Source organism: Streptomyces malachitofuscus, from assembly GCF_055571035.1.
Genome location: NZ_JBVIGA010000011.1, coordinates 9240 through 63681 on the forward strand (window position 1 = coordinate 9240; position 54442 = coordinate 63681).

Annotated in this window: 55 protein-coding genes and 1 pseudogene (1 of these 56 running past the window's edge); 40 read left to right on the forward strand and 16 right to left on the reverse strand. The window is 72.8% G+C overall.

What is annotated here, in order from left to right; all coding sequences use genetic code 11:
• The 10 genes from ACZ44S_RS17410 to ACZ44S_RS17455 form a co-directional block, all read left to right on the forward strand.
• Nucleotides 1-3606 (forward strand): HAMP domain-containing protein (locus ACZ44S_RS17410; RefSeq protein WP_466929751.1); only part of this gene is annotated, 3606 nt, incomplete at its 5' end.
• Complete coding sequence (locus ACZ44S_RS17415; RefSeq protein ID WP_466929754.1) at nucleotides 3603-5987, forward strand: SpoIIE family protein phosphatase; 2385 nt, start codon at nucleotides 3603-3605, stop codon at nucleotides 5985-5987. The genes ACZ44S_RS17410 and ACZ44S_RS17415, both read left to right, overlap by 4 nt.
• 102 nt (nucleotides 5988-6089) lie before the next feature.
• Nucleotides 6090-6482 carry an STAS domain-containing protein gene (locus ACZ44S_RS17420; protein WP_466930224.1) on the forward strand — a complete coding sequence of 131 codons (393 nt, stop codon included), beginning with the start codon at nucleotides 6090-6092 and terminating at the stop codon, nucleotides 6480-6482.
• Nucleotides 6483-6551: 69 nt separating this feature from the next.
• Nucleotides 6552-7442: an STAS domain-containing protein gene (locus tag ACZ44S_RS17425; protein WP_466929757.1), complete on the forward strand. Its 891-nt coding sequence runs from the start codon at nucleotides 6552-6554 to the stop codon at nucleotides 7440-7442.
• Nucleotides 7439-7858: an STAS domain-containing protein gene (locus ACZ44S_RS17430; protein WP_466929760.1), complete on the forward strand. Its 420-nt coding sequence runs from the start codon at nucleotides 7439-7441 to the stop codon at nucleotides 7856-7858. The genes ACZ44S_RS17425 and ACZ44S_RS17430 overlap by 4 nt, the downstream gene beginning before the upstream one ends.
• The gene (locus ACZ44S_RS17435) at nucleotides 7858-8298 is read left to right on the forward strand and encodes an anti-sigma regulatory factor (protein ID WP_466929763.1); all 441 of its coding nucleotides are present in this window, start codon (nucleotides 7858-7860) and stop codon (nucleotides 8296-8298) included. Before ACZ44S_RS17430 ends, ACZ44S_RS17435 begins: the two co-directional genes overlap by 1 nt.
• Nucleotides 8298-9353, forward strand: a complete 1056-nt coding sequence (locus ACZ44S_RS17440; RefSeq protein WP_466929766.1) for an anti-sigma regulatory factor — start codon at nucleotides 8298-8300, stop codon at nucleotides 9351-9353. Before ACZ44S_RS17435 ends, ACZ44S_RS17440 begins: the two co-directional genes overlap by 1 nt.
• Nucleotides 9354-9555: 202 nt before the next feature.
• Nucleotides 9556-11277, forward strand: coding sequence for a PP2C family protein-serine/threonine phosphatase (locus tag ACZ44S_RS17445; protein ID WP_466929768.1), 1722 nt, complete (start codon nucleotides 9556-9558; stop codon nucleotides 11275-11277).
• A gap of 132 nt (nucleotides 11278-11409) precedes the next feature.
• Nucleotides 11410-12783 (forward strand): NAD(P)/FAD-dependent oxidoreductase, encoded by a 1374-nt coding sequence (locus ACZ44S_RS17450; RefSeq protein WP_466930227.1) that lies wholly within the window; start codon nucleotides 11410-11412, stop codon nucleotides 12781-12783.
• 43 nt (nucleotides 12784-12826) lie between these two features.
• Nucleotides 12827-15061 (forward strand): FUSC family protein, encoded by a 2235-nt coding sequence (locus ACZ44S_RS17455; RefSeq protein ID WP_466929770.1) that lies wholly within the window; start codon nucleotides 12827-12829, stop codon nucleotides 15059-15061.
• A gap of 21 nt (nucleotides 15062-15082) precedes the next feature.
• On the opposite strand, the gene ACZ44S_RS17460 is transcribed toward ACZ44S_RS17455, so the two are convergent.
• The 4 genes from ACZ44S_RS17460 to ACZ44S_RS17475 all read right to left on the reverse strand — a co-directional run bounded on the left by ACZ44S_RS17460 (nucleotide 15083) and on the right by ACZ44S_RS17475 (nucleotide 17300).
• Nucleotides 15083-15511 (reverse strand): hypothetical protein, encoded by a 429-nt coding sequence (locus tag ACZ44S_RS17460; protein ID WP_466929773.1) that lies wholly within the window; start codon nucleotides 15509-15511, stop codon nucleotides 15083-15085.
• Between the two features lie 28 nt (nucleotides 15512-15539).
• A complete protein-coding gene (locus tag ACZ44S_RS17465) occupies nucleotides 15540-15779 on the reverse strand; it encodes a DUF5133 domain-containing protein (RefSeq protein WP_190163296.1) in 240 nt (79 codons plus the stop codon).
• A 32-nt stretch (nucleotides 15780-15811) separates the two neighbouring features.
• Nucleotides 15812-16675 (reverse strand): SigB/SigF/SigG family RNA polymerase sigma factor, encoded by an 864-nt coding sequence (locus ACZ44S_RS17470; RefSeq protein WP_466929775.1) that lies wholly within the window; start codon nucleotides 16673-16675, stop codon nucleotides 15812-15814.
• A gap of 181 nt (nucleotides 16676-16856) precedes the next feature.
• Nucleotides 16857-17300: an ATP-binding protein gene (locus tag ACZ44S_RS17475; RefSeq protein ID WP_466929776.1), complete on the reverse strand. Its 444-nt coding sequence runs from the start codon at nucleotides 17298-17300 to the stop codon at nucleotides 16857-16859.
• 157 nt (nucleotides 17301-17457) lie between these two features.
• On the opposite strand from ACZ44S_RS17475, the gene ACZ44S_RS17480 reads away from it, so the two are divergent.
• The 3 genes from ACZ44S_RS17480 (at nucleotide 17458) to ACZ44S_RS17490 (ending at nucleotide 19963) form a co-directional block, all read left to right on the forward strand.
• A complete protein-coding gene (locus ACZ44S_RS17480) occupies nucleotides 17458-17688 on the forward strand; it encodes a hypothetical protein (protein ID WP_466929777.1) in 231 nt (76 codons plus the stop codon).
• Between the two features lie 51 nt (nucleotides 17689-17739).
• The gene (locus tag ACZ44S_RS17485; RefSeq protein ID WP_466929778.1) at nucleotides 17740-19221 is read left to right on the forward strand and encodes an aminotransferase class I/II-fold pyridoxal phosphate-dependent enzyme; all 1482 of its coding nucleotides are present in this window, start codon (nucleotides 17740-17742) and stop codon (nucleotides 19219-19221) included.
• 283 nt (nucleotides 19222-19504) lie between these two features.
• Nucleotides 19505-19963: a cyclic nucleotide-binding domain-containing protein gene (locus ACZ44S_RS17490; protein WP_466929779.1), complete on the forward strand. Its 459-nt coding sequence runs from the start codon at nucleotides 19505-19507 to the stop codon at nucleotides 19961-19963.
• A gap of 33 nt (nucleotides 19964-19996) precedes the next feature.
• Here the strand turns inward: ACZ44S_RS17490 and ACZ44S_RS17495 are convergent, their stop codons facing one another.
• Complete coding sequence (locus ACZ44S_RS17495; protein WP_466929780.1) at nucleotides 19997-20614, reverse strand: LysE/ArgO family amino acid transporter; 618 nt, start codon at nucleotides 20612-20614, stop codon at nucleotides 19997-19999.
• A gap of 70 nt (nucleotides 20615-20684) precedes the next feature.
• Here ACZ44S_RS17495 and ACZ44S_RS17500 point away from each other — a divergent pair, with 70 nt between their 5' ends.
• A complete protein-coding gene (locus ACZ44S_RS17500; protein ID WP_466929783.1) occupies nucleotides 20685-21581 on the forward strand; it encodes a LysR family transcriptional regulator ArgP in 897 nt (298 codons plus the stop codon).
• A 165-nt stretch (nucleotides 21582-21746) separates the two neighbouring features.
• Here the strand turns inward: ACZ44S_RS17500 and ACZ44S_RS17505 are convergent, their stop codons facing one another.
• Nucleotides 21747-22517: a TetR/AcrR family transcriptional regulator gene (locus ACZ44S_RS17505; protein WP_466929785.1), complete on the reverse strand. Its 771-nt coding sequence runs from the start codon at nucleotides 22515-22517 to the stop codon at nucleotides 21747-21749.
• 124 nt (nucleotides 22518-22641) lie between these two features.
• On the opposite strand from ACZ44S_RS17505, the gene ACZ44S_RS17510 reads away from it, so the two are divergent.
• From ACZ44S_RS17510 to ACZ44S_RS17520, 3 genes are all read left to right on the forward strand, one after another.
• Nucleotides 22642-23862 carry a saccharopine dehydrogenase family protein gene (locus ACZ44S_RS17510; protein WP_466929787.1) on the forward strand — a complete coding sequence of 407 codons (1221 nt, stop codon included), beginning with the start codon at nucleotides 22642-22644 and terminating at the stop codon, nucleotides 23860-23862.
• 107 nt (nucleotides 23863-23969) lie between these two features.
• Entirely contained in the window at nucleotides 23970-24221 is a 252-nt protein-coding gene (locus ACZ44S_RS17515; RefSeq protein ID WP_466929789.1) for a WhiB family transcriptional regulator, read from the forward strand.
• An 80-nt stretch (nucleotides 24222-24301) separates the two neighbouring features.
• Nucleotides 24302-24652, forward strand: coding sequence for a DUF488 domain-containing protein (locus ACZ44S_RS17520; RefSeq protein ID WP_466929791.1), 351 nt, complete (start codon nucleotides 24302-24304; stop codon nucleotides 24650-24652).
• A gap of 30 nt (nucleotides 24653-24682) precedes the next feature.
• Here the strand turns inward: ACZ44S_RS17520 and ACZ44S_RS17525 are convergent, their stop codons facing one another.
• The gene (locus ACZ44S_RS17525; RefSeq protein WP_466930231.1) at nucleotides 24683-26356 is read right to left on the reverse strand and encodes an FAD-binding dehydrogenase; all 1674 of its coding nucleotides are present in this window, start codon (nucleotides 26354-26356) and stop codon (nucleotides 24683-24685) included.
• A 17-nt stretch (nucleotides 26357-26373) separates the two neighbouring features.
• Nucleotides 26374-26982, reverse strand: a complete 609-nt coding sequence (locus ACZ44S_RS17530) for a TetR/AcrR family transcriptional regulator (RefSeq protein ID WP_466929794.1) — start codon at nucleotides 26980-26982, stop codon at nucleotides 26374-26376.
• A 123-nt stretch (nucleotides 26983-27105) separates the two neighbouring features.
• Here ACZ44S_RS17530 and ACZ44S_RS17535 point away from each other — a divergent pair, with 123 nt between their 5' ends.
• From ACZ44S_RS17535 to ACZ44S_RS17550, 4 genes are all read left to right on the forward strand, one after another.
• The gene (locus ACZ44S_RS17535; RefSeq protein ID WP_466929796.1) at nucleotides 27106-27744 is read left to right on the forward strand and encodes an alpha-ketoglutarate-dependent dioxygenase AlkB; all 639 of its coding nucleotides are present in this window, start codon (nucleotides 27106-27108) and stop codon (nucleotides 27742-27744) included.
• Nucleotides 27745-27810: 66 nt separating this feature from the next.
• A complete protein-coding gene (locus tag ACZ44S_RS17540; RefSeq protein WP_466929799.1) occupies nucleotides 27811-29049 on the forward strand; it encodes an acyltransferase family protein in 1239 nt (412 codons plus the stop codon).
• 51 nt (nucleotides 29050-29100) lie between these two features.
• Entirely contained in the window at nucleotides 29101-29847 is a 747-nt protein-coding gene (locus tag ACZ44S_RS17545) for an MBL fold metallo-hydrolase (RefSeq protein WP_466929802.1), read from the forward strand.
• A 41-nt stretch (nucleotides 29848-29888) separates the two neighbouring features.
• Nucleotides 29889-31160 (forward strand): DUF4032 domain-containing protein, encoded by a 1272-nt coding sequence (locus tag ACZ44S_RS17550; RefSeq protein ID WP_466929804.1) that lies wholly within the window; start codon nucleotides 29889-29891, stop codon nucleotides 31158-31160.
• A gap of 16 nt (nucleotides 31161-31176) precedes the next feature.
• Here the strand turns inward: ACZ44S_RS17550 and ACZ44S_RS17555 are convergent, their stop codons facing one another.
• Complete coding sequence (locus ACZ44S_RS17555) at nucleotides 31177-32052, reverse strand: universal stress protein (RefSeq protein WP_466929807.1); 876 nt, start codon at nucleotides 32050-32052, stop codon at nucleotides 31177-31179.
• A gap of 59 nt (nucleotides 32053-32111) precedes the next feature.
• Between ACZ44S_RS17555 and ACZ44S_RS17560 the strand changes: the two genes are divergently transcribed.
• The 8 genes and pseudogenes from ACZ44S_RS17560 to ACZ44S_RS17595 all read left to right on the forward strand — a co-directional run bounded on the left by ACZ44S_RS17560 (nucleotide 32112) and on the right by ACZ44S_RS17595 (nucleotide 40977).
• A complete protein-coding gene (locus ACZ44S_RS17560; protein ID WP_466929809.1) occupies nucleotides 32112-32465 on the forward strand; it encodes a VOC family protein in 354 nt (117 codons plus the stop codon).
• Between the two features lie 109 nt (nucleotides 32466-32574).
• Nucleotides 32575-34252: pseudogene (locus ACZ44S_RS17565) on the forward strand (NAD(P)/FAD-dependent oxidoreductase).
• Nucleotides 34249-35718, forward strand: coding sequence for an ATP-binding protein (locus tag ACZ44S_RS17570; protein WP_466929812.1), 1470 nt, complete (start codon nucleotides 34249-34251; stop codon nucleotides 35716-35718). The pseudogene ACZ44S_RS17565 and the gene ACZ44S_RS17570 overlap by 4 nt, the downstream one beginning before the upstream one ends.
• Nucleotides 35715-36068, forward strand: a complete 354-nt coding sequence (locus ACZ44S_RS17575; RefSeq protein ID WP_466929813.1) for a UBP-type zinc finger domain-containing protein — start codon at nucleotides 35715-35717, stop codon at nucleotides 36066-36068. The genes ACZ44S_RS17570 and ACZ44S_RS17575 overlap by 4 nt, the downstream gene beginning before the upstream one ends.
• Before the next feature lie 90 nt (nucleotides 36069-36158).
• Nucleotides 36159-37475 carry a CAP domain-containing protein gene (locus ACZ44S_RS17580; RefSeq protein ID WP_466929815.1) on the forward strand — a complete coding sequence of 439 codons (1317 nt, stop codon included), beginning with the start codon at nucleotides 36159-36161 and terminating at the stop codon, nucleotides 37473-37475.
• A 68-nt stretch (nucleotides 37476-37543) separates the two neighbouring features.
• Complete coding sequence (locus ACZ44S_RS17585; RefSeq protein ID WP_466929818.1) at nucleotides 37544-38221, forward strand: AIM24 family protein; 678 nt, start codon at nucleotides 37544-37546, stop codon at nucleotides 38219-38221.
• Nucleotides 38222-38303: 82 nt separating this feature from the next.
• Entirely contained in the window at nucleotides 38304-39263 is a 960-nt protein-coding gene (locus ACZ44S_RS17590; protein WP_466929821.1) for a threonine/serine dehydratase, read from the forward strand.
• 79 nt (nucleotides 39264-39342) lie between these two features.
• Nucleotides 39343-40977 carry a serine/threonine-protein kinase gene (locus tag ACZ44S_RS17595; RefSeq protein ID WP_466929824.1) on the forward strand — a complete coding sequence of 545 codons (1635 nt, stop codon included), beginning with the start codon at nucleotides 39343-39345 and terminating at the stop codon, nucleotides 40975-40977.
• Here ACZ44S_RS17595 and ACZ44S_RS17600 read toward each other — a convergent pair.
• Nucleotides 40936-42408 carry a serine hydrolase domain-containing protein gene (locus tag ACZ44S_RS17600; protein ID WP_466929825.1) on the reverse strand — a complete coding sequence of 491 codons (1473 nt, stop codon included), beginning with the start codon at nucleotides 42406-42408 and terminating at the stop codon, nucleotides 40936-40938. The genes ACZ44S_RS17595 and ACZ44S_RS17600 overlap by 42 nt on opposite strands.
• Before the next feature lie 72 nt (nucleotides 42409-42480).
• Here ACZ44S_RS17600 and ACZ44S_RS17605 point away from each other — a divergent pair, with 72 nt between their 5' ends.
• Complete coding sequence (locus ACZ44S_RS17605) at nucleotides 42481-43452, forward strand: LLM class F420-dependent oxidoreductase (RefSeq protein ID WP_466929828.1); 972 nt, start codon at nucleotides 42481-42483, stop codon at nucleotides 43450-43452.
• A 105-nt stretch (nucleotides 43453-43557) separates the two neighbouring features.
• Nucleotides 43558-43983: an SsgA family sporulation/cell division regulator gene (locus tag ACZ44S_RS17610; RefSeq protein WP_466929829.1), complete on the forward strand. Its 426-nt coding sequence runs from the start codon at nucleotides 43558-43560 to the stop codon at nucleotides 43981-43983.
• A 52-nt stretch (nucleotides 43984-44035) separates the two neighbouring features.
• Here the strand turns inward: ACZ44S_RS17610 and ACZ44S_RS17615 are convergent, their stop codons facing one another.
• Nucleotides 44036-44533, reverse strand: a complete 498-nt coding sequence (locus tag ACZ44S_RS17615) for a DUF6328 family protein (protein ID WP_466929831.1) — start codon at nucleotides 44531-44533, stop codon at nucleotides 44036-44038.
• A gap of 149 nt (nucleotides 44534-44682) precedes the next feature.
• On the opposite strand from ACZ44S_RS17615, the gene ACZ44S_RS17620 reads away from it, so the two are divergent.
• Nucleotides 44683-45021, forward strand: coding sequence for a hypothetical protein (locus ACZ44S_RS17620; protein WP_466929834.1), 339 nt, complete (start codon nucleotides 44683-44685; stop codon nucleotides 45019-45021).
• Nucleotides 45022-45030: 9 nt separating this feature from the next.
• On the opposite strand, the gene ACZ44S_RS17625 is transcribed toward ACZ44S_RS17620, so the two are convergent.
• Nucleotides 45031-46014, reverse strand: a complete 984-nt coding sequence (locus ACZ44S_RS17625; protein ID WP_466929836.1) for an aldo/keto reductase — start codon at nucleotides 46012-46014, stop codon at nucleotides 45031-45033.
• 95 nt (nucleotides 46015-46109) lie between these two features.
• Between ACZ44S_RS17625 and ACZ44S_RS17630 the strand changes: the two genes are divergently transcribed.
• From ACZ44S_RS17630 to melC2, 3 genes are read left to right on the forward strand one after another with little or no spacing between them, the layout of a single operon-like run.
• On the forward strand, nucleotides 46110-46331 hold the full coding sequence (locus ACZ44S_RS17630; protein ID WP_466929838.1) for a hypothetical protein: 222 nt from the start codon (nucleotides 46110-46112) through the stop codon (nucleotides 46329-46331).
• A 26-nt stretch (nucleotides 46332-46357) separates the two neighbouring features.
• Entirely contained in the window at nucleotides 46358-46738 is a 381-nt protein-coding gene (melC1, locus tag ACZ44S_RS17635) for an apotyrosinase chaperone MelC1 (RefSeq protein WP_466929840.1), read from the forward strand.
• 35 nt (nucleotides 46739-46773) lie between these two features.
• Nucleotides 46774-47604, forward strand: a complete 831-nt coding sequence (gene melC2 / locus ACZ44S_RS17640; RefSeq protein WP_466929841.1) for a tyrosinase MelC2 — start codon at nucleotides 46774-46776, stop codon at nucleotides 47602-47604.
• Nucleotides 47605-47614: 10 nt separating this feature from the next.
• Here the strand turns inward: melC2 and ACZ44S_RS17645 are convergent, their stop codons facing one another.
• Both ACZ44S_RS17645 and ACZ44S_RS17650 read right to left on the reverse strand, forming a co-directional pair.
• Nucleotides 47615-48313 carry a ribonuclease H family protein gene (locus ACZ44S_RS17645; RefSeq protein WP_466929844.1) on the reverse strand — a complete coding sequence of 233 codons (699 nt, stop codon included), beginning with the start codon at nucleotides 48311-48313 and terminating at the stop codon, nucleotides 47615-47617.
• A 41-nt stretch (nucleotides 48314-48354) separates the two neighbouring features.
• A complete protein-coding gene (locus ACZ44S_RS17650) occupies nucleotides 48355-49149 on the reverse strand; it encodes a VOC family protein (RefSeq protein WP_466929846.1) in 795 nt (264 codons plus the stop codon).
• Nucleotides 49150-49316: 167 nt separating this feature from the next.
• On the opposite strand from ACZ44S_RS17650, the gene ACZ44S_RS17655 reads away from it, so the two are divergent.
• Nucleotides 49317-50222 (forward strand): SGNH/GDSL hydrolase family protein, encoded by a 906-nt coding sequence (locus ACZ44S_RS17655; protein WP_466929848.1) that lies wholly within the window; start codon nucleotides 49317-49319, stop codon nucleotides 50220-50222.
• Between the two features lie 72 nt (nucleotides 50223-50294).
• Nucleotides 50295-51170 (forward strand): aminoglycoside phosphotransferase family protein, encoded by an 876-nt coding sequence (locus tag ACZ44S_RS17660; protein ID WP_466929851.1) that lies wholly within the window; start codon nucleotides 50295-50297, stop codon nucleotides 51168-51170.
• Nucleotides 51171-51386: 216 nt separating this feature from the next.
• On the opposite strand, the gene ACZ44S_RS17665 is transcribed toward ACZ44S_RS17660, so the two are convergent.
• A complete protein-coding gene (locus ACZ44S_RS17665; protein WP_466930234.1) occupies nucleotides 51387-51869 on the reverse strand; it encodes a VOC family protein in 483 nt (160 codons plus the stop codon).
• Nucleotides 51870-52076: 207 nt separating this feature from the next.
• On the opposite strand from ACZ44S_RS17665, the gene ACZ44S_RS17670 reads away from it, so the two are divergent.
• Nucleotides 52077-52733, forward strand: a complete 657-nt coding sequence (locus tag ACZ44S_RS17670) for an ATP-dependent Clp protease proteolytic subunit (protein ID WP_466929854.1) — start codon at nucleotides 52077-52079, stop codon at nucleotides 52731-52733.
• The gene (locus ACZ44S_RS17675; protein WP_190163336.1) at nucleotides 52733-53335 is read left to right on the forward strand and encodes a ClpP family protease; all 603 of its coding nucleotides are present in this window, start codon (nucleotides 52733-52735) and stop codon (nucleotides 53333-53335) included. Before ACZ44S_RS17670 ends, ACZ44S_RS17675 begins: the two co-directional genes overlap by 1 nt.
• A 26-nt stretch (nucleotides 53336-53361) precedes the next feature.
• Here the strand turns inward: ACZ44S_RS17675 and ACZ44S_RS17680 are convergent, their stop codons facing one another.
• Complete coding sequence (locus ACZ44S_RS17680) at nucleotides 53362-53757, reverse strand: helix-turn-helix domain-containing protein (RefSeq protein WP_466929857.1); 396 nt, start codon at nucleotides 53755-53757, stop codon at nucleotides 53362-53364.
• 244 nt (nucleotides 53758-54001) lie between these two features.
• Here ACZ44S_RS17680 and ACZ44S_RS17685 point away from each other — a divergent pair, with 244 nt between their 5' ends.
• A protein-coding gene (locus tag ACZ44S_RS17685) for an RNA polymerase sigma factor SigF (RefSeq protein WP_466929859.1) crosses the window boundary here: on the forward strand, nucleotides 54002-54442 show its beginning. 447 nt of this gene lie beyond the right edge of the window; only the first 441 of its 888 coding nucleotides appear in the window; the start codon lies at nucleotides 54002-54004; its stop codon lies off the right edge, out of view.

A 54442-nucleotide genomic window follows, 5' to 3' on the forward strand; every position in this document is an offset into this window, starting at 1 on the left:
GACGCCCGCGGCGAGATCCTCGAACTCAAGAACACCATCAACACGATGGTCGACCAGCTCTCCGCCTTCGCCGACGAGGTCACCCGCGTCGCCCGCGAGGTCGGCACCGAAGGACGCCTCGGCGGCCAGGCCGATGTGCAGGGCGTCAAGGGAACCTGGCGCGATCTCACCCACTCGGTGAACTTCATGGCGGGCAATCTCACCGGCCAGGTCCGCAACATCGCGCTGGTGGCGACCGCCGTCGCCAAGGGCGACCTGTCCCAGAAGATCACCGTCGACGCCCGCGGCGAGATCCTCGAACTCAAGAACACCATCAACACGATGGTCGACCAGCTCTCCGCCTTCGCCGACGAGGTCACCCGCGTCGCCCGCGAAGTGGGCACCGAAGGACGCCTCGGCGGCCAGGCCCAGGTGCGGGGGGTCTCCGGCACCTGGAAGGACCTCACCGACAACGTCAACGTGATGGCGTCCAACCTGACCGGTCAGGTCCGCTCCATCGCCCAGGTCGCCTCCGCGGTGGGCCGGGGCGACCTGTCGCAGCGGATCAGGGTCGAGGCCGCCGGCGAGGTGGCGGCACTGGCCGACGTGATCAACACCATGGTCGACACGCTGTCGGCCTTCGCCGACGAGGTCACCCGCGTCGCCCGCGAGGTCGGCACCGAGGGCCGCCTCGGCGGCCAGGCGCATGTGCCCCATGTCGCGGGCACCTGGCGGGACCTCACCGACAACGTCAACTCCATGGCCAACAACCTCACCGGCCAGGTGCGCAACATCGCGCTGGTGACGACCGCCGTGGCCAGGGGCGATCTGTCGAAGAAGATCGACGTCGACGCGCGCGGGGAGATCCTCGAGCTGAAGACGACCATCAACACGATGGTCGACCAGCTCTCCGCCTTCGCCGACGAGGTCACCCGCGTCGCCCGCGAGGTCGGCACCGAGGGCCGCCTCGGCGGCCAGGCCGAGGTCGAGGGTGTCTCCGGCACCTGGAAGCGCCTGACCGAGAACGTCAACGAGCTGGCGGGCAACCTCACCCGGCAGGTCCGCGCGATCGCGAAGGTCACCAGCGCCGTCGCCGAGGGCGATCTGACGCGTTCGATCAGCGTGGAGGCGTCCGGCGAGGTCGCCGAGCTCAAGGACAACATCAACGCGATGGTGGAGTCCCTGCGCCAGACCACCCGGGCCAACCAGGAGCAGGACTGGCTCAAGACCAACCTCGCCCGGGTCTCCGGCCTGATGCAGGGACAGCGCGACCTGCCCGTGGTCGCCGAGCTGATCATGGACGAGCTGGTGCCGCTGGTGTCGGCCCAGTACGGCGCCTTCTACCTCGCGGAGGACGGCGACGACGGCCCCGAGCTGCGCCTCGTGGGCTCCTACGGCTACCCCGACGACGACGGGCGGCCCACCCGTATCGCCTTCGGCCGCACCCTGGTCGGCCAGGCCGCGCGCAGCCGCCGCACGATCACGGTGGACGAGCTGCCGCCGGACTACGTGACGATCTCCTCCGGGCTGGGCCGGGTGGTGCCGACCGCGCTGGTGCTGCTGCCGATCGTGGTCGAGGGCCAGGTGCTGGGCGTCATCGAGCTGGCGTCGGTGTCCCCGTTCACCCAGATCCACCGGGACTTCCTGGTCCAGCTGATGGAGACCATCGGCGTCAACGTCAACACCATCGTGGCCAACGCCCGTACCGACGAGCTGCTGGCCGAGTCGCAGCGGCTCACCGCCGAACTGCAGGAACGCTCCGCGGAGTTGCAGACGCAGCAGGAGGAACTCCAGCACTCCAACGCCGAACTGGAGGAGAAGGCCGCGCTGCTGGCGGCGCAGAACCGGGACATCGAGGCGAAGAACCTGCAGATCGAGCACGCCCGGCAGGAGCTGGAGGCACGGGCCCAGCAGCTGTCGCTGGCCTCGAAGTACAAGTCGGAGTTCCTGGCGAACATGAGCCACGAGCTGCGCACGCCCCTCAACAGCCTGCTGATCCTGGCCCAGTTGCTCGCCCAGAACCCCTCCCGCAACCTCAGCCCGAAGCAGGTCGAGTACGCGCAGATCATCCACTCGGCGGGCTCGGACCTGCTGCAGCTGATCAACGACATCCTCGATCTGTCGAAGGTCGAGGCGGGGAAGATGGACGTGAGCCCCGAGCGGGTGGAGCTGCGCCGGCTCGTCGAGTACGTCGAGGCCACCTTCCGGCCGATGACGATGCAGAAGAGCCTGGACTTCACGGTGACGACGGCTCCGGGCGCGCCGGCGGACCTGCTCACCGACGACTCCCGGCTGCGGCAGGTGCTGCGCAATCTGCTGTCCAACGCGGTCAAGTTCACCGAGCTGGGCGGGGTCGAGCTGCGGATCGAACCCGCCCCGGACGACGAGGTGCCCGCCGGCGTGCTGCGGGGCGGGCCCGTGGTTGCCTTCCGGGTGCGGGACACCGGTGTCGGGATCCCGGAACAGCATCTGGAGTCGATCTTCGGTGCCTTCCAGCAGGCGGACGGCACGACCAGCCGCAAGTACGGGGGCACGGGACTGGGCCTGTCCATCACCCGGGAGATCGCGCATCTGCTCGGCGGCGCGGTCACGGTGGACAGCGTCGCGGGCCAGGGCAGCACGTTCACGCTGTTCCTGCCCGTGGCCCGGCCGGACTTCGAGGAGCTGTTGCGACCCGCACCGGTCGTGGAGCACGGGGCGGCCGAGGCGCTGCAGGACGCGTCGTCCCGGCCGCTTCCGTCGCTCGAGTCGGGGGCCGGGCAGGGGCAGCGTCCGCGGCGGCTGCTCGTCGTGGAGGAGCGGCCCCGGGGTCTGCTGACCCTGGTGGCGGAGAGCGTGGTCCAGGACGTCACGCGCGGCGACGGCGCGTCGCGGCCGTCGGTCGACATCATCACCGCCGTCGGCGCCCAGGAGGCGGCCGGCGCGCTGGCCGCCGATCCGTGCCACTGCGTGGTGCTGGAACTCGGTATGGAGGAGGAGATCACCCGGTTCCTCGAGGCGCTGCGCGGCGATTCCGCGCTGGCGAGCGTGCCGGTGCTGGTGCACAGCGGTCACCGTGCGGCCGACGTGGCGGTGGAGGAGAATCTGCGCTCACGTGCCGAGGGGACGGCACTGGAGTTCCTGTCCAGCCTCGACGAGCTGCGTGAGCGCATCGCCCTGCACCTCTCCGCCGAGGAACCGGGGGACGTGCTGTCGCTGGTGCGGGCCGACGAGACGCACCGGCCGGCCCCGCAGACCGTCGTGGACGGCTCGTTCACCGGCCGGACGGTCCTCGTCGTCGACGACGACGCGCGCAACCTGTTCGCGCTCAGCGGGATCCTGGAGCTGCACGGCTTCCGTGTCCTGCACGCGGAGAACGGCCGCGCGGGCATCGAGAGACTGGTGAACAACCCCGAAGTGGCCCTCGTGCTGATGGATGTGATGATGCCCGAGCTGGACGGCTACGCCGCCACGGCCGAGATCCGCGGCATGCCGCAGTACGCCGACCTGCCCATCATCGCCGTCACCGCGAAGGCCATGCCCGGTGACCGGGAGAAGAGTCTCGCCTCGGGGGCCAGCGACTACGTCACCAAACCGGTCGACACCCAGGCCCTGATCGCCTGTGTCCGCCGTTGGCTGCCCGCATGAGCGCCGAGCGTCTGCCCGGGCGTCCGACGGCGGGGCCCGCGGGGGTGTCCGCCGACTCGCCCGTGGGCAGGCTCGCGGCCACCGTGGACCGGCTCAGCCGTGAGGTGCGGGCGGCACAGGCCGAGGCCGAGGGCCGGGCGCTGATCGAACTGGCCAAGGGCATCCTGGTCGAACGGCTGGGGTGCGGTCCCGCACAGGCCGCCCGCCAGCTCACGGAGCTGACCGAGCAGGCCGGGACGACTCAGCTGGAGTTCGCGGTCGAGGTCATCAACCAGGCCGCCCGGGACCGGATGTCCGAGGTGACGGACGCCTTCCTGGCCGCCACCCGGGCCGCCGGGGACGCGGGGCCCGAGCCTGCCGCCGTACGGCTGCGCGCGGCCGAGAGCGGGGCGCTGGCCGCGGACGACACCCAGGCCGTGGCCGAGTCCCTCCTCGAACAGGCGCTGCGCCCGCTGGGCGCGGTGGCCGTGGCGATCTGGGCGGCCGGCGCCGACGGGTCGCTCACCCTCGCGGGCAGCGCCGGGTTCTCCCCCGCCGAGGCGGCGCGCTGGTACTACGTGCCGCCGGACGTGGCGACGGTCGCCCGGTGCGCCCTCGCGGAGCGCGACGGCCTGTGGATCGGGTCGACGGCCGACCGCGGTCTGCCCAGCGTCGGCCGGCACCACTACCCGGAGGGCGGCAGGGCGGCCGTTCCGGCCGGTACCGGGGGGCGGGTGTACGGCGTGCTGGAGATCGTCTGGCCGGCTCCGCTGCCCGAGCAGCCGCCGCAGATCGTCCGCCAGGTGGAGGCCCTGGCCGAGCTGTGCGCGCACACCCTGGAGACGTACACGCCGCCGAGCGGCCCGGCCCGGCGGCCGCAGGTGCTGCCGGACGCCGCGGAGCTGATGGACCTGGCCGACGGGCTGTACGACCCGGCCCTGGTCCTGGTGCCGCACCTGGACCCCTCCGGGAACCTGCTGGACTTCCGCATCCAGCACGTCAACAGCCGCTTCCTGGACCCGGCGGGCCGGCCGCGTGCCATGGTCAGCGGCGCGCTGCTGCTGGAGGCGTATCCGATGGCCGCCGGGAACAGCGAGCTGTTCCAGCGGATCGAGCGGGTGTACGCCACGGGTGAGCCGTTCCGGGCCCGGCGGATGAACCTCACCGCCCTGGTCGACCAGGTGCCGCTGGCCGCGGTCGCGGACATCAGTGTCAGCCGGCACGGCTCCGGCATCCTGTTCATCTGGCGGATCGAGGACGAGACGGCCCGCCTGGCGAGCCTGCTCCAGCACGCCCAGCGGCTCGGCCGGATCGGCGGTTTCGAGGAGAACCTGCTGACCGGGGAGATCACCTGGAACGGTCAGCTGTTCGACCTGTACGGGCGGCCGCCGACCAGCTCTCCGGTGCCGCTCGAGGAACTGCCCGCGCACGCACACCCGGACGACGCGGTCGCCATCGGCCGTTTCCTGCGCACGCTGCTGCACCACCGGCGGCCGGCCTCCGCGGCCTTCCGGCTGCAACGGCCCGACGGAGTGACCCGCCACATCCGCGTCGTCGCCGAACCGGTCCTGGACACCGACGGCAGGCTGCTCACGACCCGCGGCGCCTACCAGGACATCTCGGCCCAGCACTGGACGGAGGTGGCGCTGGCCGCCACCCGCGACCAGCTGGCGCACACCGAGCAGCACGCCAGCGAGCGGGACCGGCTGGCGCTGCAGCTGCAGCGCGCCATCATGCCGCCGACCCAGGCGCCGCTGCAGGTGCCGGGCCTCGACGTGGCCGTCCGCTACCGGCCCGCGGAGGCCGAGCAGCTGGTGGGCGGCGACTGGTACGACGCCGTGGTGCTGCCGTCCCGGCTGGTGCTGCTCTGCGTGGGGGACGTCGCGGGGCACGGCATAGAGGCGGCGACCAGCATGGTCGTCCTGCGCAACGCGCTACGGGGCCTCGCCGTGACCGGCGCCGGCCCCGGGCAGCTGCTGTCGTGGCTGAACATCGTGGCGCACCATCTCACGGGCGGCGTCAGCGCCACCGCGGTCTGCGGCCTGTACGACCCGGCCTCGCGCACGCTGCGGTGGGCGCGGGCGGGTCATCTGCCGCCGGTGCTGGTGCGCGGTTCCGAGGCGGCTCCGCTTCCGTTGGTACGCGGACTGCTGCTGGGCGCCGTACCGGAGGCGTCGTACGAGGAGGCGGAGGTGCGGCTGGCCGCCGAGGACAATCTGCTGATGTACACGGACGGTCTGATCGAACGCCGGGACCGCACCGTGGAGGAGTCCCTGACCCATCTGCTGGCCACGGCCGCGACGGCCCCGGGCACCCTCGACCAGCGGCTGGACCGGCTGCTCACGTACAGCAGGTCGGACACCGACGACGACACCTGCATCGTGGGAATCCGGGTGGGATGAGCCGGCTCGCCGCGACGGACGGCGGGCCGAGGCATGAGCCGGCGATTCGGGGGTACGCGCGGCAGCGCTACGTAGAGCTTGATCACCTTGTTGGAGGTACTCGTGCACATCGCCCAGGACCCGTTGTCCGTCGAGGTGACCCTTCCCCGTGAGGATGTGGCCCTTCTCACGGTGGAGGGCTACTTGGACGTCGACACGGCGACCGAGTTCCAGCACCACCTGGCGAACCAGCTGCATCACGGCCGCCGGCACTTCCTGCTGGACCTGTCGGCGGTCCCCTTCATGGACTCGTCCGGCATGAACATCATCCTGCGCGTGTACCAGGAGGCGCGCGAGCTGCCGGGGAGCGTGCACATCATCGCGCCCACTCCCGCCGTGCGCCGCATCCTGGACCTGACGGGAGTGAGCATCACCGTCCCGGTCTCGGAGAGCGTCGACGAGGCGCTGGAGCGGGTCGACGCGATGCCGGACGCACCGGCCGAACCGGGCGCCTGAACACATTCCCGCGCCGCGGTGCCCGAGGTGGGCCCGGCACAGGGCGACTACGTAGAGGAGAGGAAACACGTGCCGCAGCACGAAACGGGCGGGACACCGGCGCACGAGGTCAGGGACTTCCTGCTGCGCCGGAGCGAGCAGATCGCCCAGCGGTGGGCCGACGAGCCCCTGTTCCGCACGGTGTTCACGGTCTCCCGCGAGGAGGCGGTGGATGCCGGCAAGGCGGTCGTCGACGCGCTCGCCCAGGTGGCCGACTCCCAGCGGGTCGAGGATCCGGACGCGGCCGGCTTCACCGGTGTGCGCGAGCAGCTGGCGCGGATGGGGGCGGCCCGTTCCCGCGCGGGGCTGTCCACCACCCAGGTGGCGGCCGAACTGGCCGCGCTGCGTCCACCGGTGGAGAACCTCCTGGTCGCCGATCTCGAGCAGGAGGCCCCCGAGCGGGTACGGGAGTGTTCGACGGTACTGAGCGTGCTGATGGGCACGCTGCGCCTGGTGGCCATGCAGACCGCGCTGAGCGAGATTCAGGCGCTGACCGACCGGCAGCGGCTCCAGCTGCTGGAGGTGGCGACCCCGGTGATCAAGCTCTGGGACGGCATCGTGGCGGTCCCGCTGATCGGGACGCTGGACAGCGCCCGCAGTCAGGTGGTGATGGAGACCCTGCTCAACGCGGTCGTCGACCAGCATGCCCGGTTCGCGATCCTCGACATCACCGGTGTGCCCACCGTCGACTCGCTGGTGGCGCAGCATCTGATGAAGACCGTCGCCGCGGCCCGGCTGATGGGCGCGGAGTGCGTGGTGTCCGGCATCCGTCCGGCGATCGCGCAGACCATCGTGCACCTCGGGCTGGACCTCGGCACGGTGAAGACCCGGGCGAGCCTCGCCGACGCCCTCGGGTACTGCCTGCACGAGCTGGGGGCGAACATCGTGAACGCGGCGCCCGAGGGCGCGGGACGACGGTGAGCGAGGACTTCTCCCGCCCGGTCGCGGGACATGTGCCGGTGCTCAGGCTGGGGAACGTCCTCCTGGTCACCCTTCAGGGCGACCTGCACGACAGCATGGCGTTCCAGCTCCAGCAGGACCTGTCCGAAACGATCGCCCGCAGCCGGGTCACCGGGGTGGTGATCGACATCTCCGGTGTGGAGATCGTCGACTCCTTCCTCGGGCGGGTGCTGGCCGAGATCGCGGCCCAGACCGAGCTGCTGGCCGCTCGGACCGTGCTGGCCGGGATGCGGCCCGCGGTCGCCATCACCCTGGTGGAGCTCGGGCTGACGCTGCCCGGGCTGCGGACCGCGCTCACCACCGAGGCGGCACTGGAGCTCCTCGCGCAGCCCATCGTGCCGGGCCGGACCGGCGGCGTGCGCGAGGAGAGCCCGTGATGCCCACCTCTGCGGGCGTGGAGGCCCGCCTTCCCATCCGGTCGGACATGGATCTGGTGTGGGTGCGTCAGCATGTGCGGCAGGCCGCCGCCAAGCTCGGCTTCGGTCTGGTGGACCAGACGAAGCTGGTGACGGCCGCCAGCGAGCTGGCGCGCAACGCCCTGGTCCACGGCGGGGGCGGTGTGATGGAGGCGTCGCACGTCACCGCCGACGGGACCGACGGGCTGCGGCTGACGTTCAGCGACTCGGGACCGGGCATCGCCGATCTCGACCGGGCGCTCAGCGACGGCTACACCTCCGGCGGCGGGCTGGGGATGGGTCTGGGCGGCGCGCGGCGGCTCGTGCACGACTTCGCGGTCGAGAGCACCCCCGGGTCGGGCACCACGGTGCGGGTGACCTCGTGGGTGTCCCGGCCGCCGCGTCCTCGCGAGGACCTCTGATGCCCCGCGTGTGGGACGTACCGGTCCAGGACCCGACCCGGGTGCGGGACGTCCGGGTCGCGGCGGAGGAGGCGGCGGCCCTGGCCGGGCTGGACGATCGGCGCACCGCCTCCGTGGCACTGGTGGCGACCGAGCTCGCCACCAACCTCCTCAAGCACGCGCAGGCGGGTCAGGTGCTCATCGACGTGGTGGCCCCGTCCGTACCCCGGGAAGGCCTGCCGGGCCGGGCGGTGCAGATCACCGCGATCGACCACGGGCCGGGGATCACCGATGTGGACACCGCGCTGCGGGACGGGTTCTCCTCGAGCGGCTCGCTCGGCGCGGGCCTCGGCACCTGCCGCCGTCTCGCCGACGACTTCGGTCTGCACAGCGTGCCCGGCCGGGGCACCGTCGCGGTGGCCCGCATCGGCCGTCCGGGCCCCGGCGAGGACGCTCCGGGCGGCCCCGGTGCGCACGCCGGCGGGGTCAACGTCCCGTTCGCCGGCGCGGACTTCTCGGGGGACGCCTGGGCCTGGGTCAGGTCCGGTGACCGGTTGACGCTGATGCTGGCCGACGGGCTGGGGCACGGCAGCGAGGCGGCCCGTGCGTCGACCGCCGCCGTCGAGGAGCTGCGCCACTGGGCCCGGCTGCCGCCCGCCGAGATGCTGCAGAAGCTCCACACGGCCCTGGCCGGGACACGGGGCGCGGCGGTCGCCGTGGCTCAGCTCGACGTCTGGACGGGCCTGCTGCGCTTCGCCGGGATCGGCAATGTGTCGGCCCGGCTGCGGGAGGGCGACCGCTGGCGCTCCCTGCTGTCCCGGCCGGGCATCGTCGGAGTGCACCGGCCCAACACGGTGCGCGAGGACGAGGTTCCCTGGACCTCCGAGAGCCTGCTGATCCTGCACACGGACGGTCTGCCCGGCCGCTGGACGCCGCCTCCGGGCACCGGCCGGCCGCCGGCCGACCCGGCTGTGACGGCGGCCGTGACCGTCCGGGACGCCGGAAGTCCCGCCCGCCCGGTCCGCGACGACACCGCCGTGGCCGTGCTCGCCCCCGTCCCCTCGGAGCACCCATGACACCCACCCCGCACGCGGCACGCACCGGCGCCACCGCCGCACGGCCGACCACCACTCCCCCACACCCCCACCGCGACAGCAGCCACCCCGCCCCTCCGGAGCCCATGACACCCAGCCACCCGACCGGCACCGCCATGAGCCTGCCGCACGTGCCCGGCGGCACCGTTGCGGTCGTTGCGGGTCGTGATTGCCCGGGGCTGCCATGACGCGTGTCTGGCGGATCGGGACGGTCACCGAGGCGGCGTGCGCCCGGGTCGCCGTCGCGCGGCTGGCGGCGGCGTACGGGGTGCCCACCGTGGAACGCACCCGGCTGGCCACGGCGCTCGGCGGCCACTTGCGGCAGTGCCTCACCAAGGGCGGCGTCTGGGAGCTGCGGGTGGAGGAACCGGACGCGGCCGCCGAGGAGGCGGTCCTGCGCGCCGTGGTGGGCCCCTCCCCCGGTGCGGACGCCTCCGTCCGCACCCCGTGGACGGTGACGGTGCCCTGTCCCGGGCCGGGGCGGACCGCGGCCGACGCCGGCCCGGAGAGCGAGGACGCGGCCGGACTGGCGGACGCGCTGCTGGGCGCCGACGAGGACACCGCCTCGGTGCTGGAGATGCTCGCCGAGCAGGAGGAGCTGGTCGCCTTCCACCGGGAGGAGCTGCATCAGACCAACCAGGGGGTTCTGGCGCTGCACGCCGAGCTGGACGCGGCCGGAAGGGCGCAGCGTGAGGCGTTCGCCGCCGAGCGCCGGGCGCGTGAGGAGGCGGAGAACGCCCGGCGTCGGCTGAGGTTCCTCGCCGACGCCAGCGCCACGCTCAACGCCTCGCTGAACCACGACGAGATCGTGCGCCGGCTGCCGGAACTGCTCGTGCCGCGGTACGCCGGCGGAGTCGACGTATGGCTGTTCGACCACGAGGACGACCGGCACCGGCCCACCGCCCACCCGGGTGCGGCCGTCCTGGCCGCCCGCACCGGCCGTCCGCAGTACGCCGCCGACCACCCCGGAGGGCTGCCCGGCGTCGACGACCGGCCCCCGTCGGCCCTGGATCCGGCGCGGCCCCTGCTGTGCATCCCGCTGCTGACGCCGCGCAGCGCCGCGCTGGGGGTGCTCACCCTGTGGCCGCCCGGTGAGCGCTGGGACCCGGACGACGCCGTGACGCTGATCGAGTTCTGCCGGCGGGCCGGCATCGCCATGGACAACGCCCGGCGCTTCGAGCACAACCGGGACATCGCCGAGACGCTGCAGCGTGCCCTGCTCACGGAGCTGCCGACGACACCGGGCCTGAGCCTGGCGGCCCGCTATCTGCCGGCCACGCACGGGCTGAACGTCGGCGGCGACTGGTACGACGCGTTCCGGCAGCGGGACGGCAGTCTGATCACCGTCATCGGGGACGTCACCGGGCACGGGCTGCACGCGGCGGTGATGATGAGCCAGCTGCGCACCGCGCTGCGCGCCTACGCCGTCGACGGCGGCGGGCCGGGCCGGCTGCTGACCCGGCTGCACGGGTATCTGCGCCACCTCCAGCCGGACCTCTTCGCCACCGCGGTCATCGCACGGTTCCATCCGGACGAGCACACGCTGACGTGGGCCGCGGCGGGTCACCCGCCGCCGGTGCTGCGGCTGCCCGACGGACGGGTGCGGATCCTGGACGCCAAACCGGGCGCGATGCTCGGTATCCCGCTGCGGCAGGAGATCGCCGACCACACCGAGCGGCTGACGCCCGGCTCGACGCTGGCGCTCTACACGGACGGGCTGGTCGAGCGGCGCGCCCGGGGCATCGACCCCGGCATCGAACGGCTCGCGGGGGTCCTCGGGGCGTACGGTTCCGATGCTCTGGACACGGATCTGGAGAAGTCGGCGGACCGGATCCTGCATCCGATGCTGAGCGACTCCGAGCGCGACGACGACGTGTGTCTGCTGCTGTGCCATCTGCACCGCTGAGGCGGGGCCGGCCGCGGTGACCGTCGTGCCTTCCCGGTGCGTTCCGGGGCGGGTGCGGGCATCGTGGTGCTGAACAGGGGCACGCGTCAGGCATCGACGGCCGAGGCGGACCGCCTGCAGCCGGAGGAAGGGATGGACACCGTGACACGACCCAGGATCCTTGTGGTGGGCGCGGGCTTCGCCGGCGTGGAATGCGTGCGGCGGCTGGAGCGCAGGCTCGCCCCGAACGAGGCCGACCTCACGCTGGTGACCCCGTTCTCCTACCAGCTCTATCTGCCCCTGCTCCCCCAAGTGGCCTCGGGCGTGCTGGCCCCGCAGTCGGTGGCGCTGTCCCTGCGCCGCAGCGAGAGGTACCGCACCCGGATCATCCCGGGCGGGGCCATCGGCGTGGATCTGCGGTCCAAGGTGTGTGTGATCCGCATCGTCAACGGCGAGATCCTCGACGAGCCGTACGACTACATCGTGCTGGCCCCCGGCAGTGTCACCCGCACCTTCGACATCCCGGGGCTGACGGACCACGCCTTCGGGATGAAGTCGCTGGCCGAGGCCGCCTACCTCCGCGACCACGTCATCTCCCAGCTCGACCTGGCCGACGCGAGCCACGATCCGGCGGAGCGGGCCTCCCGGCTGCAGTTCGTGGTGGTCGGCGGCGGCTACGCGGGTACGGAGACGGCGGCCTGTCTCCAGCGGCTGACGCACGCGGCCGTCAAGCGCTATCCCCGGCTGGACCCGGGCCTGATCAAGTGGCATCTGATCGACATCGCGCCGAAACTCATGCCGGAACTGGGTGAGAAGCTCGGGCGCAGCGCGCACGAGATCCTGACCCGGCGCGGCATCGAGGTCTCACTGGGCGTCTCGATCGGGAAGGCGAGCGCCGAGGAGGTCACCTTCACCGACGGCCGGGTGGTGCCGACCCGCACCCTGATCTGGACCGCGGGTGTCGTCGCCAGTCCCCTCATCGCCACGCTCGGCGCGGAGACCGTCCGGGGACGGCTCGCGGTGAACGCGGACATGTGCCTGCCGGGTCACGACGGGGTGTTCGCGCTCGGCGACTCGGCGGCGGTGCCCGATGTGGCCAAGGGCGACGGCGCCGTGTGCCCGCCGACCGCGCAGCACGCGCTGCGGCAGGGCCGGCACGTGGCCGAGAACGTCATCGCGACGCTGCGGGGCCGGCCGACGCGGCCGTACGTGCACAGGGACCTCGGGCTCGTGGTGGACCTCGGCGGCACCGACGCGGTGTCCAAGCCGCTCGGCTTCGAACTGCACGGTCTGCCCGCCCAGGCGGTGGCCCGCGGATACCACTGGTCGGCGCTGCGCACGAATGTCGCCAAGACCCGGGTGATGACCGACTGGCTGCTGAACGCCGTCGCCGGCGACGACTTCGTACGCACCGGGTTCCAGGCGCACCGGCCCGGCAATCTGCGGGACTTCGAGTACCTCGACGCCTACCTGACACCGGAGCAGGTCCGGGCGCACGTCGAGGAAGCGGGCCGGGCGGCTCGGTGATCCGTCGCGCACGGGGCGGTGCGACGGGGGAGGGTGCGAAGGGGTGAAGGAGGCGGGACGCCCGGGGCGCACGCGGCTGCGGGACCACCTGGCGGCGTCCGATCCCGGACTGCTGCGGCTGACGGCGGGACTGCGGACGGTGGGGGCCATCGCCCTGACGCTGGCCGTCCTCGCCTCGCTGGGTTTCGAGGTGTCCCGGCTGGTGGCGGGGGCGATGACGGCGATGGTCGCCACGTTCGCCATCCGGGAGCGGCAGCGCGGCGCCCAGGCGGTCACGCTGGCCTTCGGGCTGCCGCTCGCACTGGTGTCCGTGTCACTGGGCGCCGCTCTCAGCGAGCGGGTGGTCGTCGGGGACGCCTTCTTCGTCGTCCTGATCTTCTGTGCCGTCTACGGCCGGCGGTTCGGCGACCGCGGGACCGCCCTCGGCCTGATCGGCTTCCAGGTGTACTTCGTGTCCCTGTTCGTCGGGGCCTCCGTGGCGGAGCTGCCCGGTCTGTGGGCCGCGCTGGCCGTCGCGTTCGCGAGCAGTGCCCTGGTGCGGTTCTTCGTCGTCCCCGTCACCCCCACCGGACTGCTCGAGCGGCTGCGCCAGGCCTTCCGGGCCCGGCTGGGCCGCCTCGTGTCCGCACATCTGGCGCTGCTGGACGCCGGGCCGGACGAGGTGGACAAGGCGCTGGAGGAGGTGCGGGAGGGCACCGCCCGGTTGCACGAGACGGCCCTGATGATCCAGACGCGGCTGGAGGAGGGCACGCCCGACGAGCCGACGGCGCGGCTGGTGCAGCGCCGGATCGCGGACGCCGAGATCGCCGCCGAGCGGCTCGGCCTGCTGCTGCTCTCGGCCCGCAGCGCCGAACGGGCGGACACCCTCACCCTCCATCTGCCCGGCGCGCCCGCCCCCGAGGTGGGCCGGCTGCCCGGGCCGGACGAGGCCACGGACCGGTTGCGCCGGGATCTGCTGGCGCTGCGCGCGCTCGTGCTGTGGACGGGGACGGCGGGAACCGGCATGGCCCAGTTGCGCAACCGGCTGCTGGCCTACCGGGACGAGGAGAACCTGCCGCCCGCCTCGCCGGCGGTGCAGGACGTGTTCCGGGCCGTCGGGGAGACCGCCCGCGCCGTCATGGGACTGCGTGTCGCCCTGGACGGTCCGCAGGACGAGTCGGACGACAGCCCGGCGACGGCCAGGAGCCGGGAGGAGCTGGACGCCGAGGACGCGGCCATCGACGCCGGTGAGGAGCCGGAGCCGGACGCGTCGCGGACGGGGCTGCAGCGTCCCACCACGCGCGCGGCCGTGCAGGTGGCCGTGGGGTCAATCCTGGCCATCATCGGCGGTGAGCTGCTGTCCACGGGCCGGTGGTACTGGGCGGTGCTGACGTGCTGGATCGTCTTCATCAACACGGCCTCGACCGGCGAGATCCTCGTCAAGGGCTACCGGCGGCTGCTGGGCACGGTGTTCGGCGTCGTCGCGGGCATCGCGCTGGCGGCCGTGGTGGGCCGGCACACCGTGGCGGCGTTCCTGCTGGTGCTGGTGCTGATCTTCGCGATGTTCTACACGGCGCCGCTGTCCTACACGCTGATGTCGTTCTTCGTGACCGCGATGCTCGGGCTGCTGTACACCCTGCTGCACACCTACAGCTGGGAGGTGCTGGTGCTGCGCCTGGAGGAGACGGCGCTGGGCGCGGCCTGCGGGGTGGTGGCCGCGGCACTGGTCCTGCCGGTGAACACCGACCGGCGGACCAACGAACTGCTGGTCACCGTGCTGGAACGGCTCGCCGAGGTCACCGAGGCCGCGGTCGGGCAGCTCAGCGGAGGGCCCGCCGGCGATCTGCTGGACAAGGCGCGGGAGCTCGACCAGGCGCTGGGCGACCTGCGTGCCGCGACCCAGCCGCTGACCCACCCGGTCACGCCGTTGCGGGCCCGGCGGACGAACGCTCGCTACGTCGTGGCGCTTCTCGAGACGTGCGCGTACCACGCGCGTTCGCTGGCGGCGACGGCGGAGCTGTTGCCGTCCCATCCCTCGATCGCGGCCGACCCCCGGCTGGGCGGCGCGGCCGGACGCACGGTGCGCAACATCGGGACCATCGCGGCCCGTGTCGCGGACGAGGACGGCACCGGACGCGTCGAGACGGGCCCGAGCATCGCGTCCCTCCTGGGCGACGAGGGCACCGGCCGGTACGGGCGCATCACCGGCCGGGTGCTGCGCCACCTGGAGCGGCTGGACGAGGCCGTGGTCGGCCTCGCCCGGCCCCTGGGCGTTCGGGTGGCGGCGCCCGACCGGTGAACCGGCCGGCGCCAGGACGTCTCAGAAGTCCGTGGGCAGGCCGCTGGCCTCGGCGATGCCGCGCAGTTCCTCGTTCTGGCGTTGGCGGTCCCGGATGAGGTCGGCGATCTCGCCGAGCCGGGAGGGGTCCGCGGCGGTCGCCGCGTCGGTGACCACGCGGATCGGGCCGGTCTCGTCGACCTCCAGCTCGACCACCTCGTTGTCCATGCGGCCGGTGACGGCGGTGGCGATGACCAGGGCGGCCTCGTCACGGACCTCCTGGGGCAGTTCCTCGTCGCCGCCGTCCAGCGCCAGGTCCAGACCCGACAGGCGGTGTTCGTCGATCGCCTCGAGGACCGGCTCCACCACACGGAGCAGAAGCCGGTAGTCCTCGGTGTCCATCCGCACGCGCAGGAGGTCGAGGTAGACGTCCACGGGCCGGCTTTCCGGGGGGATCTCGGATTCGCTCATCGGCTACGGGTTCCCCGCGACCGGCGACTCATACGGCGGCCGGCCGTGCCGAGCGGGCCGGGCCGGGTGCGTCCTCCGCGGCCAGCCAGCTGTGTGCGGTGGTGAGCGCGTGCCGTACGTCCCGGGTGCCGGTGGACACACAGAGGGTGTACGCCAGGTCGGTGATCCTCGCGGCCCGGGCCGCGTCGGGAGTGCCGGCCGTGGTGACGGCCAGGGCCTCGTACTCCTCGACGAGGCGGCGCAGCACGGTGGGGTGGGGCTTCAGCATGTTTCTCGCTTCTCGGTCGGGTCGGGTGCTGTTCAGGCCGTCGCGGAGTGTCCGCCGGTGCCGCGGGGGCCCTTGCGCTGTCCCATCACGTCGGCGCGCACCCGGGCACAGCTGCGGCTGATGAGACGGGAGACGTGCATCTGGGAGATTCCCAGGTGATCGGCGATACGGCTTTGGGTCATGTCTTCGAAGAAGCGCATGTAGAGAATGGCGCGCTCGCGCTCGGGCAGCCGGCGCAGGCCCTCCTTGGCGGACTCGCGGTCGACCACGACGTCGTAGGAGGCGTCCGCGGCGCCGAGGGTGTCGGCGAGGCTGTAGCCGTCGTCGTCGGTGGACAGTTCCGCGTCCAGCGACAGGGTGCTGAAGCTCTCCAGCGCCTCCATGCCGGCGCCGACCTCCTCCTCGGTCAGTCCGGTGTGGGCGGCGATGTCCGCAATGGACGGTTCGGGACTGCCGGGGTTCTGGGTGAGCTCGCGCCGGGCCACCCGCACCTTGTTGCGCAGTTCCTGCACCCGGCGGGGGACGCGCAGGGCCCACATCCGGTCGCGGAAGTGCCGCTTGACCTCACCGGTGATGGTGGGGACGGCGTAGCTCTCGAAGGCGCCCCGGCTCGGGTCGAACCGGTCGATGGCCTTCACCAGACCCAGGGCGGCCACCTGGCGCAGGTCCTCGATGGACTCACCGCGGTCGCGGAAACGGCCGGCGATGCGGTGGGCCATGGGCAGCCACGCGGTGGCGAGCTCGTCGCGGACCGCGTCCCGCTCGGGGCCGTCCTCCAGGGACGCCAGCCGTGCGAACAGGGCTGCGGTGTCGGGGGCGTCGTCGTGGCGCCGGCGGGGCGGTGCGCCGGTGGTGTCGGAGGAACCGGGACGAGGGGCGGACGTGTCAATGAGCATGCGGTTTCGCTCCCGAACGGTGGTTTGGGTGGACTACCGCGGGCCGGCGCCGCCGGGACACCCGGAGGGTCCTCAGCGGCTTGCCGCTCCCGCTGGCGCGCCTCCGGTCCGAAGCACGAACCTCCGATTGCCCCCGACCCGGTGGAACAAACTCCGCTTCCTGCACGGAATCCGCCGGGGCTCAGACCAGGGGAACGACCGCGGTGATGCACTTGCCGCCCGCGGGCAGGTCCGACACCCGGACGTCGTGGGCCAGCCGGCACACGATGGGCCATCCGTGGCCACCGGGCCGGCGGCGTCCGCGCTGGTCGGTGTGCGGCACGACGACGGGCAGTTCGTCGCTGCGGTCGCTCACCGACAGCCGCACTCCGGGCCCGCTGACGTCGACCCGGAAGTCGGTGACCCCGCCACCGTGCAGGATCGCGTTGGTCGTGAGTTCGGAGGCGACGAGCAGGGCGTCCGCCAGGGCTTCGGTGTCGCAGTCGGTGTGCGTGGCCCGGCAGCGTTCGGACACCGCCCGTGCCACGGCCTCGCGCACCTCGGCCGGACGGCACGGAAGCGACGACCCCGCCCGGCGCGCGCCGGGCGGCTCGGCAACGGGTTCGATCGAGTACTCCTCACACATGCTGCGGCCTCCAGATTCGGTGACGAAGGGAGATGAGGGGCGATGACAAACGCCTCGGACCTCCCTTTTCGGCTCACCTGTCCCGGTACGGGCAAACCTCCCGGCCGTTTCCCGGACGTCTGTCATTCGAACGGCGCACAGGGGTACGCGTGGTCGTATGACCGATGTGGTGGACTCGGACGAACTGCTGCGGCGCATTCAGCGGGCGAGGGCCTGCGCGGCACAGGAGGAGCGGACCTGGCGGGCCCGCGGTGAGGAACTCGGGCGCGAGAGCTCCGGCGATTCCGCCGCCGCACGCGATGCGGACATGCGCCAGGTGGCCTACGGGGTGGTGCTGCGGGTGCTGGACGAGATCCTGACGCCGGGCAAGCACCCGACGACGGGCTGAGCGGCCGGGGCGGAGGGATTGGCACCGCCCGTCCCGGGCACCCGGGGGCCCATGACGGTCGATCACAGCCGGGCGCCGGTTCTGCAGGCGCTGGAGGACTATCACCGCAAGGGGCGGCTGGGCTTCACCCCGCCCGGGCACAAGCAGGCCCGCGGCGCCGATCCGGCGGTGCGCGAGGTGCTCGGTGACTCGGTGTTCCTGGGCGATGTGCTGGCGACGGGCGGCCTGGACGACCGGCTCACCCGGGGACGGGTCCTGCAGGAGGCCCAGGAGCTGATGGCCGACGCGGTCCACGCCGAGCACACGTTCTTCAGCACGTGCGGGAGTTCCCTGTCGGTCAAGGCGGCGATGCTGTCGGTGGCGGGTCCGCACGAGAAGTTGCTGATCGGGCGGGACGCCCACAAGTCGGTGGTGGCGGGGCTGATCCTGTCCGGGATCGAGCCGGTGTGGGTGGAGCCGCGGTGGGACGCCGGGCGGCATCTGGCGCATCCGCCGTCGGCCGCCGACTTCGACCGTGCCTTCGAGGCGCATCCGGACGCCCGCGGCGCACTGGTCACCAGCCCGACCCCGTACGGCAGCACCGCGGCGTTGGAGGCGATCGCCGAGGTGTGCCACCGGCGCTCGCTGCCGCTGATCGTGGACGAGGCCTGGGGCGCGCATCTGCCCTTCCACCCCGATCTGCCGTCCTGGGCGATGGACGCGGGGGCCGACATCTGTGTGACCAGCATCCACAAGATGGGCAGTGGTCTGGAGCAGGGCTCCGTGTTCCATCTGCGCGGCGACCTCGTGCCTCCGGCGCTGCTCGGCATGCGGGCCGATCTGCTGGGCACGACCAGCCCCTCGGTGCTGATCTTCGCGGGCCTCGACGGCTGGCGGCGGCAGATGGCCCTGCGCGGCAAGGAGCTCATGGGGGCGGCGCTCGGCCTGGCGGCGGACGTCCGGGCCGCGGTCGAGGAGATCGACGGGATGCACGTCAACGACCGGGACGACTTCTGCGGCCCGGAGCTCGCGGACGGCTTCGACCCGCTTCCCTGTGTCATCGAGGTGGCGGACCTCGGCATCACCGGCTACCAGGCGGCGGACTGGCTGCGCGGTCACCGGAGCATCGACGCGCATCTGGTGGACCACCGCCGCATCGGGGCGCAGATCACCCATGGCGACGACCGTGAGACGGCCGGAGAGCTGCTGTCGGCGCTGCGGGACCTGGGCCGGGCGGCGCACGGTATGCCCGCGGCGCCGCGGGTGGAGGTGCCGCAGCCGGACGAGCTGCGGATGGAACAGTCGATGCTGCCGCGGGACGCGTTCTTCGGTCCCGCCGAGGAGGTGCCGGTGTCCGATGCCGCCGGGCGGGTCTCCGCCGAGATGATCACCCCTTATCCGCCCGGCATCCCGGCCGTCCTGCCGGGCGAACGGCTCACCGGACCCGTGCTCCGGTATCTGTCCACGGGGCTGGCCGCGGGCATGTATCTGCCCGACCCGTCGGATCCCGGCCTGGAGACGGTGAGGGTCGTGGACGAGCGGGCCGCCGGGTGAGCCCGGTGAAGCAGGTCACGCGGCCCGATTAACGGAACCCCGACCGAATGGTTTATCGTTCACTCATACGTGGTGACGGAGTCGACGCCCTGTCCTCCGGACACCACCGCTTACGGCCCTGGCTGGCTTCCCCCGTCCAGCCAGGGCTTTTTCATGCCCGGATGGCCACGGTGCCCGGGCGCGGAAAATCTCCCGTCCGCCGAGGTGCCCCGAACGGCGGCAGCGGCTGAAATGAACGTAGGGAAAGCACCGGAACCGATTGCCCGGCGAGGAGCCCCGCGCCATGACCAAAGCGATCAAACTCCTGACCGCCCTGCCCCCTCCCCAGCGCGAGCGTCTGATGGCCCTGGCGCGGGAGGTGTCCTTCCCCGAGGACACCCGCATCTTCGAGGCGGGCGGAACCGCCGACCGCTTCTGGGTGATCCGCTCCGGCGCCGTGTCGCTGGACCAGCAGGTCACCGAACTGCACCGGGTCACGGTCGCCGGCCTCGGCGCCGGTGACCTGCTGGGCTGGTCCTGGCTGTTCCCGCCCTACGAGTGGGACTTCGGCGCGGTGGCCTTCAGCCCGGTGCGCGCCTACGAGTTCGACGCGGCGGCCGTGCTCCGGCTCTGCGAGGAGGACCCGGAGCTCGGGCTGATGCTGGTGCGCAAGGTCGCCGAGATCCTCGCCCACCGGCTGGAGACGACACGAGGCAAGCTGCTGGAGCAGTACTCGATACCCCGGCGGAGCCCGACGATGTAGCCCGGCCGCCCGCCCAGGGCGGCGGCTGGGCCCTCAGACTCCCGTCAGGAGCGTCAGACCGAGGACGATCATGGTGGCGGCGACCAGCCCGTCCAGCGCCCGCCAGGCGGCCGGACGGGCCAGGAAGCGGCTCAGCAGACGGGCGCCGAAACCGAGCGCGGCGAACCAGCAGAGGCTGGCCAGTACGGCACCGAGGCCGAAGGTCCAGCGCAGCGGGCCGTGGTCGGCGGCGACCGAACCCAGCAGGAACACCGTGTCGAGGTAGACGTGCGGGTTGAGCCACGTCATGGCGAGGCAGGTGAGCACGGCCCGGCGGCGGGAGCCCGCCGCCTCGCCCTCCGCCCGCAGCCCCGCGGCATCCGGCCGGAAGACCCGGCGGGCGGCCAGGGCCCCGTAACCGAGCAGGAACGCGCCGCCGATCCATCCGACCGCCGTCAGCGCACCGGGCCACGCCACGACCACGGCGCCGACGCCGCCGACGCCCAGGGCGATCAGGGCGGCGTCGGAGAGGGCGCAGATGCCGACGACGGCGAGCACGGCGTCGCGGCGGATCCCCTGGCGCAGAACGAAGGCGTTCTGGGCGCCGATGGCCACGATGAGGGACAGGCCGGTGCCGAATCCGGCCGCGGCGGCGGTGAGCGAGCTGGTCATGCCGAGGACGCTACGGGCACAGCGCGTGTGCAGTACAGCTAAGGATTCTTACGTACCCTTAGCTCTCGTGATGACGGACCTTCCGCTGGACCAGGTGCGGACCCTCCTCGCGGTGGTGGACGAGGGGACGTTCGACGCGGCGGCCGCCGCACTGCATGTGACCCCGTCCGCGGTGAGCCAGCGGGTGAAGGCGCTGGAGCAGCGGACGGGCCGGGTGCTGCTGCTGCGCACCAAGCCGGTGCGGCCGACCGAGTCGGGCGAGGTCCTGGTGCGGCTGGCCCGTCAGGTGGCCCGGCTGGAACGGGACGCGCACGCCGAGCTGGGGCTGAGCGGGGCCGGCGAGCCGACCCGGGTGTCGGTGGCGGTGAACGCCGATTCGCTGGCGACCTGGTTCCTCGGGGCGCTCACGCGGCTGCCGCCCGGGGCCCGGCTCTGTTTCGAACTGCGCCGGGAGGACGAGGCCCACACGGCAGCCCTGCTCCGGGAGGGGACGGTGATGGCGGCGGTGACCTCGTCACCGGAGCCGGTACCGGGCTGCTCCGTACGGCACCTGGGCCGCATGCGCTATCTGCCGGTGGCCCGGCCGGAGTTCGCGGCCACGTACCTCACGGGGCCGCTGGACGAGGTGCTGCCCGAGGCGCCGGTGGTGGTGTTCGACCGGCGGGACGACTTCCAGGACGCTTTCGTGCGCCGGCTCACGCGCGGACGAGCCGAGGCGGGCGCACCGCGGCATCACGTACCGACCTCGGAGGGCTTCGCCGAGGCGGTCGCCTCCGGCCTCGGCTGGGGCATGGTCCCGGAGTGCCAGGCCGGCCCCCTGCTCCGCGCCGGCCGCCTCACGGTCCTCGCCCCGGGCCACGAGGTCGACGCGCCCCTCTACTGGCAGCAGTGGAAGCTGGACTCTCCCGCCCTGGCGGCGGTGACCCACGCGGTCACGGAGGCTGCTGCGGAGGCGCTGTACCGCTAGGTCCTGTCGTCGAAGTCCGTTGTCCGCCCGAAGCGGGTGTGCGGCGTCCGGTGCGTGCTCCGGGGCCCCCGGCCGAAGGCTGAGGGAGTGCAGGGCCCTGAGCCTCGTACAGGATGTACTCGGGTCAGGGCCAGGTGCGGCGAGTGGGGGGCACCTCCCGCGCCTTCAGCACAGCGGGGCAGCGTGCACGGCGTCGCACGGCAGACGGGAAGGTGACGACAGGACCTGGCGCGGGGCCTGCCGGGTCATCTGGCTCTCCGCACTGCTCAGGAGCATGTCCAGGGCCGTCGGGTAGGCGCTGGTGACCATGCGGGTGGCCAGGAGGGGAGCGGCCTCGGCGATGCGCGGGTGGGTGGCGGCGGGGAGGCGGGCGTACGTCGAGCGCCACATGTCCTCGTCTGCGCGCCGTGCGGCGTCGGGCAGCGCGAGGGACGCCGCGTCGAGGGCGGCGAAGGCCAGCGTGGTGTCGATGAAGGCGTGGTAGACCCGCACCGTCTCCGGCAGGGGGAAGCCCGCGCCGCGCAGCACGCCCAGCACCGCCTCGTCGGCCGCGAGTTCGTTCGCCCTCCCGGAGACCCGGCTCGCCGTGAGGACCGCCGCCTGCGGGTGCGACAGATAGGCCGCGTGGATGCGCAGCCCGATGGCCCGCAGGTCGTCGCGCCACAGCCCGGTCGGGCGCCAGCCCCGCAGCGCCCGGCCGATCAGCGCGTCCCCGATGGCGAGGGTCAGCTCGTCCATGCCGCGGAAGTAGCGGTAGAGGGTGCTCGGGTCGCAGTCCAGGGCGAGGCCCAGCCGGCGGGCGGTCAGCCCCGCGCTGCCGTGCTCGTGCAGCAGCCGCAGCGCGGTCTCGACGATCAGCGTCCCGGACAGCACCCGGCCGCTCCTCGTCGGCCTGCGGCGCCGCCGCCGCTCCTCGGGAACCACCCGTTTCGGCATGGCCGTCTCCTCCCGCCGCCCTTATGCCAACGCCATTGACCTTACGACGGCGCACGGCGTTGTATCCCACCCGGGGCCCCGCATCCGAGATCCATGAGGAAGAAAAGAAAGGGAGTGCTTCGTCATGCGTGTACTGCTCGTGGGAGCCGGCGGGGTGGGCACCGCCATCACCCGGATCGCGGCCCGGCGGCCGTTCTTCGACCGGATGGTCGTGGCCGACCACGACCCGTCCCGGTCCGAGGCGGCCGTCGCGGCACTCGGCGGGGACGGCGCGCGGTTCCGCGCCGAGCGCGTGGACGCGGGCGACGAGGCCCAGGTGGCGGCGCTGCTCGAACGGCACGGCTGCGACGTCCTGCTCAACGCCACCGACCCCCGGTTCGTGATGCCGCTGTTCCGCGCCGCGCGTGACGCCGGCGCCACCTATGTCGACATGGCGATGTCCCTGTCCCGGCCGCACACCGAGCGGCCCTACGAGGAGTGCGGGGTCAAGCTCGGCGACGAGCAGTTCGCGCGGGCCGGCGAGTGGGAGACGGCCGGCGCGCTGGCACTGGTCGGCATGGGGGTGGAGCCCGGCCTGTCGGACGTGTTCGCCCGGTACGCCGCCGACGAACTCTTCGACTCGATCGAGGAGATCGGCGTCCGCGACGGGGCGAACCTCACGGTGGACGGCTACGACTTCGCGCCGTCCTTCAGCATCTGGACCACCATCGAGGAGTGCCTCAACCCGCCCGTGGTCTACGAGGAGGGCCGCGGCTGGTTCACCACCGCCCCGTTCAGCGAGCCGGAGGTGTTCGACTTCCCCGAGGGCATCGGCCCGGTGGAGTGCGTGAACGTCGAGCACGAGGAGGTGCTGCTCGTCCCTCGCTGGGTCGACGCGCGCCGGGTCACCTTCAAGTACGGCCTGGGCCGCGAGTTCATCGAGACCCTCAGGACACTGCACCTGCTGGGCCTGGACCGCACCGATCCGGTGACCGTGCCCGGTCCCGACGGGCCGGTGCGGGTCTCCCCCCGGGACGTCGTGGCCGCCTGTCTGCCCGACCCCGCGACGCTCGGCGAGCGGATGCACGGCAGGACCTGCGCCGGCACCTGGGTGCGGGGCATGAAGGACGGGGCACCGCGCGAGGTCTACCTCTACCACGTGGTCGACAACCAGTGGTCCATGGCCGAGTACGGCTGCCAGGCCGTGGTGTGGCAGACCGCCGTCAACCCCGTCGTCGCCCTCGAACTGCTCGCCGACGGCACCTGGACGGGCACGGGAGTGCTCGGCCCGGAAGCGTTCCCGGCGGGGCCGTTCCTGGAGCTGCTCACCGCGTACGGCTCGCCGTGGGGGCTGCGCGAACAGTGACCGTTCGCACGCAGTGGCGCTGTTTCACCGTGTGTCGACAGGTGACCCGGAGAGGCGTAAGGCATCCGCAAGGGTGTGTACCGACTCCCGATCGCAGGTGACTTTCGATGGACAACTGGCGGAACAGCGCGGCCTGCAGGACCGAGGATCCCGACCTCTTCTTCCCGATCGGCACCTCCGGACCAGCCCTGCTGCAGACGGAACAGGCCAAGGGGGTGTGCCGGCGCTGCCCCGTGCGCGAGCAGTGCCTGGAGTGGGCGCTGGAGAGCGGGCAGTCCATCGGGGTGTGGGGCGGCACGAGCGAGGACGAGCGGCGCGCGCTGAAACGGCGCATCGCCGCCCGCCGTTCGTCGGGTTAGGGCCGCCCGGTGCGTCCCGTGGGCCGCCTCCCGGTGCGCCGCAGTAGGCTCGCGGCACACCACGGAAGGGGCAGACGATCATGAGCGTGCGCGTGCGCCGTGTCTACGAGGCGCCCGAGCCGGACGACGGCGTCCGCGTCCTGGTGGACCGGCTGTGGCCGCGTGGTCTGGCGAAGGACGCGGCACAGGTGGACGAGTGGCCCAAGGCGCTGACCCCGTCGACGGAGCTGCGCCGCTGGTACCACGGGGACGGGGGCTCGTACGAGGAGTTCCGCGAGCGGTACGAGGCGGAACTGGCCGCTCCCGAGGCGGCCGAACTCCTCGACCGCGTACGCGAGCTGGCCGGGAAGGGCACCGTAACCCTGCTGACGGCGTCCAAGGACACCGAGCACAGTCACGCCGCGGTGCTGGCCCGCCTCCTGTCCGGCTGAGCGGCCGAGGGGCGGGCCCGCACCGCCCGGTCACGCCGTCTGTTCGGCCGCCGCCCGGCCGGCCGCCCGGCCCGAGAAGAGGCAGCCGCCGAGGAAGGTGCCCTCCAGGGCGTTGTATCCGTGCACGCCGCCTCCGCCGAAGCCGGCCACCTCGCCCGCCGCGTACAGACCCTCGACCGGCGCGCCGTCGGCGTCGAGCGCGCGGGAGTCCAGGTCGGTCTGGATGCCGCCGAGGGTCTTGCGGGTGAGGATGTGCAGCTTGACGCCGATCAGCGGGCCGGCCTCCGGGTCGAGGATCCGGTGCGGAGTGGCCACGCGGCTGAGGCGGTCACCGATGTAGCGTCGGGCGTTGCGGATTCCCTGGACCTGGGCGTCCTTGCTGTAGGCGTTGGCCAGCTGCAGGTCGCGGGCCTCGATCTGGCGCCGTACGGCGGCGGCGTCGAGCAGGGGCTTGTCGGTGAGGGCGTTCATCTTCTCGACGAGCTGTTCCAGGGTGGGGGCGGTGACGAAGTCCGCGCCCTTGCGCAGGAACGCGTCCACGGGCCCGGGAGCGCCCTTGCCCAGCACCCGTTCGCGGAGGAATCCGGCGCGGTCCTTGGCGGTGATGTCGGGGTTCTGCTCGGAGCCCGACAGGGCGAACTCCTTCTCGATGATCTTCTGGGTGAGGATGAACCAGGAGTGGTCGTGACCGGCGATGTCCTCGGTGGTACGCAGATGCTTCAGTGTGCCGAGGGTGTCGTAGCCGGGCAGACAGGGCTCGGGCAGCCGGCGGCCGAGGGCGTCGAACCACATGGAGGACGGTCCCGGCAGGATGCGGATGCCGTGTCCGGGCCAGATCGGGTCCCAGTTCTGCAGGCCCTCGGTGTAGTGCCACATGCGGTCCCGGTTGACCAGCCGCACTCCCGCGCGGGCGCTGATGTCCAGCATCCGCCCGTCGACGTAGGCCGGGACCCCGGTGACCATCTCCCGCGGCGGGGTGCCCAGCCGCTCGGGCCAGTACCGGCGGACGATGTCGTGGTCGGCGCCGATGCCACCGCTGGTGACGATCACGGCCTGCGCGGTGAGTTCGAACTCACCGGTCTTCTCGCGGCTGGACGCGACGCCGCGCGGTGCGTTGTCCTCCGCCAGTACGGTGCCGCGCACCCCGCGCGCCGCGCCGTCGCCGACGACGAGCTCGTCGACCCGGTGGCGGTGGTGGAAGGTGAGCAGTCCGTCGCGCGCGGCCTGCCGGGCGTGGCGGACGAAGGGTTCGACGACTCCGGTTCCGGTGCCCCAGGCGATGTGGAAGCGGGGCACGGTGTTGCCGTGGCCGTCGGCGCGGAGGTCGCCGCGCTCGGCCCAGCCGACGGTGGGCAGGAAGGTGATGCCGTGGCCGTTCAGCCAGGACCGCTTCTCGCCCGCCGCCCACTCGACGTAGGCCCGCGCCCAGCGCACCGCCCAGGCGTCCTCGTCGTCGAGGCGGTCGAAGCCCGCGCTGCCCCGCCAGTCGTTCCAGGCCAGGTCGAAGGAGTCCTTGATGCCCAGGCGCCGCTGCTCCGGTGAGCCCACCAGGAACAGCCCGCCGAACGACCAGTAGGCCTGGCCGCCGAGGTTGGCGGCGTTCTCCTGGTCGACCAGGGCGACCCTGCGGCCCCTGCTGGTCAGCTCGTGGGCCGCGACCAGGCCCGCGAGGCCCGCTCCGACGACGATGACGTCGGCATCCATGGCGACCATCCCTTCCTTCATCCGGTGAGCAGCGCGGTGAGCAGTTGTTTCAGCCAGGCCCGGGCGCGCTCGACGTCCCGGTCCAGCAGCAGTTGGGTGGTGACACCGTCGTAGGCGGCGACCACGGCATGAGCCGCGCCCTCGGTGTCGCCGAGCACGGCGGGCAGTTCGGTGTGGCCGCGGGCCCGGGCCAGCCGGTCCGCGATGGCGCCCCGCAGCCTCGCGCGGTGCTCCAGCAGGGAGCGCGCCACCCGCGGGTCCCGGGCGGCGTGCACCAGGAAGTCGGTCTTCACCAGCAGCCAGTCGCGGTCGAGCAGCAGGACCTCGGTGACGCGGTCCACGGCGGCGGGTACGTCCAGGTCGGGTCCGTCCTGGGCGAGGGCCCCGGCGACCTGCTGCGCGATCAGCTCGGCGCGCTCCGCGTACAGGGCGAAGAACAGCTCGTCCAGGCCGGCGAAGTTGGAGTAGAAGGCGCCCCTGGTGTAGCCGGCGGCCTCGCAGATCTCCTCGATGGAGACATGCCCGAAGCCCTTGGCGGCGAACACGGTGAACGCGGCCTCCAGGAGGTTCGCGCGCGTGCGGACACGCCGCCTGGTGACACGCCCCGCCGTACCGCCCACCGCCATGGTCGTCCCTCCGTTCGATACAGGAACGTATCCGATACACCGGTGTATCGAAAGTGCCGGGAGGAGAGCATCTCCCCCCGGGTTATGTAGAACGAATTTTCGAATGAGGTTTACGCTGGATCCATGAGTACGCACCACCCCCCGGCGCTCCAGGGGTCCCTGTTCGACCAGGCCGACGAGCTTCGCCTGGCTCCGCTCGACGGGCTGCGCCGTATCGAGCTCGGCCGGGGCGCCTGGCTCGACGTACTGCCGGGATGGCTCGGCGGCTCGGACGCGCTCTTCGAACGGCTGGCCGCCGACGTTCCGTGGCGGGCGGAGCGCCGCCAGATGTACGACCAGGTCGTGGACGTGCCCCGGCTGCTGTCGTACTACCGCGCGGGCGACCCTCTCCCGCACCCGGTGCTGGACGAGGCGCGCGACGCGCTCAGCGCGCACTACGCCGGCGAACTGGGCGAGCCGTTCGCCACGGCCGGGCTGTGCTACTACCGCGACGGCCGGGACAGCGTCGCCTGGCACGGCGACCGGATCGGCCGGGGCGCCCGAGAGGACACGATGGTCGCCATCCTCTCCGTGGGCGCGCCGCGCGATCTGCTGCTGCGGCCCATGGGCGGCGGCGACACCGTGCGCCGTCCGCTCGGGCACGGGGACCTCGTCGTGATGGGCGGGTCCTGTCAGCGCACCTGGGAGCACTCCGTGCCCAAGAGCACGCGCGCCGCCGGTCCGCGCATCAGCGTCCAGTTCCGCCCGCGCGGCGTGAACTGACGGCCGGAAGCCTGTCCTCCCCGCCCGCGCTCCCCCACACTGGTCCGCACCCGGGCGGGAGGGCCGATGGGCGGGGACACGGAGCGGGGGGACACAGAGAGCGGCGCGAGGAGCGGCCGGCGCGGAGAACTCGACGTGCTGCGCGCCCTCGTCGTCCTCGGGCTGGTCTTCTTCCACACCGCCCTGGTCTTCTCCCCGGACGACGACTTCTACGTGAAGAACACGCGGACGACGGACGCCGTCACCGTCCTCGCCGGGTTCGGCGTGGTGTGGGCCATGCCGATGCTCTTCCTGGTCGCCGGTCTCGGCGCCCGCCATTCGATCCGCCGCAGGGGGCCGCGCGGGTTCGCCAGGGAACGACTGCTGCGCCTGGGCGTCCCGCTGGTCTTCGGCACGGCGGTGCTGTGCCCCCTCCCCCAGTGGCTGCGGCTGCGCGCCGCCGACCCCGGCTACGACGAGTCGTACGGACGGTTCTGGGCGCGGTTCCTGAGTGTGCGTCCGGACCTCCCCGACTTCCCCTTCGTGCTGGAGGGGGACCACTTCGAGACCGGGCATCTGTGGTTCGTCGTCCTGCTGCTCGCCTTCTGCCTGCTGCTCGCCCCGGTGGCCGCCCGCCTGGCGGCCTGGGCCGACCGCGCGGCACCCGCGCTGGGGCGCCGGCCGCTGCTGCTCCTGCTGCCCGCGCTGCCCCTGGCCGCCGTCAACGCGCTGCTCGGCATGGAGGAGGAGTACGCGGGCTGGAACCGCTGGGCCCATCTGTTCTTCTTCGTCTACGGCTTCGCCCTCGCGGACGACGAACGGGTACGGGAGCTCATGCGCCGCGTCGCACTGCCCGTGGGTGTGCTCGGGGTGGTGCTGTTCGCCGGGTGTGCGCCCGGTTTCGTCGCCGGGGACGACCCGTTCACCGCGTGGACACCGCCGGCGCTGGTGACGCGGGCGCTGTTCGGGGCGGCCGGCTGGTGCTGGGTGGTCGGCATCCTCGGCCTGCTGGACCGGCCGCGACGCCCGCGCGTCCGCGGCCGCCGGCCCGCGATCGGCGCGTACACGGCCCGTGCCGCCCTTCCGCTGTACGTGCTGCACCAGCCCGTCGTGGTCGCCTTCGCGTACGGCGTGGTCGGCTGGAGCGCGCCGATGGCCGTCAAGTACACGGTGATCGCGACGGCCTCACTGGCGGTGATCCTGGTGCTGTACGAGTTCGGGGTGCGCAGGACGGCGGTGACCCGGTTCCTGTTCGGCATGCGTCCCGCGGCACCGTCCGCGCCGGCGCCCGCACGGCCGGACCCGCCGCCCGCGTGCGCACGGTGATCTGCTTTCCTTCTCGCGTCGGACAGCAGCGAACTCGGACTCGGGACGGTCATGCGGGCAACAGTGCGTCGCGTCACGGACAGCACCTATCTGGTGCACGGCACCCACACCAACTGGGTGATCCTCACCGAGGGGGACGCCGTCACGCTCATCGACACCGGCTACCCCGGCGACCGCGAGGGGCTGCTCGCCTCCCTGGCCGAGGTGGGAAGTCGTCCCGAGGCGGTGACCGCCGTGCTGATCACCCACGCCCACAACGACCACCTGGGCTCCGCCGAGTATCTGCGCGCCACGTACGGCACGCCCGTCCACACCCACCGGGCCGAAGTCCCGCACGCCCGGCGGGACTTCCTGCACCAGGTGACCGTGGGGCAGGTGCTGCGCAACGGCTGGCGGCCGGGCGTGCTGCCCTGGGCGGCGCACGCCCTGCGCACCGGCGGCACGGCGAACGTGGCGGTCGCCGCGCCCGAGCCGTTCCCGGGGCCGGGCCCGCTCGATCTGCCCGGCCGGCCGGTGCCCGTGCACACACCCGGGCACACCGCAGGGCACTGCGCGTTCCACCTCCCGGACAGCGGAGTGGTGGTGTCGGGCGACTCCCTGGTCAGCGGCCATCCCACCTCACGGACCCAGGGGCCGCAGATGCTGACCGACATGTTCCACCACGAACGGGCCGCCGCCCTGGCCTCGCTGGACGTCCTGGCGGAACTGGACGGCGACCTGCTGCTGCCCGGCCACGGCCCGCTGCACGAGGGGCCGGTACGGGACGCTGCCCGGCTGGCGCGCGAGCGGGCCTCGTAAGGTGAGGTGACGATCACCCGCGAGACGAGGACACCGCAGCCATGGCACTGCAGATCAACGCCACCAACCCGGAGCATCCCGCGCTCCTGTTGGAACTGCCGTGGCAGCTGCCGCTGGAGGAGTGGCCGGAGCGGTACCTGGTGCCGCTGCCGCGCGGCATCTCCCGGCACGTGGTGCGCTACGCCCGCGCCGGCGACGAGGTGATCGCGGTGAAGGAGCTCGCCCAGCGGCCCGCGCTGCGCGAGTACGAACTGCTGCGGGACCTGGACCGGATCGGCATCCCGGCGGTCGACCCGCTCGCCGTGGTCACGGGCCGCTCCGACCCCGCCGGGGAGCCCCTGGAGAGCGTCCTGGTCACGAGGCATCTCGGCGGCTCGATGCCGTACCGGTCGATGTTCGAGACGACGCTGCGCCCGGCGACCATGCACCGGCTGATGGACGCGCTCGCCGTGCTGCTGGTGCGACTGCACCTGGCGGGGTTCGCCTGGGGCGACTGCTCGCTGTCCAACACGCTGTTCCGGCGGGACGCGGGCGCCTACGCGGCCTATCTCGTGGACGCCGAGACGGGCGACCTGCACCCGGAACTGAGCGTCGGTCAACGCGAGTACGACCTCGACCTCGCGCGGGTCAACATCAGCGGCGAACTGCTCGACCTGGAGGCCTCCGGAGCGCTGCACCCCTCCGTCGACCCGATCGAGTTCGGCACCGAGATCTGCGCCCGCTACCAGAGCCTGTGGCAGGAGCTGACCCGCACCTCCGTCTACCCGGCGGGCAAGTACCACTACATCGAGCGGCGCATCCGGCGGCTGAACGACCTCGGTTTCGACGTGGCCGAGATGCAGATCGAGCACGCCTCCAACGGCGACACCGTCACCTTCGTGCCCAAGGTCGTCGACGCCGGCCACCACCAGCGGCAGCTGCTGCGCCTGACCGGTCTCGACGCCGAGGAGAACCAGGCCAGGCGGCTGCTGAACGACCTGGAGAGCTGGATGGCCACCCAGGACGACTACGCCCCGGGCGATCCTCCCCCAAGCTCTCGGCTTCGCTCGAGCAGGGGGGACCCCCATGGCGCCCGCCCGGAGGTCCTCGCGCACCGCTGGGTGCGCGAGGTGTTCCGGCCCACCGTGCGGTCCGTGCCACCGGAGCTGCGCGGGCCGATGGACGCCGCGGAGATCTACCACGAGCTGCTGGAGCACCGCTGGTACCTGTCCGAGCGGGCCCAGCACGACATCGGTCTCGGCACGGCCGTCGAGGACTACATCAGGAACATCCTGCCCAAGGCGCGGGAGACCCTGCAGCCGACGGACGACTGAGCAGGGGGGCCTGCGCTCAGGCCGGCGGCACCACGGCCACGGGGCAGTCCGCGTGGTGCAGGACCCCGTGGGCCACCGAGCCGATCCGGGCGCCCACGGCCGTACGGCGGGCGCGGCGGCCGACGACCATCAGCTGGGCGGTGCCCGCCACCGACAGCAGCACCTGGCCGGCGCTGCCCATCTCCACGTGCTCGACCACGTGCACGTGGGGGTAGCGCTCCCGCCACGGTGCGAGCGCCGCCGCCAGGGACTTCTGCTCGTACGGCTCCAGTCCCCCGGCCTCGTCGAGGAGCTGGAGGGAGGCGGGGCTGTAGGCGAACACCGGCGGCAGGGTCCAGGCCCGCACGGCACGCACGGTGGCCCGGCGCCGGGACGCGGTCTCGAAGGCGAACCCGAGCGCGGCGGCGCTGTCCTCCGGGTCGCCCTGCTGGCCGACCACGATCTCGTGCCCGGCGACCTCGTTCGAGGCCTGGTCCCCGGCCCGGACGAACACGACCGGCCGCCGCGCGTCGACGATCACCTGCTGGCCGACCGAGCCGACCAGGAAGCCCATGATGCGGCCGTGACCGCGCGAGCCGAGCACCAGCATCTCCGCGTCGGCGGCGACCCCGGTCAGCGTCTCGACGTCGTCGCCCTCCAGGACGTCCGTCGTCAGGGCCAGGTCCGGGTGCCGGTCCCGGACGGTGCGGGCCGCCTCGCCGACCGCGTCACGCACCCACTGTTCCTGGGTGGCTCTGTCCCCGGCGTCCACCGCGTCGCCGCCCGTCTCGAAACGCCAGGCATGCACCACCCTGAGCGGCAGTCCCCTGCGGACCGCCTCCCGGGCCGCCCAGTTCAGCGCGGCGAGGCTCTCCTCGGTTCCGTCGATCCCTGCCGTGATCGGGCGCGTCATGCCGTTCCTCCATATGTCGTGTCCACTGCGCGGGTTCCAGTCTTCCCTACGCTGCCCTCATGACTCTGATGTGGGAGCAGGTAGTGATGGACGCGGCCGACCCGGTGGCCCTGGGGCGCTGGTGGAGCGAGGCCCTGGGCTGGGTGGTGGTGAACGACGCACCCGACGAGTTCGAGATCCGGCCGGCGCCGGACCGGCTGCCGGGGCTGATCTTCGAACCGGTGCGGGAGGGCAAGGCGGGCAAGAACCGGCTGCACCTCGATTTCCGGCCCGACGACCAGGAGGCGGAGGTCGCCCGGCTGCTGGCGCTCGGCGCACGCCGCGTGGACATCGGGCAGGGCGAGCAGTCGTGGGTGGTCCTCGCGGACATCGAGGGCAACGAGTTCTGCGTGCTGTCCTCGCGCCGCGCGTGAACCCCGGCCGTCTCCGAGCGGACGGGCGCGAACGCCCATACGATGGGCAGGGCCGGCGCGGTGGCCGGATGGGGATCCGCCGTGCCGCCTACGCCTCCGTGGGGGACGCATGACACAGGCCGCCGACGCAGCGCGGACCGTCATCATGACCGTGGACGACGATCCGGGTGTCTCCCGCGCGGTGGCCCGGGACCTGAGGCGGCGCTACGGCGAGTCGTACCGGATCGTGCGCGCCGAGTCGGGCGAGTCCGCGCTGGACGCGCTGCGCGAGCTGAAGCTGCGCGGCGACCTCGTCGCGGTGATCCTCGCCGACTACCGGATGCCGCAGATGAACGGCATCGAGTTCCTGGAACAGGCCCTCGACATCCACCCGGGCGCGCGGCGGGTGCTGCTGACCGCGTACGCGGACACGCATGCCGCGATCGACGCGATCAACGTCGTCGACCTCGACCACTACCTGCTCAAGCCGTGGGATCCGCCCGAGGAGAAGCTGTACCCCGTCCTGGACGACCTTCTGCAGGCCTGGCGGTGCAGCGACTACCGGCCCGTGCCCAGCACCAAGGTCGTCGGACACCGCTGGTCGGCGCGCTCCTCCGACGTGCGCGAGTTCCTGGCCCGCAACCAGGTGCCCTACCGCTGGTACTCCGCCGACGATCCGGAGGGCGCGCGACTGCTGGCCGCCGCCGGGCAGGACGGTATGCGGCTGCCGGTGGTGATCCCGCCGGACGGGACGCCCCTGGTGGCGCCCGAGGCGGTGGACCTCGCCGCCCACGTGGGCCTCGCGACGACCCCGGCCGCCGACTTCTACGACCTGGTGGTGATCGGCGGCGGCCCCGCGGGGCTCGGCGCGGCGGTCTACGGAGCCTCGGAAGGGCTGCGGACCGTCCTGGTGGAACGGTCGGCGACCGGCGGACAGGCCGGCCAGAGCTCGCGCATCGAGAACTACCTCGGCTTCCCCGACGGTGTGTCGGGGGCGCAGCTCACCGAGCGGGCACGGCGGCAGGCCACCCGGTTCGGCGCCGAGATCCTCACCGAGCGCGAGGTGACGGGACTGGAGGTCAACGGCGCCGCCCGGGGCGTACGGTTCTCCGACGGCTCGGCGATCGCCGCACACAGCGTGATCCTGGCAACCGGGGTGTCCTACCGGCAGCTGGCGGCGCCCGGATGCGACGAACTGGGCGGCTGCGGGGTCTTCTACGGCTCCGCGCTGACCGAGGCGGCCGCCTGCCAGGGCCACGACGTGTACATCGTCGGCGGCGCCAACTCGGCCGGGCAGGCGGCGATGTACCTGTCCCGGTTCGCCAAGTCGGTGACGCTGCTGGTGCGTGGACCGGATCTGACGGCGTCGATGTCCCACTACCTGATCCAGCAGATCGAGGAGGCGCCGAACATCTCGGTGCGGTGCGGCACGGTCGTCGAGGGCGCGCACGGCGACGGCCATCTGGAGCGGCTGACGCTGCGCGACACGGGCAGCGGGGGGACCGAACTCGTGGACACGCAGTGGCTGTTCGTGTTCATCGGCGCCGCCCCGCTGACCGGCTGGCTGGACGGCACCGTGCTGCGGGACGGACGCGGGTTCATCCTCGCCGGACCCGACCTGACCGCCGACGGGCGGCCACCGGCGGACTGGGAGCTGGACCGGCCGCCGTACCACCTGGAGAACCAGTGTGCCCGGTGTGTTCGTCGCGGGCGACGCGCGCGCGGAGTCCGCGAAGCGGGTCGCGTCCGCCGTCGGAGAGGGAGCCATGGCCGTCATGCTCGTCCACCGGTATCTGGAGCAGTCATGAGCGAGCAGGCGGTGCCGTGCAGCCCGCAGGAGATCGGTTCGCTCTTCCTGTTCGAGAAGCTCACCCCGGCCCAGCTCGGGCGGCTCTGCGACGAGGGGCGGGTGGAGCGGTTCGGGCCGGGACCGGTCTACGCCGAGGGCGATCCCGCCACCTGCTTCTACGTGATGCTGGAGGGCACCGTGGTGCTGTCCCGCCGGGTCGGCGGTGACGACGTCGAGGTCAACCGCACGTCCCAGCGCGGGGTGTACGCGGGGGCCATGCAGGCCTACCTCGGGGAGCGGGTGCCGCAGGTCTACAACAACTCCATGCGCGTGACGGAGCCGACCCGGTTCTTCGTGCTGCCCGCGGACACGTTCGCGAGCATCATGCAGGAGTGGTTCCCGATGGCGGTGCATCTGCTGGAGGGCCTGTTCTTCGGTTCGAAGAGCACCCAGCGCGCCATCGGCCAGCGCGAACGGCTGCTGGCGCTCGGCTCGCTGTCGGCCGGGCTGACCCACGAACTCAACAACCCCGCCGCGGCGGCCGTGCGGGCGACCTCGAGCCTGCGTGAGCGGGTGGGCAAGATGCGCCACAAGCTGCGCATCATCTCCGCGGGCACCTACGACCGCGAGACACTGGCGCGTCTGATCGACATCCAGGAGCGCACGGCCGAGCGGGTCGCGAAGGCGCCCGTGCTCAGCCCTCTCGAGGCCGCGGACCGGGAGGACGCGCTCTCCGACTGGCTGGACGACCACGGCATCGCCGACGGCTGGCGGATCGCCCCGACCTTCGTCCAGGCCGGGCTCGATCTGGACTGGCTGGACCAGGTCGCCGCGGCCGTGGACGAGGAGATCCTCCCCGGGGCCGTCGGCTGGCTGAGCTACACGGTCGAGACGGAACTGCTGATGGACGAGATCGCGGACTCCGCGAGCCGTATCTCGCATCTCGTCGACGCCGCCAAGCAGTACTCGCAGCTCGACCGCGCGCCCTTCCAGGTCGCCGATGTGCATGAACTCCTCGACAGCACCCTGCTGATGCTGTCGGGCAAGATCGGGCGGCGGATCGAGGTGGTCAAGGAGTACGACCGCACACTGCCGCGGATCCCGGCGTACCCGGCGGAGCTCAACCAGGTGTGGACCAACCTGATCGACAACGCGGTCTCCGCGATGAACCACACGGACGGGGAGCCCGCGGGAGGCACGCTGACCGTGCGCACCGCGCGCGAGCACGACCGGCTGCTGGTCGAGTTCCGCGACACCGGGACGGGGATCCCGCCGGAGATCCGCGACCGCGTCTTCGACCCGTTCTTCACCACCAAGCCGGTGGGCGAGGGCACCGGACTGGGCCTGGACATCTCCTGGCGCATTGTGGTCAACAAGCACCACGGGAGTCTCCGCTTCGACTCCGAGCCGGGCGACACCCGCTTCCAGGTGCTCCTCCCCCTCACCGCTGAGGCCCCCGACGACACCTCCGAGGAGCCCGTATGACCAGCGAGCACGCCATCGATCCGAGCGTCCCGCCGGACGGCGCCGGATGCGGCGACTGCGACACCGCGGGCGGCTGGTGGTTCCACCTGCGGCGCTGCACGCAGTGCGGCCACATCGGCTGCTGCGACAGCTCCCCCGGGCAGCACGCCACGGCGCACTTCGAGGCCACCGGCCATCCCGTGGTCCGCAGCTACGAGCCGGGCGAGGGCTGGTTCTGGAACTACGCCACCCATGAGCTGTACGAGTCCGGTCCCGACCTGGCCCCGCCGGTGAGCCACCCGGCCGACCAGCCGGCGCCGGGCCCGGCGGGCCGGGTCCCCTCGGACTGGGCCGAGTCACTGCGCCGTTGACCGTCCGCGCGGGAACCCGCGCACCCTGCCCGTCGTTGTCCGGACACCCCCACCGGTCCGTGTGCACGACGAATCCATCAGGGCGGCGCGATGAGCGAGTTGGTTCCCGGCGGCAATGTGCCTCTCCCGGGCGGTGCCGTCGCCGTCCGGGTGCCCGGGCCCTTCGACGTGTCCGCGCTGATCACGGACGACGGCGGGAAGGTGCGCGGCGACGGCGACTTCGTGTTCTACAACCAGCCGGCCGCCCCCGGAGCCCGGCTGAGCGGCGCCACCCTCACCGTCGAACCGGCGGCGCTGCGGCCCGGCGCCACGCGGGTCACGGTGGCCGTCAGCCCCGCCGAGCCCGGCACCCCGCTCAGCGGTCTGCCCGCGCCCGTGCTGGAGGTCGCCGACGGCGGGGGCCGTCCGCTCGCCCGGTTCTCGCCACCGCGCCCCCGGCAGGAGACCGTCCTGCTCCTCGCGGAGATCTACCGGCGCGGCGACCGATGGAAGCTGCGCGCCCTGGGACAGGGGTACGCCGACGGACTGGCCGGTCTCGCCCGGGACTTCGGGGTCGACGTCGAGGAGGACGACGGGGCCGTCTCCACCCGGACGGGCCCCGCCGCACCGCCCCGCCCCCAGGCCCCGCCGGCCGCCGGTGACGGTTTCCTCGAGCTGGTGAACTCGGCCCGGACCGCGGCCGGTTGCGCTCCGGTCGCCCACGACGCGCGGCTGGCCGAGGCGGCGCGGGAGCACGCCGTCATGATGGCCCGGGGCGGGCGCCTGGGTGTCGAGGGCGTGGACGGTGTCTCCGTGCACCAGCGCGTCGTCGCCGCCGGATACCCGTATCTCACGGTCGGCGAGCACCTGGTGTCGGGCCCTCCCACCGTCGCCCTGTTCCTCGACCACTGTCTGCGTCACGAGGCGGCCCGCCGGACCGTGTGCGACCCGGCGTTCACGCACGTCGCGGTGGCATCCGCCGGAGGCGGCTCCGGTGACACGTACTGGACGGCGCTGTGGGCCAGTCCGCTCACCCCGCAGGGTCTGGAGCGGACCGCGGCCGAGGTCGTCGAGCTCACCAACCGGGAGCGTGCCCGGGCCGGGCTGCCGCCGCTGTCCCCGGATCCCCTGCTGGCCGTGGCCGCGCAGGCGCACTGCGCCGACATGGTGGCCCGCGACTTCTACTCCCACACCGCGCCGGACGGCAGCCGGCCCTGGGACCGGGCGGCCGCCGCGGGTTCCGCGCGGCGCACGATCGGCGAGAACATAGCCTGCGGCCAGCGCTCGGCCGCCGAGGTGGTGCGGGGGTGGATGAACAGCCCCGGTCACCGCGCCAACATCCTCAAGGCCGACTTCACCCACATCGGCGTCGGTTTCACGGGCGGTGGCCGGTCGGGCACGTACTGGACGCAGCTCTTCGGGGCCTGACGGCGGTGCCCGCCGTGTCGGCTGCCGTGATCCTGGCGGAGCGGGAGCGTCCGGGTGAGGATGCCTCCATGAAGGGTGACCTGTTTTCCAGTCAGCACATGGTGCGGCCGGCTACGGCCGCGGGCATGACGGTCGAGAACGCCAAGTGCCTCCGCTACACGGTCGACGGCGAGATGCTCGCCCGTCAGGGCGCGATGGTCGCCCACCGCGGCAGCCTGCAGTTCGAGCGCAAGGGCCAGGGCGTGGGCGGCATGCTCAAGCGCGCGATGACCGGCGAGGGACTGCCGCTGATGGCGGTGCGCGGACGGGGCGAGGCCTGGTTCGCCCACGAGGCGCAGAACTGCTTCGTCGTGGAGGTCGACCCGGGTGACGAGTTCACCGTCAACGGGCGCAACGTGCTGTGCTTCGACGCCTCGCTGTCGTACCGCATCTCTACCGTGAAGGGCGCCGGGATCACCGGGGGCGGCCTGTTCAACAGCGTCTTCACGGGGCACGGCCGGCTGGGGCTGGTGTGCGACGGGAATCCGCTGGTCATCCCGGTGTCGCCGGAGGACCCGGTGTACGTGGACACGGACGCGATCGTGGGCTGGACCGCGGGCCTGGACACCTCGCTGCACCGTTCGCAGTCGCTGGGCTCGATGCTGCGCGGCGGGTCGGGCGAGGCCGTGCAGCTGATGCTGCGGGGGCAGGGCCATGTCGTCGTCCGGCCCAGCGAGGCGACACCGCACAGGGCCCAGCAGCACTGACCGTGGTTGACCCCGCCCGCGGCGCGGGTCAGGGTGGATCACGGCGCGGATCGTCAGCCCCCGTGCCGGAGAGGTGGCAGTCGTGATCGGGATCGCCGACGTCGAGACCGCGGCCGAGCGGATCGCCGGGCATGTGGTGCGGACCCCGACCGTGCCGAGCCCCGGGCTGTCGGCCCTGCTGGGTGCTCCGGTCACGGCCAAGCTGGAGCTGCTGCAGCGCACCGGTTCGTTCAAGGTGCGGGGTGCGGCGGCGAAGCTGCTGTCGCTGAGCGAGGCCGAGCGGGCCGCCGGGGTCGTGGCGGTGAGCGGCGGCAACCATGGGATCGCCCTGGCGGTCATGGCCGCCGCCCTGGAGGTGAAGGCCACGGTGGTGATGCCGCGCACCGCACCCGTGCGGGCGGTGGAGATCGCGGAGTCGGCGGGCGCCTCGGTACGGGTGACCGACGACATGGACGGCGCGTTCGCGCTCATGAAGCGGCTCCAGCAGGAGGGGCTGACGCTGGTCCATCCCTTCGACGACCCGGTGGTGGTCGCCGGCCAGGGCACCGTGGGCCTGGAGTTCGCCGCGGACGCCGGGGACCTCACGGACGTACTGGTGAGCATCGGGGGCGGCGGACTGATCTCCGGAGTCGCGGCGGCACTGCGGGCGCTGCGGCCCGGGGTGCGGGTGTGGGGCGTGGAGACCGAGGGGGCGCAGGCGATGTCCGAGGCGCTGGCGGCGGGCGGCCCGGTGCCGGTGGAGCTGAGGTCGATCGTCTCCACGCTGAGCGCCCCGGCGGTGTCCCAGCTGACGTACGAGCATGTCTCGGAGCTGGTCACCGAGGTGCTGGTGGTGCCGGACCGGGAGGCGGTGCAGGGCTCCCTGGATCTCGCGGACCACGCCAAGGTGTGGGCGGAACCGGCGGCCGGCTGTCTGCTGCCCGCGGCGCGGCGGGTGCTGGAGCGGGTCGGCGAGGGGGCCCGGCTCGGTCTCGTGGTGTGCGGCGGCAACGCCACGACCGCCGACATGATCGCCTGGACGGAACACTTCGAGCTCCGCTGATCCCTTCTTTGAACGGACCCGGCCCCCTGTCCCGTACCACTGGGGACAGCGGGATCCAGCGGTTCGACAAGGGATGGCCATGGGCAGGGCGCACGTCTCCACAGACCAACCGGTGGCCGGACGGTACCGGCTGGTCGAGATCACGCATCGTGAGACCAACCGCGTCAGCTGGTACGCCGAGGACCTGCAGACGGGCCGCCCGTGCCTGGCCACCCGGACCGAGTTGCCGCAGGACGCCGGCGAGACCGCCCGGCGCACCCCTTCGCGCGTCCTGCGGGCCACGGAGAGCGTGGACCGGCTGTGTCCCGGCCGGATCGCCACGGTCGTCGACACCGTCGAGACGGACGGCTGTCTGTGGACCGTCACCGCCTGGATCGACGGCACTCCCCTGGACGAAGTCCTCGCGGGGCAGGGCACGTTCAACTACGTACGGGCCGCGCGCATCGCGCTGGAGGTGCTCGACGTGCTGGACGCCGCACACGCCGAGGCCATCACGCACGGTGAGCTCAGTCCCGGTCAGGTGTTCCTGCGCGAGGGCGGCCCGGTCGTCGTCACCGGGTTCGGTCTGGCCGGGAGCACCTCGGCGCCCCGGCTCACGGCACCGGCGTACGCCTCTCCGGAGCAGGCACGGGACCAGCGGATCGGTCCCGCGGCGGACCTGTGGGCGCTGGGGGCGATCCTCTACACGATGCTCGAGGGCCGGCCGCCGTTCCGGGACCGCGGACGGCCGGAGGCCACGCTGAAGGCCGTGGACCGGCTGCCGCTGCGCACTCCGGTGCGGTCCGGGCCGCTCACCCGGGTGGTCCAGGGGCTGCTGCGCAGGGACGCACGGGAGCGGCTGACCCGCCAGGTGGTGCGGGAGGCGCTCACGCGTGTGCTCCGGGAGGATCCCGGGGCCGTGGAGGCGTCGGTGCCGGGCCCGCGGCTGCGCGGTGCGTACACCGCGCAACTGCGCCGAGCGGGCGTCGAGTTGAGCAGGAGGACCATGGTGCTGGGCACCACTTCGGCCGTGGTCACCGTGGCGGTCGCCGTGCTCGCCGCGACACAGGGGCTGCCGGGCACCGGCTCCGGCGCGGACTCCGCGGCCGAGGCGCCGCCGGCCTCGGCGTCCGCGCCGACGGGTCCCGCCGCACCGGACGGCGGGAGCGACCCCGGTGCGTCGGACCCGGCCCCGCCGTCCGCCACGGCCTCGGCCTCGGCCTCGGCCTCGGCCGCACCCTCCCCCTCCCCGTCGGGCACGGGCGGCCTCCCGCCCGGCTTCCGGACCTACAGCGCCCCTGAGGGCTTCTCCGTCGCGCTGCCCGAGGGCTGGGAGCGGCTGGACACCTCGCGTGCCGCGGACCTGGCCTATCGCGTGACCTTCGGCGCCGAGGGGGATCCGCGCACGCTGGCCGTCACCTACAGCGAGCGCGTGGGATCGGACGCCGTGGCCGTGTGGCGGGACGACGTGGAGCCGCCGCTGGAGCGGTCCGGCGGCTACGAACGGATCGGCGCCATCGAGGCGCGTACCTACCGGGGCCGCGAGGCCGCCGACATGGAGTGGTACGCCGACGACGGCGGCACCCGGCTGCGCACCTTCGGCCGCGGTTTCCTGCTGGGCGGCGGGCGCGGCTTCTCGCTGCGCTGGACGACGCCCGCCGCCGACTGGGAGGAACCCGCGAGCCGCGAGGCGCTACGCACCTTCCTGCGGACGTTCCGCCCGGGCACGGACTGAGCCGCGCGGGGCACGCAGCTTGCGCAGGGGCCGGTGGTTCAGCGGCCGGGTGAGCCAGCGGGCCCGGAAGGTCCCGTCGGCGAGGGAGCACAGGACCCGCAGACGGTGCGGCGTCTCCAGGAACACCACGTCCGCCGTGAAGGTGTCCCCGCCCGTCCAGCCGCCGCTCACGGCGACCGGGACGGGCTGCTCGGTGACGGTCCAGCCCGGTCCGTCGCACCGCACGTCGAACGGCTCGCCGTCCTCCGTCAGGCGCAGCGTCCAGCCGCCGGCGTCCGCCGTGACCGCGGCCGCGGTCAGCTTCGGCCGGTCGGCGCAGACGCCGCCCTCGGGGGTGAACCGGGCGTCCGGCCGGTCTCGATGCGGCGGTGTCGGGCCGCCGTCGACCGGGGCGAGAGCGAGCGCGTCGAGGCGGTCGCGCAGGGCGATGTCGGCGTCCTCCCGGCCGGTCAGCGGGGCGGGGCGGAAGGCCGGCAGAAGGTGCCGCCAGACCAGGTCGAGGTACTCCTGCGTCTGCTCGGTCGCCGTGGTCGCGGCGATCACCGCGTCGTGCTCGGGCAGGACGATGCAGAACTGGCCGTACGCCCCGTCGCCCCGGAATCCGTGCCGGGAGACCCAGAACTGGTACCCGTAGCCGCGGTTCGAGTCCTGCCGGTCCCCCACCAGCGTGGTTCCGGCGGTCGGTATGTGCGGCCGCGAGGCGCGGGCCGCCCACCCCTCGGGAAGCAGCCGCCGGCCCTGCCAGACCCCGTCGTCCAGATAGAGCTGGCCGAGCCGCGCGACGGCGTCGGTCGCGGCGTGCAGTCCGCTGAATCCGATCTCCCGGCCCGTCCGGTCCCGCTCCCACACGGCTTCGCCGATGCCCAGCGGGTCGAACAGCCGGGGCCTGAGATAGTCGGTGAGGGACTGTCCGGTCACCCGCTGCACGATCGCGCCGAGCGTGTACGTGCACGGCTGGTTGTACGCGAAGAGGGTGCCCGGGTCGCGCTGGGGCGGCTGGAGCAGGAATCCGCGTACGGGCTCAGCGGGGTCGGTGCCGAACGCCGCGTCGACGGTCTCGTCCTCGTGGCCGCTGGCCATGGACGCCACGTGCCGGACCAGCATCGCCCGGCTGCGCGGGTCGGTGATGTCGGCCTCGAACTCCGGGAAGTACGAGAGCACCGGGGCGTCGAAGTCGATCAGTCCCTCGTTCTCGGCGAGAGCGGCGGCGGTCGCCGTGAAGCTCTTGCTCAGCGAGTACAGCTGCTGCGGGCGCCGCGCGGTGTAGGGGGCCCACCAGCCGGAGGCCACGAGCCGTCCATGACGCAGGACCATCAGACTGTGCGGCTCGATGCCGGGGGCGGTCTCGACGGCGTCGAGGAAGGCGTGGACGCCCGACGCGTCGACGCCCTGCGCGGCGGGGGCGGAGGCAGAAAGTGAGCGCTCGGTCATGGGGCCATCCTGCCCGGGCGGCCGACGGGTGATCCACCGTTTTCCCCGCCCCGGGCCGGGGACCCGGGCGGCATGGTGCGAATCGGATACACGATGATGACCGAGCAGGCCGGACCCCGTGAGCTGGTCGACCATGTGGTGCGGGCCGAGGAGGCGGGGTTCGACTTCTCGGTGACCTCGGACCACTACTTCCCCTGGCTCACGTCGCAGGGGCACTCGCCGTACGCCTGGAGCGTGCTGGGCGCCGCCGCGCAGGCCACCTCGCGTATCCCGCTGATGACGTACGTGACCTGTCCGACGTTCCGCTACCACCCGGCGGTGGTGGCCCAGAAGGCGGCGACGGTGCACCTGCTGTCCGGGGGCCGGTTCCGGCTGGGGCTCGGCTCGGGCGAGAACCTCAACGAGCACGTGGTGGGCGGCGGCTGGCCGTCCGTGGACGTGCGGCACGAGATGCTCGAGGAGGCGGTGGAGATCATCCGCGCCTTGTTCGAGGGCGGTCACGTGAACCACCGGGGCACCCACTTCGACGTCGAGTCGGCCCGGCTGTGGGACGTACCGGACGAGCCGCCGCCGATCGGCATCGCGGTGTCCGGGAAGCGGTCCTGCGCCCTCGCGGGCCGACTCGCCGACCTGGTGATCGCCACCGAGCCGAAGGCGGAACTGCTCGACGACTTCGACCGGCACGGCGGGCAGGGCAAGCCGCGGGTGGGGCAGCTCCCGGTGTGCTACGACCCCGACCGGGACGCGGCCGTCGAACGGGCCCACGACCAGTTCCGCTGGTTCGGCAACGGCTGGAAGGTCAACTCGGAGCTGCCGCACCCGGACTCCTTCGCGTCGGCGACGCAGTTCGTCCGGCGCGACGACTTCGCCGGGTCCATTCCGTGCGGCAGCGACCCGGCGGACTTCGTCGAGGCCGTCCGTCCTTACGCCGAGGCCGGTTTCACCGAGATCGCCCTGGTGCAGATCGGCGGCGAGTCCCAGCCGGGCTACCTGGACTGGTCGGAGAAGACGCTGCTGCCGGCCCTGCGGGAAGCGTTCGGCTGACGCCCGCGAGGCCGGGTCGCGGGGTTTCACCCGTTGGGCTGAGCATCTCGCGCGGATGCGGGGTACTAGAGGGCCCTACGCCGGTACTTCCCGAAAGGCCCTCTCGTGACTTCGTTCGTGCACAAGACCCTGGTGGTGGAGCTCCAGGCGGGCGTCACGGACCGCTTCCCCGTGCTCGCCCACCTGAGTTACGACCCGTCCGACCCGTTCGCCGTCACCGTCGTGTTCAGTCACGACGGCCGGGTCCTCGCACGCTGGCAGCTGGACCGGGAGATGGTCACCGCCGGTCTGACCCGTCCGGTCGGGATCGGGGACGTGCGGCTGCGCCCGGAGTCCCGGGGTGTGGGCCGGGAGCTGCGGATGGAGTTCCTCGGTGAGGCGCACGCCGACGGCGGCCGGCACCACGCGGTGGTGTTCGCGTGGGCCGAGGCCGTCGGCGATTTCCTGCGGGAGACCCGCCGGGCCGTCCCGCCGGGGCGCGAGGAGGTCCGCCTGGACGACTTCCTCGCGGACGTCCTCGCGGGACGCTGATCCCCCGGGCGCGCGGGGAGCACGGACGGCCGTTGCCGCGCGCCCTTCGTCGTCACCGCGCCGTGTGGCGGTACCGGGTCCACATCGGCAGGCCGAACCAGCACAGCAGGTACCAGCAGACGACCCCGGCCACGAGATACGGGACGAAGTCGTCGTTGGTGGCCACGCGCAGGATGAGCAGCAGCGAGGCGCTGGTGGTGGCGAGCAGGAGCAGCAGGCCGAGCAAGGTGAGCCGCGAGGCCCACTGCACCGCCTGCGGCTTGATGAGCCGGCCGGAGACGAGCCGGTGCAGCGACACCGGACCGATGAGCGCCCCGGTCGCACAGGCGCCCAGCACCACCGTCACGATGTAGATCGTCTTGTCGGTGTCGGACAGGTCGTCGTAGGTCGGGGTGAACACGACCGTCAGCAGAAAACCGAACAGGATCTGTACGCCCATCTGGGCGACGCGGACCTCCTGGATGAGTTCCGTCCACATCCGGTCCGCTCTCTCCTCCTCGGTCTCGTTCCGCCCCCGGCGCCTGGTCCCGCCCCGCTCCGTGTCCGACACAGTGCCTCCCTGTACTCGCGGCCTCGGTGGGTCTCCTCTCCCGGATTCCCCGAAAGCCGCGGTACTCCCCGGGCGGATCGCCGGTTTGGCGGCCCGGGCCACGGTTACACGGACGGCGATGACACCGAGGCCGGGAGGTCGTGGGACGCATGACGGACACCCAGCTCACCGTGACGCTCAGCGGCGGCGGCGTCGACGACGCCCGGGCGGTCGTGCGCGCGCTGGAGGGCGCGTTCGGGGCGCCGGACCAGCGCCCCTCCGATGCGCAGGCGACGGTCCATGTGGCGACGTTCGCCGGGGAGGGGCGAGGGACCGACGGGCCGACGGACGCGGAGGCGCTGTCCGCGCCGGTGTCCGTCACCGTGCAGGGCACCCCGGACGCGGTACGGCGGGCGGGCGACGCGCTCAGGCGGTCCTTCACCACGCGCGACGAGGGCGCCGCCTCCGGCGACCAGGAGCAGGAGCGGCAGCTGCTCCTGGAGCCGTGACCCGCGCCGCTACCAGCGGTTTTCCACCTGGTCCTTGATCCGCCGGTCGTAAAGGTCGCCGATCGCCGTGAGCGTCGCGTCGGACAGCTCCGGCAGCCGGGCGGCCGCCGCGTTGGCGCGGGCCTGCTCGGGCGACCGGGCGCCGGGGATGACGGTGGTGACACCGGGCTGCTGGACGATCCAGCGCAGGGCCAGCTGGGCCGGGGTGTATCCCTCGGGGGCGAGCGCGGCGAACTCGGCGGCGGCCTCGACACCGGTCGCGTAGTCGACGCCGGAGAAGGTCTCGCCCTGGTCGAAGGCCTCGCCGTGCCGGTTGTAGGTGCGGTGGTCGTTCTCGGCGAAGACGGTGTCCCGGGTGTACTTGCCGGACAGCAGTCCGGAGGCGAGCGGAACCCGGGCGATGATGCCGACGCCCGCCTCGCGGGCGGCCGGGAGCACCTCGCGCAGCGGCTTCATGCGGAACGGGTTGAGGATGATCTGCACGCTCGCCACGTTCGGCCGCGCGATGGCCGTCAGGGCCTCCGCGCAGGTCTCCACGCTGACGCCGTAGGCGGCCACGCGCTCCTCCGCCACCAGGGTGTCGAGGGCGTCGAAGACCTCGTCGGTGGAGTAGACGGAGGTCGGCGGGCAGTGGAGCTGCACCAGGTCGATGCGGTCGACACCGAGGTTGCGCCGTGAACGGTCGTTCCAGGCGCGGAAGTTGTCCAGGACGTAGTTCTCGGGGATCTGATCGACCCGGCGGCCCATCTTGGTGGCGACCAGCACGTGAAGATCGGGCCGTCCGCTCAGGAACGACGCGATGGTCTGCTCGCTGCGTCCGTCTCCGTAGACGTCGGCGGTGTCGAAGAAGGTGACTCCCGACTCGGCGGCGGCCTCGAGGACCGCGAGTGCTTCCTTGTCGTCGACGTCGCCCCAGTCCGCCCCGAGTTGCCATGTGCCGAGACCGACCACGGAGGCGTGCTGACCCGACCTGTCGAATGTGCGCTCGTCCATGACGCCAGTCTGTCATCCGTCACGGCGGGCGGCTCGGGCACCGGTCCGCCGACGGCCGGCGCGGGTCTCCCGTGGGATCGCGCCATTCTCGCGGCGTGACGCCGGCCACAGGACGCACACCACCCGCGGAAGATCATCCGGCAGGCGTGCCGCATGGAGCGGAATTTTCTCTTCCGTCCCTGCGGACCGGCACCTCACAGCAAGATCATCTTCGTTCAACCCTGTACGACATGACAGCAATTGCCCGGATCGCGGCCAACCGCCTCGGCGGCATTTCTCCCGTTACCGGCACCGGCGATAAGCATGCGGGGTCCTGATCCCGAATCGACCCGAGGAGATCCGTATGCCGGAACTCAGCCGTCGCCGCGCGCTCACCACGGCGGCCGCCCTCGCCACCGCAGCCAGTGTCCCGTCGGCCCTCGCCCCGTCCGCACGGGCCGCCGGCACCGCCGGGCACCGCCACGGCTCCCCCGCGGACTTCGACGAGGTCTACCGGGGCCGCCGGATACGGGGCGCCTCGTCCGCGGCCGGCGGTCACCACCATCACGGTCCCGGATACGCCGTGTTCGTGGACGACGTGGAGCTGCATGTGATGCGCAACGCCGACGGCAGCTGGATCAGCGTCGTCAGCCACTACGACCCCGTCCCCACCCCGCGCGCGGCCGCCCGTGCCGCGGTGGACGAACTGCAGGGCGCCCCGCTTCTTCCCCTGCCCGCCAACTGATCCCCCTCCGTAAGCACCCCGGGAGCACCCCGCACATGACCGTCCGCAAGAACCAGGCGAGCCTGACCGCCGAGGAGAAGCGCCGTTTCGTCGCCGCACTGCTGGAACTCAAGCGCAGCGGCCGCTACGACGAGTTCGTCACCACCCACAACGCCTTCATCATGTCCGACACCGATCACGGCGAGCGGACGGGACACCGCTCACCGTCCTTCCTGCCCTGGCACCGCAGATTCCTCCTGGAGTTCGAGCGGGCACTGCAGTCGGTGGACGCCTCGGTCGCGCTGCCGTACTGGGACTGGAGCAGCGACGGCTCCGGCGCCTGGGCGCGCTCCTCGCTGTGGGCGTCCGACTTCCTGGGCGGCAGCGGGCGCAGCCGGGACGGCCGGGTGACGGACGGGCCGTTCGCCGCCGCCACCGGGAACTGGCCGATCACCGTGGGGGTGGACGGCCGCACCTATCTCAGGCGCGCGCTCGGCGCCGGCGGACGCACCCTGCCGACGCCGGCGGAGGTCGAGTCGGTGCTGTCGATGTCCACGTACGACATGCCGCCCTGGAACAGCGCCTCGGACGGTTTCCGCAACCACCTGGAGGGCTGGCGCGGGGTCAACCTGCACAACCGGGTCCATGTGTGGGTCGGCGGGCACATGGCCACCGGGGCGTCCCCCAACGACCCGGTGTTCTGGCTGCACCACGCCTACGTCGACAAGCTGTGGGCCGAGTGGCAGCGCCGCCACCCCGGCTCCGGCTATCTCCCGGCCGCCGGGACGCCCGACGTGGTCGATCTGAACGAGACCATGCGCCCGTGGCACGACATGTCCCCGGCGGATCTGCTGGACCACACCCCGCACTACACGTTCGACGCCTGAGCGGCCGGGTTCAGGCGCTCGTGACGGTCCGGCACCCGGGGTGGCCCCACCCCTTGCCGTTCTTGGCGATGGGCTCGCCGGCCGCGTAGGACCGTCCGCAGGGGCAGCGGCCGGGGAACTTCGCCTTGACGGTGCGGGACGACGCGCCGCCGCCCCGCTGCCGGGGCGGCCCGGCAGCGCGGGAGCCGCGCTTCGCCGCGCCGCCCGCCGGACGGTCCGGCGCCGCCGGCGGCTCGGGCGAACCCAGCGCGCTGCCGGCGTCCTCCTGGGCGGTGGCCGCCTGGCTCGCGGCGCGGTCGGCGAAGTCGTTGAGCCGGTCGCCGTCGACCTGGTGGGCGGGGACGTAGCGGAACTCCACGGAGCGGTTCTGCAGCAGATCGTCGATGCGGACGACGAGTTCCTGGTTGGCCACCGGCTTCCCGGCCGCCGTGCGCCAGCCGTTGCGCTTCCACCCGGGCAGCCAGGTGGTGACGGCCTTCATGGCGTACTGCGAGTCCATCCGCACCTCGAGCGGCACGGCGGGGTCGGTCGCCGCCAGCAGCCGCTCCAGCGCGGTGAGTTCGGCGACGTTGTTGGTGGCCGTGCCGAGCGCGCCCGCCTCCCAGCGGGCCGGCGCCTCGGACGCATCGGCGACCACCCAGGCCCAGCCTGCGGGCCCGGGATTTCCCTTCGAAGCCCCGTCGCACGCGGCCACCACACGTTCACGCATGGGTCCGATCATGCCATGACCGGCCGGGGAGCCCCGCCCGCTCAGTCCACCTCGGTCGTCTTCGGCATCTCGCCCGTGGTGGTCGTGATGTCGATCACCGAGAAGTTCGCGCCCTGGGGGTCGCTGATCGCCGCGAACCGTCCGAACGGTGTGTCCATCGGGCCGAACCGCAGCACCCCGCCGCGCCCGGTCGCCCGGGCCACGGCCTCGTCGCAGTCCGCGACGGTGAAGTAGACGTTGATGTAGGGCGGCGTCTCGGGCGGGAAGTCGTCCGTCATCTTCATCCGGCCGAGTACGCTGCGCTCGCCGAGGTCGTAGATCCGGAAGTCCATCTCGTCCTCGAGCCGCTTGGAGCGGTAGGAGAAGACGGCGGGGAAGAACGCGTCGGACTTCTCCGGCTCACGGGTGAACACCTCGGCCCAGCAGTACGCGCCGGGCTCGGCCATCGCCTCGAAGCCCTCGTGGGTGCCGGCCTGCCAGAGTCCGAACACCACCCCTCCGGGGTCGCGGGCGAGGCACATGGTGCCGAAGTCGCCGACCTGCATCGGCTCCATCAGCAGCTCACCGCCGTTGTCGCGGATCCGGGCGGCGGTCGCGGCGGCGTCCCGGGCCGCGAAGTAGAGGCACCACTGCGAGCTTCCCTCCTGCCCGGGCATGGGCGGTACGACGGCCGCGACCGCCTTGCCGTCGGCGTAGGCCTGCGTGTAGTCGCCGAACTCCGACGACGTCTCGCCGAAGGTCCAGCCCAGCACGTCACCGTAGAAGCCCTTCGCTGCCTCGAGGTCGTCGAACATCGCGTCGGCCCAGCAGGGGGCCCCTTCGGGTTGTACGGCCATGGCTGCGGCCCTCTCCGGACGGCGTGGTCGGTCCGCTTCCCCACGCTAGCCACCGCCGCCCCGGCCCGCGCGCCGAGCGGCGGCCCGGCCGGAAGTGCGTCTTCCCCGGCGGCCCCGGCTGTGCTTGCCTGGGGGCCGTTTCGCCGGCCGGGCGGGGAGCCTTTCGTATGCGCAAGCCGTGGATCGTGTCCGTGGTGCTCGCCGCCGTGCTGCTCGGCGGGTGCACCGATCCGTCGTCGGGTCCGGTGGCCGGGCCGCCGCCAGCCGCCTCGCCGCAGCCGTCGGCCACCACGCACCAGCGGCCCGCCGCCTCCGCACCGGCCGTGGACCCTCCCACGGTGCTGTACCTCGGGGACTCCCTGGCGATGGAGAGCCGGAAGGTGCTCGGCGAGGAGCTGCGCGGACGGTTGCGCGCACGCTACACGAGCGCCCCCCACTCGGGCACCACGCTCTGCGACTACCTGGAGGGTTCCGCCGAGCGTTCCCTCGTGCCGGCGTCGGACAAGGCGGCGGCGCTGGTGCGGTCGCTGCGGCCGGACTACGTGGTGCTGCAGTTCTGGGGCAACGCGTGGGGCTACACCCCCTGCATGGACGGGATCACGTACGACGCCGCGCGGGAGAGGTACTTCGAGCGGTACGCGGCCGACGCGCGGCGCCTGACCGAGCAGATCCGTTCGGCGGGCGGGAGCGGCCGGCCGCGGATCGTGTGGGTGCTGCAGGGCCCCGACCCGGTCACCCCCGACCGGGTGCGCCGGGTGAACGCGCTCTACGAGCGGCGGGCCGCCGGCTCGGGCGACCTCGTGGCCGACGCGGGGAGGACGGTGAGCCCGGCGGGGGCACGGTACACGTGGGCGCAGTACCTGCCGTGCGACGCCTACGAGCGCGCCCACCCGGACCACTGCACCGGGCCGGGCCGCGACCGGACGGCCCTGCACCGGGACGACGACCCCCTGCACTTCTGTCTGGCGCCCACGACGTCCACGCCCAGGGCCTGCCCGGTCCCCTCCCCCGGCATCCTGCGCATCGCGCGGGAGATCACCCGGGTGATCGGCGATCACGTCCGCGGCGGCTGAGCGGACGGCGCGAAAACCGGTCGACACGAGCACCCGGGCCCCACTGGAATGGGCGGCATGTGTGCGCCGAGGATGCATCCCGACGAGAGGGACATCGACGCCCCGCTGGTGCGCCGGCTGATCGCCGGCCGGTTCCCGCAGTGGGCCGGGCTGCCGGTGGAACGGCTGCGGTCCTCGGGGACCGAGAACGCCATGTTCCGGCTCGGTACGGAGCTGGTGGTACGGCTGCCCCGGCATCCCGGCGCCGTCGACGGCGTCGCGCACGAGCAGCGCTGGCTGCCCCGGCTGGCACCGGGGCTGCCGTTCGCCTCGCCGGAGCCACTGGGGCAGGGGCGGGCAGGGCACGGGTTCCCGTGGCCCTGGTCGGTGTACCGCTGGCTGGAGGGCATCAATCCGGTCGCCGGAGCGGTGGAGGACCCCGGTGCGCTCGCGTCCGGCCTCGCGGCGTACCTCACCGCCCTGCGCGCGCTCGGCACGGCGGACGCGCCCGCGTGCCACCGCGGCGTTCCCCTCTCCACCCGGGACGCGGCGACGCGCGAGGCGATCGCGCAGCCGGCCGGGCGTACCGACACGGAGGCGGTGACCGCGCTGTGGGAGGAGGCACTGGCGGCCCCGGAGTACACGGGGGCGCCGGTCTGGGCGCACGGTGACCTGTCGCCGGGGAACGTGCTGACCGCCGACGGCCGGCTCACCGCGGTGATCGACTTCGGCTCCGTGGGCGTGGGCGATCCGGCGGTGGATCTGATCGTCGCGTGGAACCTGCTGCCCGCCGAGGTGCGGGGCGACTTCCGCGAGGCGGTGGGCGCAGGCGAGGCGGAATGGGCGCGCGGGCGGGGCTGGGCCCTGTCGATCGCGCTGATCCAGCTGCCGTACTACTGGGACTCCAACCCGGACCTCGCGGCGAACGCACGCCATGTGATCGGGGAGCTCCTGGCCGAACGCGGGTAGGGCCTGCCGTTCGGCTCCTGCCGCGGGGAAGTGGCGGCGACGTGAACGGGGCCCGGGGCGTGCGGCCGCGAGGCGCAGGAGGGCGTCGATGCGGAGCACCCGCAATCGACGACAACGCAGCAGGTGCGTGCGCCCGGCCCCGCGTCTGCCGCGTGATCCGGACGACAGGCCTTGGCGGCGGGACCGGCGCGTCACCGGTCCCGCCCCCGCCCGGCCTCATTCGCCCGCGTACGCCTTCTCCAGGGCGGCGATATCGAGCTTGCCCATGGTCATCATGGCCTTCAGGGCGCGGTCGGCCTTCTCCCGGTCCGGGTCGCTGATCATCTCGGTCAGCCGCAACGCGTTGACCTGCCACGAGACGCCGAACCGGTCCTTGAGCCAGCCGCACGGGCCGTGTTCGCCGCCGCCCTCGACCAGCTTCTCCCAGTAGTGGTCGATCTCCGCCTGGTCCTCGCAGTCGAGCTGGAAGGAGATCGCCTCGTTGAACGTGAACTCGGGTCCGCCGTTGAGCGCGACGAACTTCTGGCCGTTGGCGGTGAACTCGACGGTGAGCACGGATCCCTCCGAGCCGGGCGTGGCGCCGGTGTTGCGGACGACGTCGCCGAGGCTCGAGTTCTTGAAGACCGAGACGTAGAAGTTCGCGGCCTCCTCCGCCTGGCCGTCGTACCACAGACACGTGGTGAATCCGTCGGTGTTCATCAGTACCTCCTGGGGGTGGATCGCGGTCATGGGTGTCGACTCCCGCGCGCGCCGGAACTCATCGGTGCGCGGCGCACCGGGTGCGGAACGGGCGCTCTGCCCGTGGCGAATCTGCCGCGGGCAGAGATTTCCCCACCGGCCGGCCCGTCCCCCCGACAGTGGGTGACACGCGGTCACACGGGCCGCGTTCCGACCCCAGGAGCGCCGATGTCTCCACTCACCGCCGGCCCACGGCCGGCCATGCTGCCCCGGGCCGAGGAGGGCGACACCCCGCCGACCCGGTTCGACGACCATCTCGCCGCCCAGCTGCTCGCGCAACGGATCGTGCTGCTGGGCACGCAGGTCGACGAGGTCTCCGCGAACCGCGTCTGCGCACAGCTGCTGATCCTGTCCGCCGAGGACCCCCGCACCGACATCAGCCTGTGCATCAACAGCCCCGGTGGTTCGGTGCACGCCGGCCTGGCCATCTACGACACGATGCGGCTGATCCCCAACGACGTCTCCACGCTGGCGATGGGGTTCGCGGCCAGCATGGGCCAGTTCCTGCTCTGCGTCGGCACGCCGGGCAAGCGCTACGCCCTGCCGAACGCGCGGATCATGATGCACCAGCCGTCGGGCGGCATCGGCGGAACCACGGCCGACATCGAGATCCAGGCGGAGAACCTGGAGTTCACCAAGCACACCATCGAGCGGATCACCGCCGAGCACACCGGACAGACCCCGGAGACGATCTCCCGGGACGGCGACCGGGACCGCTGGTTCACGGCCGAGCAGGCGCGGGAGTACGGGATGGTCGACCGGGTGGTGGAGTCGCTGGACGACGTCCGCCCGGCCGCGACACGGCGCAGGATGGGGCTGCAGTGATGGGGACGTACACGATTCCGAACGTCGTCGAGCGCACGCCGCAGGGTGAGCGTTCGTACGACGTGTTCAGCCGGCTGCTGTCCGAGCGGATCATCTTCCTCGGGACCGAGATCGACGACGGTGTCGCCAACGTGGTCATCGCCCAGCTGCTCCATCTGGAGTCGGCGGCTCCGGAGAGCGAGATCGCCGTCTACATCAACTCCCCCGGCGGCTCGTTCACCTCGCTGATGGCGATCTACGACACGATGACGTTCGTGCAGGCGCCGATCTCGACGTTCTGCGTCGGGCAGGCGGCCTCCACGGCGGCCGTGCTGCTGGCGGGCGGGGACCCGGGGCGGCGGTTCGTGCTGGAGCACGCGCGCGTGCTGCTCGGTCAGCCGGCGTCGGGCGGGGCACGCGGAACGGCGTCCGACCTGTCGCTCCAGGCCAAGGAGATGGTGCGGATCCGCTCCCAGGTGGAGGAGGTGCTGGCCCGGCATACGCACCACGACGTGGCGACGCTGCGGGCGGACATGGACCGCGACAAGGTGTTCACCGCCGCGGAGGCCGTGGCCTACGGCCTGGCCGACGAGGTGCTGGCCCGGCGCCTGGCGCCTGTCTGAGGCGCCGGGCGGCGGGACGGGCGCGGTCAGGCGGCCAGGCAGAGTCCGTTGTGGGCGGAGCCGGACACGCCCCGGTTGGCGGGGGTGCGCCGGCTGGTGACGCGGACCAGTTCGCCGTGGGCCCGGTACAGCAGGTCGCCGAGGCCGAGGCCGAGCGCCTGGGCGGCGGCCGCGAGGACCTCCGAGGAGGCCTCCTTGCGGCCCCGCTCCACCTCCGACAGATACGGCATGGAGATCCGGGCCGCGTCGGCGACGTCCTTCAGCGTCCGTTCCTGGGCCAGCCGTTCCCTGCGCAGCACGTCGCCGACGAGGTCGCGCCACAGGGGCTCTCTGGGTGCGGGGGCCGGAGCCGGCGCGGCCGTGGGGGACGCATCGGGTCGCAGGGGAATGACGCGGGCGTGGTTCGGCGCTTGATGGGTCACCTTCTCAGCCTAGGAATTCCGGCCCGGAGGGGAAGGGAGCGGCGTTCCGCCCTGAGAGAAGGCGGCCCCACGGTCCGTTCGGGCTGCCCCGCGGACCGGGTCGGCGTACCCTCGGACACAGACATGACGACCTGTGCGCACCGGTTCACGGGGCTTCCTGAGAACCGGTGGGCATAGGTCCGTACGAGCTGGGTACTCGCGAGGCTCAGGCACGTGGCAGCCATGACGTTCGTGGGGAGAGGCAATGAAGACCGCCGTGATCCGGTCGCAGGCACAGGCAGTCGACGGGCCCACCGAGGCCGCGACGGGTGGCGGAGACCTGCGGGACGTGGCGGACCCGCGCGCCGTCGCACCCCGCGACGCCAGGGAGCTGTCCCGGCAGTTCTTCCGGCGCATGGCGGAACTCGAGGAGGGGACGCACGAGTACCAGTACGCGCGCAACACCCTCATCGAGATGAACATGTCCCTCGTACGGTTCGCGGCCGGGCGGTTCCGCGGCCGGGGCGACGACATGGACGACATCGTCCAGACCGGCATGGTCGGTCTGATCAAGGCGATCGACCGGTTCGAACTCTCGCGCGAGGTCGAGTTCACCTCCTTCGCGCTGCCGTACATCGTCGGTGAGATCAAGCGCTTCTTCCGTGACACCACGTGGGCCGTGCATGTGCCGCGCCGGCTGCAGGAA

Coding starts and splice junctions, on each gene's coding strand:
- ACZ44S_RS17415 (WP_466929754.1), top strand. CDS start 3,603: ATGAGCGCCGAGCGTCTGCCCGGGCGTCCGACGGCGGGGCCCGCGGGG.
- ACZ44S_RS17435 (WP_466929763.1), top strand. CDS start 7,858: ATGCCCACCTCTGCGGGCGTGGAGGCCCGCCTTCCCATCCGGTCGGAC.
- ACZ44S_RS17440 (WP_466929766.1), top strand. CDS start 8,298: ATGCCCCGCGTGTGGGACGTACCGGTCCAGGACCCGACCCGGGTGCGG.
- ACZ44S_RS17445 (WP_466929768.1), top strand. CDS start 9,556: ATGACGCGTGTCTGGCGGATCGGGACGGTCACCGAGGCGGCGTGCGCC.
- ACZ44S_RS17450 (WP_466930227.1), top strand. CDS start 11,410: ATGGACACCGTGACACGACCCAGGATCCTTGTGGTGGGCGCGGGCTTC.
- ACZ44S_RS17460 (WP_466929773.1), bottom strand. CDS start 15,511: ATGAGCGAATCCGAGATCCCCCCGGAAAGCCGGCCCGTGGACGTCTAC.
- ACZ44S_RS17465 (WP_190163296.1), bottom strand. CDS start 15,779: ATGCTGAAGCCCCACCCCACCGTGCTGCGCCGCCTCGTCGAGGAGTAC.
- ACZ44S_RS17470 (WP_466929775.1), bottom strand. CDS start 16,675: ATGCTCATTGACACGTCCGCCCCTCGTCCCGGTTCCTCCGACACCACC.
- ACZ44S_RS17475 (WP_466929776.1), bottom strand. CDS start 17,300: ATGTGTGAGGAGTACTCGATCGAACCCGTTGCCGAGCCGCCCGGCGCG.
- ACZ44S_RS17480 (WP_466929777.1), top strand. CDS start 17,458: ATGACCGATGTGGTGGACTCGGACGAACTGCTGCGGCGCATTCAGCGG.
- ACZ44S_RS17485 (WP_466929778.1), top strand. CDS start 17,740: ATGACGGTCGATCACAGCCGGGCGCCGGTTCTGCAGGCGCTGGAGGAC.
- ACZ44S_RS17490 (WP_466929779.1), top strand. CDS start 19,505: ATGACCAAAGCGATCAAACTCCTGACCGCCCTGCCCCCTCCCCAGCGC.
- ACZ44S_RS17495 (WP_466929780.1), bottom strand. CDS start 20,614: ATGACCAGCTCGCTCACCGCCGCCGCGGCCGGATTCGGCACCGGCCTG.
- ACZ44S_RS17500 (WP_466929783.1), top strand. CDS start 20,685: ATGACGGACCTTCCGCTGGACCAGGTGCGGACCCTCCTCGCGGTGGTG.
- ACZ44S_RS17505 (WP_466929785.1), bottom strand. CDS start 22,517: ATGCCGAAACGGGTGGTTCCCGAGGAGCGGCGGCGGCGCCGCAGGCCG.
- ACZ44S_RS17510 (WP_466929787.1), top strand. CDS start 22,642: ATGCGTGTACTGCTCGTGGGAGCCGGCGGGGTGGGCACCGCCATCACC.
- ACZ44S_RS17515 (WP_466929789.1), top strand. CDS start 23,970: ATGGACAACTGGCGGAACAGCGCGGCCTGCAGGACCGAGGATCCCGAC.
- ACZ44S_RS17520 (WP_466929791.1), top strand. CDS start 24,302: ATGAGCGTGCGCGTGCGCCGTGTCTACGAGGCGCCCGAGCCGGACGAC.
- ACZ44S_RS17525 (WP_466930231.1), bottom strand. CDS start 26,356: ATGGATGCCGACGTCATCGTCGTCGGAGCGGGCCTCGCGGGCCTGGTC.
- ACZ44S_RS17530 (WP_466929794.1), bottom strand. CDS start 26,982: ATGGCGGTGGGCGGTACGGCGGGGCGTGTCACCAGGCGGCGTGTCCGC.
- ACZ44S_RS17535 (WP_466929796.1), top strand. CDS start 27,106: ATGAGTACGCACCACCCCCCGGCGCTCCAGGGGTCCCTGTTCGACCAG.
- ACZ44S_RS17540 (WP_466929799.1), top strand. CDS start 27,811: ATGGGCGGGGACACGGAGCGGGGGGACACAGAGAGCGGCGCGAGGAGC.
- ACZ44S_RS17545 (WP_466929802.1), top strand. CDS start 29,101: ATGCGGGCAACAGTGCGTCGCGTCACGGACAGCACCTATCTGGTGCAC.
- ACZ44S_RS17550 (WP_466929804.1), top strand. CDS start 29,889: ATGGCACTGCAGATCAACGCCACCAACCCGGAGCATCCCGCGCTCCTG.
- ACZ44S_RS17555 (WP_466929807.1), bottom strand. CDS start 32,052: ATGACGCGCCCGATCACGGCAGGGATCGACGGAACCGAGGAGAGCCTC.
- ACZ44S_RS17560 (WP_466929809.1), top strand. CDS start 32,112: ATGACTCTGATGTGGGAGCAGGTAGTGATGGACGCGGCCGACCCGGTG.
- ACZ44S_RS17570 (WP_466929812.1), top strand. CDS start 34,249: ATGAGCGAGCAGGCGGTGCCGTGCAGCCCGCAGGAGATCGGTTCGCTC.
- ACZ44S_RS17575 (WP_466929813.1), top strand. CDS start 35,715: ATGACCAGCGAGCACGCCATCGATCCGAGCGTCCCGCCGGACGGCGCC.
- ACZ44S_RS17580 (WP_466929815.1), top strand. CDS start 36,159: ATGAGCGAGTTGGTTCCCGGCGGCAATGTGCCTCTCCCGGGCGGTGCC.
- ACZ44S_RS17585 (WP_466929818.1), top strand. CDS start 37,544: ATGAAGGGTGACCTGTTTTCCAGTCAGCACATGGTGCGGCCGGCTACG.
- ACZ44S_RS17595 (WP_466929824.1), top strand. CDS start 39,343: ATGGGCAGGGCGCACGTCTCCACAGACCAACCGGTGGCCGGACGGTAC.
- ACZ44S_RS17600 (WP_466929825.1), bottom strand. CDS start 42,408: ATGACCGAGCGCTCACTTTCTGCCTCCGCCCCCGCCGCGCAGGGCGTC.
- ACZ44S_RS17605 (WP_466929828.1), top strand. CDS start 42,481: ATGGTGCGAATCGGATACACGATGATGACCGAGCAGGCCGGACCCCGT.
- ACZ44S_RS17620 (WP_466929834.1), top strand. CDS start 44,683: ATGACGGACACCCAGCTCACCGTGACGCTCAGCGGCGGCGGCGTCGAC.
- ACZ44S_RS17625 (WP_466929836.1), bottom strand. CDS start 46,014: ATGGACGAGCGCACATTCGACAGGTCGGGTCAGCACGCCTCCGTGGTC.
- melC1 (WP_466929840.1), top strand. CDS start 46,358: ATGCCGGAACTCAGCCGTCGCCGCGCGCTCACCACGGCGGCCGCCCTC.
- melC2 (WP_466929841.1), top strand. CDS start 46,774: ATGACCGTCCGCAAGAACCAGGCGAGCCTGACCGCCGAGGAGAAGCGC.
- ACZ44S_RS17645 (WP_466929844.1), bottom strand. CDS start 48,313: ATGCGTGAACGTGTGGTGGCCGCGTGCGACGGGGCTTCGAAGGGAAAT.
- ACZ44S_RS17650 (WP_466929846.1), bottom strand. CDS start 49,149: ATGGCCGTACAACCCGAAGGGGCCCCCTGCTGGGCCGACGCGATGTTC.
- ACZ44S_RS17655 (WP_466929848.1), top strand. CDS start 49,317: ATGCGCAAGCCGTGGATCGTGTCCGTGGTGCTCGCCGCCGTGCTGCTC.
- ACZ44S_RS17660 (WP_466929851.1), top strand. CDS start 50,295: ATGCATCCCGACGAGAGGGACATCGACGCCCCGCTGGTGCGCCGGCTG.
- ACZ44S_RS17665 (WP_466930234.1), bottom strand. CDS start 51,869: ATGAACACCGACGGATTCACCACGTGTCTGTGGTACGACGGCCAGGCG.
- ACZ44S_RS17670 (WP_466929854.1), top strand. CDS start 52,077: ATGTCTCCACTCACCGCCGGCCCACGGCCGGCCATGCTGCCCCGGGCC.
- ACZ44S_RS17675 (WP_190163336.1), top strand. CDS start 52,733: ATGGGGACGTACACGATTCCGAACGTCGTCGAGCGCACGCCGCAGGGT.